Here is a 57,671-nt window from a genome sequence, read left to right on the forward strand (position 1 = left end):
CACACACGGAATGCGCAGCAACCAGCAAATTCAACCAATCAAAAAACAATCGGTATCAACAAACTTGGCACACTATTGAGTTCTCAAACAACAGGCACTACCGGCACCCAACACAACCAAAACACTGCGTTATCGCTCCGAAGCAACTTTACAAGCTTACCCGCACCGCTTCCGTTCTCCAAATCGGCCCGTTCCCACACCCCTCGGTTCCCTGCTCTACCCATACGGGTGGAGCCTGACCCTCAGTACTGTGGTTGTCGGCCGACCAGATGACTTCTTCAGCGCGGATATAAACACTAACACCGCCCCTGCCAGATGTAAAACAGCGGCGGACGCCCTCTTGCGAGGACGTCCGCCGCTGTCGATCCGGCCGGCGCCTAGGAGGTCGCCGGCTTCAGGTACAGGACGCCGAGGGGCGGCACCCGGACGTCGCCGTAAGCAGGCTGGCCGTTGTGCGCGCCCTCCTGCGCCGTGACGTACCCCCTGTTGCCGACCCCCGAGCCGCCGAACTCCTCGGAGTCGGTGTTGAGGACTTCGGTCCACTCTCCCGCCCAGGGAAGCCCGACCCGGAAGCCCTCGTGCGGACCCCCTGCGAAGTTCGCGATGCAGACCAGCGGATTCCCCTGGTGATCCCATCGGATGAAGGACAAGGTGTTGTGCTCGCCGTCGTTCTCGTCGATCCACTGGAAGCCGGCGGGCTCGTTGTCCCGCGCGTACAGCGCCGGCGTCTCCTTGTAGATCGTGTTCAGGGTTCGCACCAGCTCCTGGACCCCCTTGTGGGACGGCGTCTCCGTGAGCCACCAATCAAGGCTGTGGTGCTCGGCCCATTCCGCCTCCTGTGCGAATTCCGACCCCATGAAGATGAGCTGCTTCCCGGGATGCGCCCACTGGAAGGCGAGGTACGCGCGCACGTTGGCGAGTTGCTGCCACCGGTCGCCCGGCATCTTGCGCAGGAGGGAACCCTTGCCGTGCACCACCTCGTCATGACTAATCGGCAGCATGAAGTTCTCGGTGTAGGCGTAGACCATGGAGAACGTGGCCTTGCCGTGGTGGTGAACGCGATTGATCGGATCCTCGGAGATGTACTCGAGGGTGTCGTGCATCCAGCCCATGTTCCACTTGATGCCGAAGCCGAGGCCGCCGGCACTCGTGGCCCTGGTGACGCCGTCGAACGCCGTCGACTCCTCGGCGATCATGACGATGCCCGGCGCCCGCTTGTACGCGGTCGCGTTGACCTCCTGGAGGAAGGAGATGGCCTCGAGGTTCTCCTGGCCGCCGAACTTGTTCGGCCGCCACTGGCCTTCCTCCCTCGAGTAGTTGAGGTAGAGCATGGAGGCGACGGCGTCGACGCGCAGTCCGTCGATGTGGAACTCCTCCAGCCAGTACAGGGCGTTGGCGACGAGGAAGTTGCGGACTTCCCGACGGCCGAAGTCGAAGATCAGGGTGCCCCAGTCCTGATGTTCGCCGAGGAAGGGATCGCCGTGCTCGTACAGGGTGCCGCCGTCGAACTTGGCAAGCGCCCAGGCATCCTTCGGGAAGTGGGCGGGAACCCAGTCCATGAAGACACCGATGCCGGCCTGGTGGAGTCGGTCGATCAGGTACTTGAAGTCGTCCGGCGAACCGAAGCGCGACGTCGGCGCGAAGTAGGACGTGACCTGGTAGCCCCAGGATCCGCCGAAGGGGTGCTCCGCCACCGGCATCAGCTCTACGTGCGTGAAGCCCTGCCAGGACACGTACTCGACGAGCTGCTCGGCCAGCTCCCGGTACCCGAGGCCCTGACGCCACGACCCGAGGTGCACCTCGTACACGCTCACGGGGCCGTTGTGGGGATCGCCGGCTGCACGTGCCGTCATCCACTCGTCGTCCCCGAACGTGTAGGTCGACTCGACGACCTTGGAACCCGTGAGCGGCGGGATCTCCGTGCCGCGGGCCATGGGATCGGCCTTCTCGCGCCACTGGCCGTCGTTAGCCAGGATCCTGAACTTGTAGCAGGTGCCCGCGCCGGCTCCGGGAATGAAGATTTCCCAGATGCCGGAGCTCCCGAGCGTGCGCAGGGCGTGGACGCTGCCGTCCCAGCCGTTGAAGTCGCCCATGACCTGCACGGCACGGGCGTTCGGCGCCCAGACCGCGAAGGAGACACCCTCGATATCGCCGAGCAGGGACGAGTAATGGCGGACGTGTGCGCCGAGCGCGGTCCACAGCGTCTCGTGCCGGCCTTCGCCGATCAGGTGCATGTCGATCTCGCCGAGTGTGGGCAGGAAGCGATACGGGTCATCGACCGTGATCGGCTCGCCGTCGTAGGTGACCTCGAGCCGGTAGTCGGGGACGTGGCCAGGTGTTTCGGCCGGCAGGGCGCCGACCCAGATGCCGTTGTGTTCGTGCCGCAGCTCGGTGCGGCCCGTGCCTGTGAGGACGACGACCGACCGCGCCAGGGGCCGCAGCGTGCGGATCGTGACGACGTCGTCGTCACTGAGGTGAGCCCCTAGAACGGCATGCGGCTGGCGGTACGCGCCCTCGGACACCTGGTGGAGGATGGACTGCTCCACCTCGACCGGCACCATGGCGGCCGGCGCAGCGGGCGCAGAACCAGCGGCCGACGCAGACCCAGCGGAGGCCGACGGCGTAATGCCGGCGTCCTTTGCCTTCTCGGCCAGACCCGCGGTGGCGTTCCTCGCCTTGTCGGCGACGGCTTTCGCCGTTCCAGCGACGGCCTCGGCCGCCTTGGCGGCGAACTTCTTGTCGCCTGTGCCCTCGCCCGGTCCGGCCTTCTTCGAAGATTTCATGTCAGCTGCTTTCGTAGCGTCCGCGCCGGGCTGTGCACCCAGGGCGCGTCGGACATCGCGGACGGGCATCTCGACCCAGTCCGGCCTGTTGCGGATTTCATAGACGACCTCGTACAGGGCCTTGTCGAGCCAAAGGGCCCGGAAGAGTGGACCGTCGGTCTCGACGGGCGTGCCACTCTCCTGTGAGTAGCCCTCGAGGAAGGCCTGGCGGGCGGCGTCGGACCACTGCTCTGTCGCCGCTGCTTCGGGTGAGCCGACCGGAGCCGCCCCTCGCGACGCAGCAGCGTACTCGAGTGAACGGACCATGCCGACGATGTCCCGCACAGGGACGTCCGGGACGCTGCGTTCGGCAGTGGGACGAAGCGGCTCGCCCTCGAAGTCGATGATGAGCCACGTGCCGTCGGGTGCCTGCAGGACCTGACCGAGGTGGAGATCCGCATGGATGCGCTGCAGCGGCGGAATATCCTTCAGACCCTCGATGTCGCGCAGGATGCTGTCGACTTCGGCACCCAGGGGCCCGACGACGCCGCCGGCTTCCTCCCAGGCCCAGCGGATGCGGTCCGCGAGCGCGTTCTTGAATTCCTTCTCCTCGGCGTCGGTGGCCGTACGGCTGCCGAAGGCGCGGTCGAGCTGCTTGTGGATGCGGGCCACGGCCTGGCCCAGGCCACGCGCCTCCTCGGTGAAGTCGGCGGCGGTAGAAGCAGACTGCGATGCCGTGCGCCAGGCATCGGTGCTTCCCTCGACGAAGTCGCGCAGGACACTGACGTGGCCGGTGACATGGCCCCCGGGTTCGCCGTGTGGTTGCTGCCACTCGCCGGTGACCCACCCGAACGTGTCCGGTGTGTCCGTCGACCCGCCGGCGGTGAGCCCGGCGCTGATCTGCACGTCAGGGCTTTCGCCGGCGGCAAGGACCCGGAAGAACTTCACGATCATGGAGCCGGGGCCGGCACCGTAGACCACCGAGGTGTTCGACTGCTCGCCCTGGAGTACCTTGACGGGCTGGGCCACCCCGGCCTCCTGGTGTGCAGGCGGCTTGACTGCGACACCCTTCAGGCGTCCGTCCGGCGTACTGCCGCCCGTCAGGATGAAGTCCACCCACAGGCGCACGAACTCGGCGTCGTGCGTTGCATCGTAGGCCCATCGCATACCGAGCTCGGGGTGCTCGACCTGGCCGATCAGGCCTGCCGCGGCATCGTCGAGCGGTGCACGGCGATAGCTGATCGGCACGCTGACGACGTCGGTGCGCCGACCGGACTCGACGGCGAGGAAATGCACCTCGAACCCGGCCGCGCCCGTCGGATCCTCCAGGATTGTCCCCCCGACCACCGTCAGTTCCACGGACTGCGCCTTGGCCGGGAACCACCGCTGCGACGGAAGCCATTCGGTGAGGACCTCCGGGATGAAGGGTATGTGGGTGGCCATTATCTGATCGCCTCCGGGAGGGGGATGACGGGCATCGCCTGGGTGTGCGGCGAGGACACGTTCGAGTGCGCCGAGCGGACACGCAACCAGAAGAAGTCATGGCTGCCGAGCGTCAGCGTGATCTCGCCGTCCTGCGCGAACGCAGGGAAGATCGCCCCACCGAAGAGATCGCGCAGGCCGCGGCCCGCGAACTCCGGCAGGTGCATCCGCGCCGCTACGGGGTGCTGCGAGAGGTTGAAGATGCACAACACAGCCTCCGCGGGCTCGCCCTCGGTATTGGGCTCCTCGATCTCCCGCAGGAAAGCCAGGACGTTCTCCGAGTCGACGGGAACGTTGCGGTAGCTCCCGAGCCCGAAGGCAGGGTGGGCCTTGCGGACGGCGAGCATCTGGCGGACCCAGTGCAGCAACGAACTCGACGTCGCCAGCTGTGCCTCCACGTTGACGTGGTTGTAGTGGTACACCAGCGACTGGACGACTGGGAGGTACAGCTTGCCCGGATCCACCGGAGAGAAGCCGGCATTCCGGTCCGGGTTCCACTGCATCGGGGTGCGCGACGCATCCCGATCCTCGAGCCAGATGTTATCGCCCATGCCGATCTCGTCGCCGTAGTACAGGAACGGGCTGCCCGGAAGCGACAGCAGCAATGAGTGGATCAGCTCCACCTCGGCCCGCGAGTTGTCGAGCAGCGGGGAGAGCCGGCGGCGGATACCTACGTTTGCACGCATGCGGGGATCGGGTGCGTACCAGCCGAGCATCGCCTCGCGTTCCTCGTTGGTCACCATTTCGAGCGTGAGCTCATCGTGGTTGCGGAGGAAAGTACCCCACTGTGCGCCGGCGGGGATGTCCGGGGTGTCCCTCATCGTCTCGATGATGGGGGCGGCCTTCTGGTCCCGCAGGGCGTAGAAAAGCCTCGGCATGATGGGGAAGTGGAAGGACATGTGGCACTCGGGTGCATCCTCGTCGCCGAAATATTCCACCACTTCATCCGGCATCTGGTTCGCCTCGGCGATGATGACGCGTCCAGGGTAGTTCTCGTCCACCATCGCGCGCAGGCGCTTCAGGAATTCGTGCGTCTTCGGGAGGTTCTCGCAGTTGGTGCCCTCCTCCTCGAAGAGGTACGGGATGGCATCCGCGCGGAAGCCGTCGATGCCCTGGTCGAGCCAGAACTTCACGACGTCGAAGATCGCCTCCTGCACCTTGGGGTTCTCGAAGTTGAGGTCGGGCTGGTGGCTGAAGAAACGGTGCCAGAAGAACTGGCGGCGCACGGGATCGAACGTCCAGTTCGATTCCTCCGTATCGACGAAGATGATACGGGCATCCTCGTACTTCTCGTCGGTGTCGCTCCAGACGTAGAAATCGCCGTACGGGCCCTCGGGGTCGCTGCGGGATTCCTGGAACCAGTGGTGCTGGTCCGAGGTGTGGTTCACGGGCAGGTCGATGATGACGCGGACGCCCCGGGCGTGGGCCTCGGCGACGAGGCGCTTGAAGTCACTGAGGGAGCCGAACTCGTCGAGCACGTCGTAGTAGTCCGAGATGTCGTAGCCGCCGTCGCGAAGTGGCGACTTGAAGAACGGCGGTAGCCAGAGGCAATCCACACCGAGCCACTGGAGGTAGTCCATCTTTTCGATCAGTCCGGACAGATCACCGGAGCCGTCCCCGTTCGCGTCGGCGAATCCTCGGACCAGGGCCTCGTAGAAGACCGCCTTGCGGTACCAGTGGGGATCATGGGCCAGTCCAGGTGCGTGGAGCTGGAAGGGGTTGGGCACTAGTGCTGCCTCCTGATTGAGAGAATGTGTGCGGGCTCCACATGGGGGTCCAGGCGGACGTAGTTGTGCTCGCCCCAGGCGAAGGTCTGACCCGTGATGAGGTCGTCCACCTGGAACGTACCGTTCTCGTCGATGTCGGCCGCATCGAGGTCGAGCTGATGCAGGCCGAGCGATACCGTACTCTCCCTGGTGCTGTGTGGATCCACGTTCACGACGACGATGATCGTGTCCTTGCCCTCTGCCGTCCGCTTTTGCTTGACGAAGACCACGGTGGCGGGGTCCGAGCTGGTATGGATGCTGAGGTTCTCGAGGTCCCCGAGGGCGGGGTGGGACCTTCGGATGGCGTTCAGGCGGGTGATGAACGGTGCCAGGGAGCGACCTTCGGCCTCGGCCGCGGCGTAGTTCCGCGGCCGGTACTGGAACTTCTCGTTGTCGATCGATTCCTCGGCACCCGGGCGGGCCACGTGCTCGAACAGTTCGTAACCCGAGTAGACCCCCCAGAGCGGGCTGGCCATCGACGCGAGGATCGCGCGGATCTTGAAGCCCGCGGGTCCACCGTACTGAAGGAACTCGGTCAGGATGTCAGGGGTGTTGACGAAGAAGTTCGGGCGGAAGTAGGCCGGTGAGACCTTGCTGATCTCGGTGAAGTACTCCTCGAGCTCTGTCTTCGTGTTCCGCCACGTGAAGTACGAGTACGACTGCTGGAACCCTGCCCGTCCCAGGGCATGCATCATCGGCGGACGAGTGAACGCCTCGGCGAGGAAGATGACGTCGGGGTGTTTCTTGTTCACCTTCGCGATCAGCCACTCCCAGAACTGCACGGGCTTGGTGTGGGGATTGTCCACGCGGAAGATCTTGACGCCGTGCTGGATCCACATCAGGACGATCCGCAGGACCTCCTTCGACAGACCCTTCGGATCGTTGTCGAAGTTGATGGGATAGATGTCCTGGTACTTCTTCGGGGGGTTCTCCGCATAGGCGATCGAACCGTCCACCCGCGTGGTGAACCACTCCGGGTGGGTCTGCACCCAGGGATGGTCCGGCGATGCCTGCAGCGCGAGGTCGAGGGCGACCTCGAGGTTCAGCTCGGCAGCCCTGGCGACGAACGCGTCGAAATCCTCGAAGGTACCGAGGTCGGGATGGATGGCGTCGTGGCCACCGTCAGCGGAGCCGATGGCCCAGGGGGAGCCAGGATCGGCGGGACCCGCGGTCAGGGTGTTGTTCGGTCCCTTGCGATGCGTGCGACCGATCGGGTGGATGGGCGGCAGGTAGACGACGTCGAAGTTCATCGCCGCGATGGCATCGAGGCGCTTCGTGGCCTCGCGGAACGTCCCGGAGGTCCACTGCGCCGTCTCGGGGTCGTAGGTGGCGCCCTCGGACCGGGGGAAGAACTCGTACCAGGCGGCCCGGCCTGCCAGCTCGCGCTCGACGTTGATGGGGTACGAGGCGGACGCGGTCACGAGAGAGCGGATGGGCCGGCGCGCGATGGCCTCGTGGATCTGGGGTGACAGGCCGGCGGCGAGTCGTGCCTCGACGCTCTGCGTCGTGTCGGCCAGGGCCTCCGAGGTGCGGCGGAACAGTGCCGCATCCTTCGGGGTACGCTCCTCTGCCGCACGCGCGAAGAGGGCGGCACCCTCGGCAAGCATGAGCTCGACGTCGACGCCCGCCGCGATCTTGATCGTGGCGTCGTGCTCCCAGGTGCCGAAGACATCGGACCATCCTTCGATGGTGAAGGTGTGGAGGCCCTTGGCACGCGGGGTCAGGGTACCGGCCCAGCGGTCCAGCCCGGACCCGACCGGTGTCATGCGGACGCGCTGCACCTCCTTGCCGCGGGGATCGTAAAGCACTGCGGATACTCCGAGCTGGTCGTGGCCTTCCCTGAAGACCGTCGCGCCGACGGCGATGTCCGAGCCGGGAATTGCTTTCGCGGGGAAACGGCCGTCCTCGACCACGGGGCTGACGGCCGTGATGGGAATCCGGCCGAAACGCAGACCATCGGGATACTGGGCATTTCGGTTCTGGTCACTAGTGGTCGTCACGCGTACGACGTTAGCGAGTAATGGCCTGAATTGCTAAGGGAGCTTTGCGTAGCAGCAAGGCCGACTCCGTATTACGCAAGCGGTTGCGGTGATCCTCCACTCGGCCTGGCAAGTGCGCTAGCGTAATCGGGGTGAAGGCCATCCGCAGATTTACTGTCCGTACCGTCCTCCCCGAGAGCATCGCCCCGCTCGGCAAACTCGCGGGCAATCTGCGCTGGTCATGGCATCTGCCGACCTCCCGGCTCTTCGAGGACATCGATCCCGCCGCATGGGAAGAGAGCGGCCATGATCCGGTGTCCTTCCTCGGCTCCGTCACCCGCGAGAAGCTCCATCAGCTCGCCGGCGACGAGAAGCTCGTACGGCGCATCCAGGAACTCGGAGCCGACCTCGAGAGCTACCTGACCGAACCGCGCTGGTACCAGGGCCTCGGCGAGGACGCTCCCCGCAGCATCGCCTACTTCTCCCCCGAGTACGGCATCAGCGCCGTCCTCCCCCAGTACTCCGGCGGACTGGGTATCCTCGCCGGTGACCACCTCAAGTCCGCCTCGGACCTCGGCGTCCCCCTCGTGGGCGTCGGACTGCTGTACCAGGCCGGGTACTTCAAGCAGTCCCTGTCGCGTGACGCCTGGCAGCAGGAGACCTATCCGGTCCTCGACCCGGACGGACTGCCGCTGACCCTGCTCCGCGAGGAGGACGGCTCGGCCGCGACGGTCGTGCTTCCGCTGCCCAACGGGCGCCAGCTCTCCGCACACATCTGGCGCGCGGACGTCGGCCGCGTCCCCCTCCTGCTCCTCGACTCCAACGTCGCCGAAAACGACGACGCCGCCCGCAACGTCACCGACCGGCTCTACGGCGGGGGCGGGGACCAGCGCCTGCAGCAGGAGCTCCTTCTCGGCATGGGCGGCGTCAAGGCGCTGCGTATCTTCCAGCGCCTGACGGACACGCCCGCGCCCGAGGTCTTCCACAGCAACGAGGGACACGCCGGCTTCCTCGGCATCGAACGCATCCGCGAACTCATGGACCCTTCGAACGAGGCGCCCATGAGCTGGGAGGAAGCACTCACTGCCGGGCGAGCATCCACGGTGTTCACGACGCACACACCGGTCCCGGCGGGTATCGACCGTTTCGAGCGTTCACAGATCGAGCACTTCTTCCACGCCGGCCTTGCGCCTGCCGTGCCCACCGATCGCGTTCTGGCGCTCGGCGCGGAGAACTACACGGACGGGGACCCGACCAAATTCAACATGGCCGTCATGGGCCTGCGCCTCGCGCAGCGCGCCAACGGTGTCGCAAAGCTCCACGGTGAGGTGTCACGCGGCATGTTCTCCGGCCTGTGGCCGGGATTCGACACCCACGAGGTGCCGATCACTTCGGTCACGAACGGCGTGCACGTACCGAGCTGGGTGGATCCGGAGATCGCCGACTTCGCGCTCTCGAACTTCGGTGCCGAGTCGGTCCTCGATCCCCAGTGGAACAAGGTCTACGACGTCCCGGACACGAAGATCTGGGCGCTGCGACGCAGTCTTCGCTCCAACCTGGTCGACGACGTCCGCCGGCGCCTGCGCTCCTCCTGGAAGAAGCGCGGCGCGGCCGACGCAGAGTTGGCCTGGACGGACTCCGTGCTGGACCCGGACATCCTCACGATCGGCTTTGCGCGGCGCGTGCCGACCTACAAGCGCCTCACGCTCATGCTGCGCAACCCGGCCAGGCTGAAGGCGCTCCTCCTCCACCCGGAGCACCCGATCCAGCTCGTCATCGCCGGCAAGTCACACCCCGCCGACGAGCAGGGCAAGCGCATGATCCAGGACCTCGTCCGCTTCACGGACGATCCCGAGGTACGCCACCGCATCGTCTTCCTTCCGAACTACGACATCGCCATGGCCCGCATCCTCTTCCCGGGCTGCGACGTCTGGCTCAACAACCCGCTGCGTCCGCTCGAGGCCTGTGGCACGTCCGGCATGAAGTCGGCGATCAACGGTGGGTTGAACCTGTCCGTCCTCGACGGCTGGTGGGACGAGATGTACGACGGCGACAACGGCTGGGCGATCCCGACGGCCAACAACGGCGCCTCGGCCGACGAGCGCGACGACATCGAGGCGGCAGCCCTGTACGACCTCCTCGAGACACAGGTGGGACCACGTTTCTACTCGCAGGTTCCTGCTGAGGGCGCCGGAGCCGCCGGACCGTCGGAGCCCTCGCGCGACGGCGTCCCGCACCAGTGGATCGCGATGATCAAGCACACGATGGCGACCCTGGGCCCGGCGGTGTCCGCCGAGCGCATGCTGCAGGACTACGTCGAGAAGCTGTACCGTCCGGCCTGGCGTGCGGGGCAGGAAGCCGTGGCCGACTCCTTCTCGCTCGCGAAGCGCACCGCCGCCTGGCGCTCACGCGTCCAGGGAAGCTGGCCGGCCGTGCAGGTGGAACACGTGGACTCCACGGGCGTCTCGGAGGATCCGCAGATCGGTGACTCCCTCAGCGTCAGCGCCTACGTGTCCCTCGGGGGACTGAACCCCGATGACGTCGCCGTCGAGGTGGCCTTCGGGCGAGCCCTCGAGAGTGACGAGCTGAGCGACGTCATCGTCCAGGACCTCGACGTCGCCGAGAACCTCGGCAGCGGACGCTACCTGTTCACGGGCGATATCCGGATCGACCACTCCGGGTCCTTCGGCTACACGGTGCGCGTGCTCCCGAAGCACTCGACCCTGGTGACGAAGGCCGAACTGGGACTTGTCGTCAACGCCTGACGGGCGGACGCCTGTTCAAGGGCCCACATGACGAAGCCCGGGACCACAAATCCCCGGGCTTCGTCATGTGGAACCAGTGGCGTGAGCGCCTACTGCTCCACTCGGGCGCTCAGCAGCGGTACATCCGCACCGAGTCACCCGCAACCGTGTCCGCCTCGCCCGAGCGCAGCCGGGGGTGCTCGACGACGGTGCCCTCGACGATGGCACCATCCGCCGAGTCGAACGTGCGGCTGAACCAGCGCGGCTGCTCCCCCTCGACGCCCTCGCCCTGCAGGATCCAGGCGGAGGGCAGATGGATGCGCGTGTCCTCGAGCGATCCGTTGATCACGACGAGCCCGTTGACCGTGCCGCCCGTGGACCCGAGGAGCAGCTGCACGGTCCTGGTCCGCGGGTCGTTCCACTCGGACGCGGTCATCGGCAGTCCCGCGGCGCTGAACCAGAGCAGAGTCGACTGGTCGCTGCGGGACGGGAACGTGGGCGGCTGCCCAGCCAGGAAGTCGCGCCGGATGGACAGCAGCGTCCGTGTGGACTCGAGCATCCGCCGTGACGCGGCGTCGTCGGGCCAGTGGACCCAGCCGAGCTCGGTGTCCTGGCAGTAGGCATTGTTGTTGCCGCCCTGGGTGCGGCCGAACTCGTCCCCGGCCGTCAGCATCGGGACACCCAGCGAGATGAGCAGGGACGCCATGATGTTGCGGGCACTCTTCTCGCGGGCGGCGAGGATGGTCTCGTCCTCCGTCCGGCCCTCCGCACCGTGGTTGTAGCTGCGGTTGTCGTTGTGTCCGTCGCGGTTGCCTTCGCCGTTCGCCTCGTTGTGCTTGCGCTCGTAGGCCGTGAGGTCCGCGAGCGTGAACCCGTCGTGGGCCGTCACGAGGTTCACCGAGGCCAGGGCGCTCCGGCCGGATGCCGCAAAGGTGTCGGCCGATCCGGCGAGGCAGCCCGCCAGGCGTCCGGGCGAGGATCCCGCGCCACCGCCGGCTATCGACGCGATATCGCGGAGCCAGAAGTCGCGCACCGTATCGCGGAAGCGGTCGTTCCAGTCGGCCCACCCGACGGGGAACCGCCCCGTCTGCCAGCCATCCGGCCCGATGTCCCAGGGCTCCGTGATGAGCTTGGTGCCGCGCAGCGCCTTCGACGCTCCCGCAGCGAACAGGAAGGGATGCCTCGGCGTGAACGAATTGCGCTCGTCCCTGGCCAGCGTGACGGCGAGATCGAACCGGAAACCGTCGATGTGGCACTCCTCGGCCCAGTAGCGCAGCGAGTCGAGTGCGAACTCGACGACGCGGGGTTCGGAGAAGTTCAGGGTGTTCCCACAGCCGGTCGTGTCCACGTAGCGGCCGGCGTCGTCGTGCCTGTAGTAGTCGAGATCGCCGAGACCCCGCCAGCAGAGGGCGGGCGCATGCTGGTCGCCTTCGGCCGTGTGGTTGTAGACGACGTCGAGGATGACCTCCAGCCCGGCTTCGTGGAGGGCCCTGACCATGCCCTTGAACTCGTCGAGGACCGCTCCGGGTCCCGCTTCCCGCGCTGCCACCGTCGCGTAGTCGGTATGCGCGGCGAAGAACCCGAGCGTGTTGTAGCCCCAGTAGTTGCTGAGGCCCAGGGGCTCGAGGTGCGGCTCGTCGATGTGGAAGTGGACCGGGAGGAGTTCGACGGCTGTCACGCCGAGGTCCCGCAGGTACCCGACCATCGCGGGATGGCCAAGCCCCGCATAGGTCCCCCGCAGTGCCTCGGGAACGTCCGGGTGCAACTTCGTGAGTCCCTTGACGTGCGCCTCGTAGATGACGGTGTCGCGCCACGGGGTTCCGGGACGCTCGCTCATCCCCCAGTCGAACTCGTGCTCCAGGAACACGGAGTAGTAGGAGCGCGACGGCGGCTCGTCGGTCCCCGACTCCGTGTCGATCGGTTCGATCGCGCGGGAGTACGGGTCCAGGAGCAGTTGGGTCTCGCCGATGGCGCCCGGAAGGTCCTCGCCGGTGGGCCAGAACGCATACAGGGCGCCGGGATGCACGGGACCAACCACGCCGTGGTGCACGCCGCCGTCGAGACCCACAAGGGTCTCCGAGGCCCACGCGCCGTCCTCACGGCGCCAGTGCACATCCATGGAGGCGATCGCCGGGGCCCAGACCGCCGCATTCGCATGGGCGTCCTGTCCCCGTCCGGCCCTGATGGAGTGGAGCCCCAGCGGGAACTCCCGGGAGCCTCGCGGATGCGACGGTGCCTGCTGCGTCATGGCGACGGGTCAGGACGAACGCTGGCGTGACACCTCGTACAGCGTGATGCCCACCGCCATCGAAGCATTGAGCGACTCCATGGCGGAGTCGATGGGGATGGAGACGATCTGGTCGCAGTTCTCGCGGACGAGCCGGGAGAGGCCCTTGCCCTCCGAACCGACGACGATGCAGATGGGATCACGGCCGAGGGTCAGTTCGGGCAGCGAGACATCGCCATCGCCGTCCAGGCCGAGGACGAAGATGCCCTTCTCCTTGAGGGACTTCAGCGCTGAATTGAGGTTGCCGACGCGGGCGACGGGTACGCGGACGGCGGCACCGGCGCTGGTCTTCCAGGCCGATGCCGTCACGCCGACCGAGCGGCGCTCGGGCACGATGACGCCGTGGCTGCTGAAGGCCGAGGCGGAGCGGATGATGGCGCCGAGGTTGCGGGGGTCGGTGATGCCGTCGAGGGCGACGAAGAGGGGGGCGTTCCCGATGTGCCCGCGCCGGAACCGCTCGATGGTCTCATCCACGAGGTCGAGCGCGTCTGCGTACTCGTACGGCGGGATCTGCAGCATGAGGCCCTGGTGCACAGCGCCGTCCGTCATGCGGTCCAGCTCCGCCTTGCCCGTCTCCATCACGGGGATGCCGCGCTCCGCAGCCATCTTGAGCGAGTCACGGACGCGGTCGTCCATCTCGATGCGGATCGCCACATGCAGGGCCTTCGCAGGGATACCTGCGCGCAGGGCCTCCACGACGGAGTTGCGGCCCGTGACGGCCTCCTCGGCGGCCTTGCCCTTGGTGCGACCGGTGCCGGCGTTCTTGCCGCCTCCACGCTTGGCCTCCGAGCGCTCCGCCAGCTCCTTGTTCTTGTACGCCTTGTGGTACGGGCGGTCCTCCGCCCTGGGAGTGGGGCCCTTACCCTCGAGCGACTTGCGTCCGTGTCCGCCGGTGCCGATGGTGGGGCCCTTTTTTAACTTGCGAACCGCGCCTGGACGTCCGTGACTGGCCATGGAAAAACACCTTTATATAGAAGAAGAATCGCCTCCAGTTTACGCGGAGCGGGCGAGAAGCCCCCGCACATCCCGTCCTGCCGTCGTCGGAGCCTCGAAAAGGCGGGTGGAGCGGCGTTCGAACTGCAGCGCTGCCACCGCAACTAGTCCCCCGACAAGGACCAGCGGGCGCCCTCGGCGGAATCCTCGAGGGTAACCCCGGCACGTGCCAGGGCGTCGCGGATGGCATCGGCCCGAGCCCAGTCCCGCGCGGTCCGGGCCTCGATGCGCTCCGCGATGCGGTCGCCGACGAGGGTATCGAGTGCTTTCGACAGTGCCGCGTCCGCTGTGCCACCTCCTGCGGCCTCCCCTGCGTCGTCGAGTCCGAGGACGCCGGTCATGCCGACGACGGCGGCCAGGCAGGCTGCCGCGGCGGCGTCATCGCCTGCGGAGAGGGCGGTGTTGCCGCTGCGCACCGTGGTGTGGAGCACCGCGAGGGCCTGCGGCACATTGAGGTCGTCGTCCATGGCGTCCGCGAATGCCGGGGGTAGGTCGGCGGCGCGGACGGACCTGGGGCCAGGTGAGCCGACCCGGGTCGCTGCCTTGCCGATGAAGCCGTCTATGCGGGCCACCGCTGCACCGGCCTCCTGCAGGGAGGTCTCGCGGTAGTCCAGTACGGAGCGGTAGTGCGCCTGCCCGAGGTAGTACCGGACCACGCGGGGACCGGCGGCGTCGATCATCTCCTGCGGGGTCACCGTGTTGCCGATGGACTTCGACATCTTCTCGCCGCCGAAGGTGACCATGCCGTTGTGCATCCAGTACCGGGCAAAAGCATGGCCGGCGGCCTGCGACTGGGCCATCTCGTTCTCGTGGTGCGGGAATCGAAGATCGAGTCCGCCACCGTGGATGTCGAACTCCGTGCCGAGGTACTTCGTCACCATGCTCGAGCACTCGAGGTGCCAGCCGGGGCGGCCGGTACCCCACGGGCTCGACCAGGATGCCGTCACCGGATCGGTCTCCTGGGAGCCCTTCCACAGCGCGAAGTCGCGCGGATCCTTCTTGCCGCGAGGGTCGGCGTCGGGCGCTGCCTGCATGTCATCGATGTGCTGGCGGGTCAGGCTGCCGTAGGCGGGCCAGGAGCGTACGTCGAAGTAGACGTCTCCGGACGCGTCGGGTGCGGGGTAGGCGTGGCCGCGGTCGATGAGGAGCTGGATCAGGGCGTGCATCTCGGGGATGTGGCCGGTGGCTCGCGGCTCGTAGGTGGGGCGGCGCACTCCGAGCGCGGCGTAGGCCCGGTGGAACTCCTGTTCGAAGCGGTAGGCGAGGGCCCACCACGGTTCCTCCGGGACCACCGACGGGTCCGCCCCTGCGGCTCCCTCACGGAACGAATCCTGGGACTTCGCGAGGATCTTGTCGTCGATGTCCGTCACGTTCCGGACGACCGTGACGCGCAGGTCCCGCGCCTCGAGCCAGCGGGTGAGCTGGTCGAAGGCGATAGCAGACCGCACATGCCCCACGTGAGGCATGCCCTGCACCGTCGCACCGCAGTAGTACAGGCTCGCCCTGCCCGCTTCGATCGGCTCGAACGGGCGCACCTCGGCGCGGGCTGTGTCATAGAATCGCAGGCTCACCGGTCCAGATTACCCGGCGGTCGCCCGCACCCTTCCCGATGCTGCGCCCTCCATCCTCCGGGCCGTGAACCTGGGTCCTCCTACCCCGCGGCTTCCAGCCCCTGCGGCCGCAACCTCCGGTTCGCCCGGCTATGGCCCATCAGCGGAGGCGGAGCGCACGACGACGGCGGTGGCGATGGCCGCGATACCCTCACCTCGACCGGTCAGGCCGAGCCCGTCGGTGGTGGTGGCCGAGATACTGACGGGCGCCTGCGCGGCGTCGGCCATGACGGCCTCCGCCTCTGCACGTCGAGGGCCGAATTTGGGCCTGTTGCCGATCAACTGCACGGCGATGTTGCCGATATCGAAGCCGGCGGCCCGCACGATCCGGGCCGCCTCGGAGAGCAGGGTGTGTCCCGAGGCTCCGGCGTACTCGGGGCGGTCGGTGCCGAAGTGGGTCCCGAGATCGCCGACCCCGGCCGCGGAGAAGAGGGCGTCGGCCGCCGCATGGGCGACGACGTCCCCGTCGGAGTGGCCCGACAGCCCCCGCTCCCCCTCCCACAGCAGGCCGGCGACCCAGAGCGGCGCCGGCGCGTCATCAGCGGCGTACGCGTGGACGTCCACACCGATTCCGGTGCGGGGAAGGTGGAGGTGCTCACTGAGGTACACGGCTGCTCCTGCTGGTCGGGGTCGGGGTGGTTCCTGTGCGGGCCGGTGCAGGAAGGTCGACGCTGCCGGCGGGCCCCGCGGCGTCGTTCGCGACCCTGGCCGCCAGCACGGCCTCCGCGACCACGAGGTCGAACGGCGTGGTGACCTTGAAGGCGAGAGCATCCCCCTCGACGACGCGTACCGGTACTCCGCTTGCTTCCATGAGCATGGCGTCGTCAGTGATCGCGGCATCACCGGCGGCGTCGCCGGCGTGGGCTGCACGCAGGGCATCGGCGTCGAAACCCTGGGGAGTCTGCACTGCTCGCAGGAGGGCACGGTCGGGGGTCGCCGTGACGATGCCGTCCTCCACGACCTTGATGGTGTCGACGACGGGCAGCACGGGAATCACGGCGGAGGCGCCCGCGCCCACGAGCGCGGCGACCCGCTGGAAGACGCCCGGAGGAGTGATGGCCCGAGCTGCATCATGGACCAGGACGACTCCCACGGTCGGCGGCAGCGCCGCGAGGCCCGCGCGGACGGATGCGGCGCGGGTTGCACCGCCCGGAACCGCAGTGATGCTGGAGGGGTACACCGAGCGCAGCGCCGCCTCCGCGACGACGGCGGACAGGACGGGGTCCCCCGCCGGCAGGACCACCACGACGGCGCCGGCGACGCCCGACGCGACCACGGACTCCAGCGCGTGCTCCAGGAGGGTACGCCCGGCGCACAGGACCCGCGCCTTCGGGATGCCGTGACCGAGGCGCTGTCCCGACCCCGCTGCGACGACGATGACTCCGGTTCGGGCGGGGTGCTGCGCATTCTTCTCGGACACCCCGTCACCCTACGACAGGCGGCAAAAAAAGAGGGACCCGGAGGTCCCTCTTCTTCGTGGTCGTCCGTCTCCTAGGAGGCGAGGACCTCGTCGAGAACACTTGCGGCCTTCTCTTCGTCGGTCTTCTCCGCGAGTGCCAGCTCGGAGATGAGGATCTGGCGCGCTTTCGCGAGCATCCTCTTCTCACCAGCCGACAGTCCGCGGTCGTGATCGCGGCGCCAAAGGTCCCGGACTACTTCGGCGACCTTGATGACATCCCCGGAAGCGAGCTTCTCGAGGTTCGCCTTGTACCGCCGTGACCAGTTCGTCGGCTCTTCCGTGAATTCGGCTCGTAGGACGTCGAACACATGCTCGAGGCCTTCCTTGCCCACCACGTCGCGAACCCCTACGAGGTCAACGTTCTCTGCTGGTACCTCTATGGTCAGATCACCCTGTGCCACCTTGAGCTTGAGATACATCTTCTCTTCGCCCTTGATGACGCGCATCTTGATCTCTTCGATCTTCGCTGCGCCGTGGTGAGGGTAAACAACTGTTTCGCCAACCTCAAAAACCATGTGGACTTTCCCCTTTCCCGCCGGTCAGTTTATCACGGTGGCGACACGCCGATGGCGCGTTTTCGCAGGTCAGACGGCCGAAACAATCGCAATTGGCTATCATCGGCCCCTTGACGAAAAGCGCTTTTGGTGATCCGAGGGTCTCCGGGCCCGTGAAACCGACACCACGGTTCGACGGCGTAGCCGATAGTGTGTTCCGTAGGTCCGCACCGGATTCCGTCCCTGTCCCACCTGTTGAACACCAGGAGTTTGTGCTGTGAAGAATGCACCGAAGAACCGAGTGCAGCAGTCCGTTGCTGCCGGCGCCGTACTGATGATGCTGGGCGTCTCCGGCTGCAGCTTCACCGCAGAACAGTTCACGGCAACCCCCTATGCGCCCTCGGACGGCATCGTGAAGGACGTCGGGCCGGTGCTGCTGCGCAACATCCTGGTGGTCGGTCGTGACGACGAGACGGCAGGGCGCCTGATCGGAACCGTGTTCAACACCAGCGACGAGCCCGTCGATCTCTCCATCCGGGCAGGCGGGGCGTCGACGAGCGTCACCATAGAGGGCCAGGGCGAATTCAGGTTCGAGGACGAAACGGCAGATGACTCGACCCTCGAGGGGCTCCAGGACGTTCCCGGCTCCCTCATCGACGTCGACTTCGAGGTGGAGGGCGAGGACGCGACCTTCCAGGTTCCGGTCCTCGACGGGACGCTCGAGGAGTACCGCGAGTTCGTTCCGGGCGGCTACACGCCGCGCCCCAGCGAACCCGCCGCCACCGAAGAGGCCGCCGAGGGCGAATAGCTCCACGGCACCGACACACCACTGCCCGCCTCCGGACCATCGGAGGCGGGCAGTGTCATTTTCTACTCAGGGCTCGTACTTGTACCCCAGGCCGCGGACGGTGATGAGGTAGCGCGGGCTCGACGGATCCGGCTCAACCTTGCCGCGGAGCCTCTTGACGTGGACGTCCAGGGTCTTCGTGTCACCGACGTAGTCGGAACCCCAGACGCGGTCGATGAGCTGGCCCCGCGTGAGCACCCTGCCCGAGTTCCGGAGCAGCATCTCGAGCAGTTCGAACTCCTTCAGCGGGAGCGCCACCTGTTCGCCCTCGACGCTCACCACGTGCCGCTCGATGTCCATGCGGACGGGTCCGGCCTGGATGGTGTTCGAGATCAGCTCCTCGGGCTCCCCCTGGCGCCTGAGGACGGCGCGGATGCGGGCGACGAGTTCTCGGGACGAGTACGGCTTGGTCACGTAGTCGTCGGCACCGAGTTCCAGCCCCACGACCTTGTCGATCTCGGCGTCCTTGGCCGTCAGCATGATGACGGGGACGCTGGAGCGCTGGCGCAGCTGGCGGCAGACCTCCGTGCCTGAAAGCCCCGGCAGCTGGAGGTCCAGCAGCACGAGGTCCGCGCCGGAGCGGTCGAACTCGGTGATGGCGTCGAGGCCGTTGTCCACGACGGACACCTCGAAGCCTTCCTTGCCGAGGAGATAGGACAGCGGGTCGCTGAACGATTCCTCGTCCTCGACGATCAGAATACGGCTCAAGCCTTGACTCCCTGCTCATGGGCAGCGGTGCTGCCCTTCTTCACTGATTTCCTGTCGGAACCCTGCACTACGCCCTCCTTCGCGACGGCCGGAACGGACCCACCCGTGGCGGTGTCGTCATCGGCTGATACCTCCATCTCGGGGAGGCGGACCGTGAACGTGCTCCCCTGGCCTGCCTGGGACCACACCGTCACCTCACCACCGTGGTTGGACACGACGTGCTTGACGATGCTGAGGCCGAGTCCAGTTCCGCCCGTCTGTCGGGAGCGGGCGGCGTCGATGCGGTAGAAGCGCTCGAAAATGCGCTCCTGCTCCTCCGGTGTGATGCCAGTTCCCTGATCCGTCACCGAGACCTGCACGAGCCCGTCGCGCGACCGCACGCCGACACCCACGCGCGTGCCCTCGGGCGAATAGCGGATGGCGTTGTCGATCAGGTTGCGGAATGCCGTCATCAGCAGGTCTCGGTCGCCGTACACCGGGGCGGGAACCGAACCACCGACGACGATGTCGATCTGCTTGCTCTCGGCCGGCAGCTTGTTGCGGTCCACGGCCTCGGCGACCACGGCATTGATGTCCACGGCCTTGCCGCGACGGACGACGTCGGCGCCCTGCAGCCGGGAGAGTTCGATGATGTCCTGGACGAGGGCGGAGAGCCTGCCGGACTCCTTATGCATGCGCTGGGCGAAGCGGCGGACGGCGACCTCGTCCTCGGCGGCGTCCTGGATGGCCTCCGCGAGGAGGGAGATGGCGCCGACGGGGGTCTTCAGTTCGTGAGAGACGTTCGCGACGAAGTCGTTGCGGATCTCCTCGCTGCGGGTGATCTCCGTGCGGTCGTCGGCGAGGATCAGGATGTACTCGGCTCCTAGTGCCGCCACGCGGGCCTGCACCACGATGGTTCCCTGGCCGAACGGTCCGCGGGGAAGCTCGAGCTGCTGCTGCTCGATCACGCCGTCGCGCCGGACGCGGGCCGTGAGGTCGAGGAGTTCGGAGTGCACCACGGTGTGTCCGCGGACGAGGCCGAAGGCATACGCTGCGGGACTGGCCCGGACGACGCCGTCGATGGCGTCCACGATCACGTAGGCACGGCCGATGATGGACAGGACCTCGGCGGCGCCGTCGGGCAGGGATGGCTCGTCCTCGTAGAGGAGCCGGAGCCTCTGCGCCTCGCTTGCACGGAACGCCGCCATGCCGCTCACGCCGAGGCCCAGGCCTACCAGCCCGGCTACGAGCGTCAGGAGAAGGGGGTCCACGGACACAGCTTATGCTCTCCGAATTCCGACCCCACCCCATACGGTGGCAATAGGTCAGGGGTTCAACTAACGTTCACACAAAGCGGGGAAACAGTTCACCGCTGGCTGGAATGCTCGTCGGCAGAACTGTGGACACGGTTGCAGTCGAAACTTCCAGGGAGGGACCCCTACGTGCGTAAGGTTTTTCAGGCCGAGCTTCACCAGATCGGCGAGGAGCTCATCGAGATCTCGCAGCTGGTGTCCGAAGCCATCCAGAAGGCCAACAGCGCTTTCCAGGGTGCCGACACCGAGCTCGCGCAGGAAGTCATCGCCGCGGACGCGCGCATCGATTTCCTTCAGAACAGCCTCGATGAGCGCGCCATCGATATCCTCGCCCTGCAGGGCCCCGTGGCGTCCGACCTCCGGATGATCGTGGGCGCTCTGCGGATGAGCGCCTCCCTCGAGCGCATGGGCGATCTCGCCCGGCACGTGGCGCAGCTCGCCCGCCTGCGCTTCCCCGCGAACGTCATTCCCGAAAGCATCCGCGCCACGTTCGACGAGCTCGCCGAACTCGACGTGCAGATCGCGGCCAAGGTCACCGAACTCCTCGAGACGCGCAACCTCGCCCTGAGCAACGAGATCAACGCCGCCAACGCGCGCGTCAACGAACTGCACGCCAGCGTGTTCAAGGCCGTCGCCGCGGAGGACTGGAACCAGAACGCGCCGACCACCGTGGACGTCACGCTCGCGAGCCGCTACTACGAGCGCTTCGCCGACCACGGCGTCTCGGTGGCCCGCAAGGTCACCTACCTCGTCACCGGCGAGTGGCAGCCCAGCGCACCGCTGAACTGACGCCACCCGGAAGCAGGAACGACGGCGGCCCCCGGCCGCCGTCGTTCCTGTTCAGGCTGCTGGGTCAGTGCTTGCCCTGGTTCGCCACCGCTTCGATCGCTGCCGCTGCGGCGTCGGCGTCGAGGTAGGTGCCACCGGCCTTCACGGGCACCAGGTCGTCGTCGAGCTCGTACACCAGCGGGATGCCCGTGGGGATGTTGAGCGATGCGATGTCTCTGTCGCTGATCCCGTCGAGGTGCTTGACGAGCGCCCGCAGGGAGTTGCCGTGCGCGGCGATCAGGACGGTCCTGCCGGCCTTGATGTCCACCGTGATGTCGGACTCCCAGTACGGCAGGAAGCGGTCCAGGACATCCTTGAGGCACTCCGTGCGCGGCACGGCGTCCCCGAGGTCCGCGTAGCGCGGATCGTCGACCTGGGAGTACTCGCTCGCATCGTCGAGGGGCGGCGGCGGCGTGTCGTAGGACCGGCGCCATTCCATGAACTGCTTCTCGCCGTACTCGGCGAGGGTCTGGGCCTTGTCCTTGCCCTGCAGTGCGCCGTAGTGGCGCTCGTTCAGGCGCCAGTCGCGCTTGACGTCGATCCAGCTGCGGTCGGCCGCTTCGAGCGCGAGGTTCGCGGTGATGATGGCCCGCTTCTGCCGCGACGTGTAGACGATGTCGGGAAGGATGCCGGCCTCGGTGAGGAGATGACCGCCGCGGGTGGCTTCCTCGCGGCCCTTCTCGGTGAGGGCGACGTCCACCCATCCGGTGAAGAGGTTCTTCTCGTTCCATTCGCTCTGCCCATGACGCAGCAGGATCAGTGTGTAGGTCATGATTCCAGTCTGCCGCATCGGGCTGCGGCGGTCATGCCGGCTGCGTCGGGTGGCACCAGTGTTAAGCGCGTGCGCGTGGCCTACCCTTGACGGGTGCCTCCGCGACAGCGTCCCCCGAAGCCCCTGGGCACCATCACACGCGGCACCACGAACCCCAATCGGCTCCGTCGCGTGGACCGCTGGCTCGCCGGGCCGCAGTCCTTCCGGTTGCGCCGCGCGGGTGATCCGCTCGTTGTCGACCTCGGGTACGGGGCGGCCCCCGTGACCGCCGTCGAGCTCTATACGCGTCTACGGACGGTGCGCGACGACGTCGAGGTCGTGGGTATCGAGATAGACCCTGCGCGGGTGGCGGCTGCGAAGCCCCTGGCGCGGCCCGGCCTGAGCTTCCGGCAGGGCGGCTTCGAGCTGCCCCTCGACGGGCGGCGGCCCGTCGTCGTGCGTGCCTTCAACGTGCTCCGCCAGTACCGCGAGGACGAGTACGCGGCCTACTGGGACGAGGTCCGGGGACGGCTGGCGCCGGACGGGATCTTCGTCGACGGGACATGCGACGAGATCGGGCGACGATCTTCCTGGGCAGCTCTCGACGCCGGGGGTCCGGTGTCCCTGAGCATCTCCCTGAGGTTCGGCGCTTTCTCCCTGCCGTCCGACGTCGCCGAGCGGCTGCCCAAGGCGCTGATCCACCGGAACGTCGAGGGTGAGCGCGTGCATGCCTACCTGCGTGCGCTGGACCGGGCCTGGCTCGACGCCGCAGCCCTGTCATCCTTCGGGCACGGACAGCGATGGAGGGCGATGTGCGCTTCGGTGAAGGCGGACGGCTGGCCACTGCTGGATGGCCCCTCACGCTGGCGCCTCGGAGAGGTCACGGTGGCCTGGGAAGCGGTGAAGCCGGGCTAGCTGTTCCTACCAGGGACCGTAGGGCCCGGAGGTGCCGCCGCGACCCGAGGTCTGGCTGACGGCGGGCTTCACATCGGCCAGGTATACGCAGGCCGCGACGATCGCAATGATCTGGAACAGGTTGAAGCCTCCGCCGCCGAAGGCGGATAGCAGACCGACCACGACGGCGCCGCCGGTGAGGGCGAGCCAGAAGCCCTTGGTCCGCTTGAACGCGGCCTCGAACGCCGTGCCCGGATGGCGCACGCAGTCGATGAAGGCCCATACCTCGATACCCAGGGCTACGAAGCCGAGCGCGAAGTACAGGTAGTACTGAATTGCGTAAACGAGAGCCACGGGTCCAGCTTAGCGGGCCTGCTCGCAGCGGCGCACCGGTGATACCAGCCGCCCGGCGGGACGGGCGGCGAGGCGTACCAGCGCTTCCAGGAGTTCAGGGCCCGCCGTGGCGCCGGCCGGCTGCGACACGGAGTGCCTGGTCGAGGTCCGCCCAGAGATCGTCGGGGTTCTCGATGCCGACGGACAGTCGGACGAGAGCCTCGGGGACGGTCGTCGGCTCGGCCGGCTGGCGCCGTCGTCGCTCGACCAGCGACTCGACGCCGCCGAGGGATGTGGCGGGAAGCCAGAGCCGGACGGCCGCGACCAGGGCGTCCGCCGTCGCGACGTCGTCGAGCTCGATGCTGACAATTCCTCCGAAGCCGTTGAACTGGGCCGCGGCACGTTCGTGACCCGGGTCCGAGGCGAGGCCCGGATAACGCACGCGGCGGACGGCCGGGTGGTCGACCAGACGGTGGGCGAGCGCCGCGGCGGTCGTCTGGCTGCGGTCCATGCGGAGGGCGAGCGTCCGCAATCCGCGGAGCGCGAGCCACACCTCGAACGGTCCGGCGATAGCACCGTGCAGCGTCCGGTGCGCGAGGAGCCTGTCCCGGAGCGTGGCGTCCGAGGTGACGAGGGCTCCGAGGACGACGTCGGAGTGGCCCGCCAGCCACTTGGTGACGGAGTGCAGCACGACGTCGACCCCGGCGTCCAGCGGCCGGTGGACCATGGGGGTGTTGAAGGTGTTGTCGGCGACGACGACCGCGCCCATAGCGTGCGCGGCGTCCGTCAGGACGGACAGCTCGGCGACCTCGAGCATCGGGTTGGTGGGACTTTCGAGCCAGAGCATCACCTGCCCGGCGTCGAACCTGGCGGTGAGTGCCTCGAGTTCCGCGAGGACGGCGTCCGTATCGGCAATGTCCACGGTGCACAGTTCGAAGCGACCCTGGGCGGCGAGGTCCCCCGCAAGGCTGATGGAACCGGCGTAGGCGTGGCGCGGCATGACCACCGCGCCCCCGGTGGGGATCAGGGACAGTGCGGCCGCGGCCGCCCCGAGCCCGGACGCGAAGACGAGCGCCGGCAGCGTCGCATTCTCGAGGGCGCCGAGCGCTTCCTCGAAGGGGTCCCAGGTGGGATTCGAGCCACGGGCGTAGATACGGTCGCCGGCCTCCGGCGCGCGGGTCTCGTGGTAGGTCGTCGTGAGGACGATCGGCACATTGACGGGAGCATCGTGCTCCCTGGGCGGGCGTCCTGCCGCGACGGTGAGGGTGTCCGGGGCGAGGTCGGGGTGCTCGAGTGCCATGCCCAGAGCCTAGCGCCGGGGAGTCTTCTCCCCGGCAACTGTTACTGGGAGCAATGGTCACCGCCACTCGGTAGGCTTGGCGCGTGACCTATCCCCTCCCGCACGGGCTTCCCGGGCTGTTCATCGCGCTCGAGGGCGGTGACGGCGCCGGCAAGTCCACCCAGGCCGGCCTGCTGTGCCGGGCCCTCGAGGAGGGCGGCCGCACCGTGGTCCGTACGCGCGAACCAGGCGGCACCCCGATCGGCGAGAAGCTGAGGTCCCTCGTACTGGAGCACGGGCATGGTGATATCGATGCCCGGACCGAGGCGCTGATCTTCGCGGCCTCCCGCGCCGCGCACGTACAGCAGGTGATCGCGCCCGCACTGCGGCGCGGCGACGTGGTCGTCTGCGACCGGTACATCGACTCGTCGGTCGCCTACCAGGGAGCGGGCCGCAACCTCGGGCCGAGGTCCGTCCTCGACGTCAACCTGTGGGCCACCGAGGGGCTCCTGCCCGACCTCACGGTGCTTCTCGACGTCGCCCCTGCCGAGGGCCGCCGCCGCCGCACCGCCGGAGCGGCCGTCGAGGACCGCCTCGAATCGGAGCCCGATGATTTCCACGCGAGCATCCGGGACGCGTTCCTCGATCTCGCACGCGAGGAGCCCGAGCGCTACCTCGTCCTGTCCGCGGCCGGGACGCCCGAGGATCTGCACGTCGCCATCCTCGGAGCCCTCCCCGGGGTCTCCGCGTGAGTACGACGACACCCAGCCTCCCGTCGACCGGCGTCTGGGCGGACCTGCGCGGGCAGGAGCAGGTGGTGGAGCAGTTGCGCCGAGCCGCGGAGTCCGGCGCGCCGACCCACGCGTGGCTCTTCACGGGCCCGCCCGGCTCCGGCCGGTCCAACGCCGCACGCGCCTTCGCGGCGGCACTCCTCTGCGAGCGTGCATCCCTGAGCGAACGGGGGTGCGGAGCCTGCAAGGCGTGCCGAACGGTCCTCTCGGGAGTCCACGCGGACCTCACCAACGTCACGACGGAGAAAGTGACCATCAGCATCGACGAGGCCCGCGAGCTCGTCCGGAAGGCGCAGGACAAGCCGTCGACGGGTCGCTGGCGGATCATCATCGTCGAGGATGCCGACCGCATGCAGGAGCGCAGTACGAATGTGCTCCTCAAAGCCATCGAAGAACCCCCGCCCCGTACTATCTGGCTGCTGTGCGCGCCCAGTCCGGGCGATGTGCTCGTGACCATCCGCTCCCGCTGCCGGTCGGTGGGCCTCAGGTTGCCGCCGGTCCGGGACGTCGCCGAGTTGCTCGTGGCACGTGACGGGATCGACCCGGTGACGGCGGAGGCGGCAGCGCGGGCGGCGCAGAGCCACATCGGAATCGCGAAGAGGCTCGCCACCGACGACGGCGCTCGCGAACGCCGGAACCAGATCGTCCGGCTGCCGCTGACGCTGCACTCGGTCTCGGGCGCGATGCGCGCGGCCGCCGACCTCGTCAAGCTCGCCGAAGCGGAGGCCCAGAGCTCCTTCGAGCAACGAGACGCCGAAGAGAGGACCGCGCTTCTGGCGACCCTCGGCGCACCCGAGACCGGGACGCTGCCGCCGTCCCTGCGCGCCCAGATCAGGCGGCTGGAGGAGGACCAGACGCGACGGGCGAAGCGCTCGAAGAACGACTATTTCGACCGCGCCCTGACCGATCTCATCTCCTTCTACCGTGACGTGCTGATGCTCCAGGTCGCCAGCGGCCAGGCACTCGTGAACGAGCCGCTGCGACCCGAGCTCGAGGAATTCGCGCAGCGCGAGACCGCCGAGGACACCCTCCTCCGACTTGGGACGATCAACGAAGTCCGCACGCGGCTCGTCAGCACCAACGTGTCACCCCTTCTCGCCATCGAAGCGATGACGGTGAGCCTCCTGTCCCGGAAGGACCTCGACCGATGACCAGCGGACTGCCCGATTCCACCCGACCCCGGCCACGCCGTCGATCCCTGGTTCTCCTCGCCGGGTCCGCCGCCGTCGTGCTGGGCCTGACGGGGTGCACGCTACTCTCTCCCGCCGATCCCTCGAACCAGAGCGCCACGGGTGTCGAGACAGCCGATCCTGCCGCCGTGGGCGACGTGGACGAGGATCTGCGCAGCTTCTACGAGCAGGAGGTGCAGTGGGAGGACTGCGAGGAGGATTTCTCCTGCGCGACCATCGAGGTGCCGCTGGACTACAGCGATCCGGGACGCGGCGACATCGAGATCGCAGCCATCCGCGCGGACGCCACGAGCGAGGCGAAGGGCACCATCCTGATCAACCCGGGCGGGCCCGGCGCTTCTGGATTCAACATCGTGAAAGATTCCCTCGACTACGTCACGAGCGAGCGCCTGCGCGAGGACTACGACGTCCTCGGCTTCGACCCGCGCGGGGTCAACCGATCCACCCCGGTGACCTGCTACAACGACGCCGAACAGGATGCGGCGCGCCAGGAGTCCTACCCGGTGGATGCCTCCGAAGAGGAACTGCTCGCGCAGCTCGACGCCGAGGCCCAGGAGTACGCGGACCTCTGCGCGGAGCGCACCGGCGAGCTGCTCGGTTTCGTGGACACCGAGTCCGCTGCACGCGACATGGACATCCTGCGGGCGCTCGTCAGCGACCCGAAGCTCAACTACCTCGGCTTCTCCTACGGCACCCAGCTCGGTGCCACCTACGCGGATCTGTTCCCCGAACGGTCCGGCAGGCTGGTCCTCGACGGAGCCATCGACCCGTCATTGGACAATGAGCAGATCACCCTCGGCCAGGCCACCGGATTCGAGAACGCGGTCCGCGCGTACGTGGCGGACTGCCAGCAGCGGCAGGACTGCCCCTACACGGGCACGGTCGACGACGGCGTCCGACAGATCCAGGAGCTGTTCGCCGCGGTGGAGCGCGAGCCGATGACGGCGAAGGACGGGCGGCTCGTGCCGGTCTCCACCTTCGTCCAGGGCTTCATCCTGCCGCTCTACGACAACGGGAACTGGCCTACTCTCACGCAGGCCGTGACCGATGCCCTCGCCGGCGATCCGTCCAGCATGCTCTACCTCGCCGATCTGTCCGCCGAGCGACAGCCGGACGGAACGTACTCCTCGAACTCCACAGCCGCGTTCCTCGCCGTCAATTGCCTCGACTACCCCATGACGAGCGACCCCGGCGAGATGCGGGCGGACGAGCAGGAGCTGATCTCGGCGTCGCCGACCTTCGGCCGGTTCCTGGCCTTCGGTGGCGTGACCTGCGCACCGTGGGACTACCCGCCCGTTCTGGAACCCGCTCCGCTGGCTGCGGCGGGTGCTGACCCCATCGTCGTCATCGGCACGACGGGCGACCCCGCGACGCCCTACGAGTGGTCGACCGCCCTGGCCGAGCAGCTCGAGTCAGGCGTCCACGTCACCTGGGAGGGCGAGGGCCACACCGCCTACGGCCGGTCCAACGACTGCATCCTGGACCTCGTGGATGCCTACTTCATCGACGGAACGGTCCCCGAGGACGGCGCGCGCTGCTGATCCCACCCGGCTCCTACCCGACGCACCGTCCGACGGAAGCCATTGCTGAAGGTGGCACACCGAAGTCACCACGACGCCGGCTCCGACGGCGAGCCGTCCCGACTTCATGACAGGAACAGCCATTTTGACCGGGAGCCGAACCTACCTATAAAGTTGAGGCTTGTGGATCGGCCCGGGTATCGCCCGAACCGGGAAGCATTGCCTCCTTAGCTCAGTCGGTAGAGCGTCTCACTCGTAATGAGAAGGTCGCCAGTTCGACTCTGGCAGGAGGCTCCACCAAAGCCCCGGACGGTTCGCCCACCGGGGCTTTCGCGTGCCCGGCATCTTCACGAAGCGGACACCAAGCGACGTGGAAGGCACGCCGGCACCGCAACATGCGGCGGGTCCCCGAAGGCGCCCGCCACGTGCCGCCCAGATCGACGAGCCGGACCGAGCCGGACGGAAATCAGCTGAGCGCCGGACCGGACTCTGCGGACCCCGTCAGTTCACCGAGGAACGCGTGGCACTTCGCGGCACGTTCGGAGTCCTGGGCCATGACCTGCTCGAAGAAGTCCGCGATATCGTCGCGGCCTGCATTGCGGGCGTCACGGACGTACTGGCCGTAGTCGTGGCCGGCCTTCAGTGAGTGGTACTGCAGTGAGATGAGGTCGAATGAGACGTCGTCGAATCCGGTCTCGCCAGTAGCCATGAGGCACCTCCATGCTTGGTAGGAACAGGTGGCTTCAGGCTAGGTCGGGGTAATTCGGCGCGGCAACGCGCAATCGGGCTCCCTGAGTGCTCGCCCCCGTGCCAGGAGTCTGTTAGGCGTCGTCGCCCATGCATCCAGGACGAAGGAAAGAGCCGCCCCGGCAGTCCCGGAGCGGCTCTTGTCTGGTCCTGCAGGTCCTACCCGCAGAACTTCCTAGGCGAAGTCGGAGGTCGCCGGGTCTGCACCGATACGACCGGCCGCGCCCTTGTCGAGTCCATTGATCGCTTCGATGTCCTCGGCCTCGAGCTTCACATCGAGCGACTCCCAGTTCTCGATGATGCGCGACTCCGTGACGGACTTCGGGATCACGACGTTCCCGAGCGCGAGGTGCCAGGCGAGCACGACCTGCGCTGGAGTGGCGTTGCGCTTCTGCGCGATGTCCTGCAGCACTGCGTCGTCGAGCAGGCCCTTGCCGGAACCGATGGGTGACCACGATTCGTGGAGGATGCCCTTCTCCGCCTCGAATGCGCGAAGCTCCGTCTGGCTCAGGTAGGGGTGGGTCTCCACCTGGTTGATGACCGGGACCACGCCCGTGGCGTCGATGATCTCCGTGAGGGCCTCGACGGTGAAGTTCGAGACTCCGATGCTCTTCACGCGGCCCTGCTTCTGCAGTTCGATGAACGCCTTCCACGAGTCCAGGTACTTGCCCTGCTTGGGCTGCAGCCAGTGGATCAGGTAGAGGTCGAGGGTCTCGAGGCCGAGGCGGTCCATGGAAGCGTCGAACGCCTTGAGCGTGGTGTCGTAGCCCTGGTCGGCGTTCCACAGCTTCGTGGTGATGAACATCTCGTCGTGGCTCAGGCCCGATGCGGCGATAGCGCGTCCCACGCCCGCTTCGTTCCCGTAGATCTTTGCGGTGTCGATGTGGCGGTATCCGGCCTTGAAGGCCTTTCCTACGACATCCTCGGCAACATTGTCCTCAACCTGCCACACGCCGTAGCCGAGCTGCGGGATGGTGTGACCGTCGTTGAACGTAAGGTTTGGTGATGTAGTCATATAGGCGGGAACCAACGGTGGTGCCCATTTATTTCTGTTCCCCCTGACAACTATCAGCCTGCGTGGTATTTCCTCCGCTTGGTGGGACGCCGGCGGGCCCGACCGGCGGCGGCGAGGTGCGGGATGCGGATTACGGACGGTCCGACACGGAACGCCCTGCATGACGACGCCTACCGTTATGCGTTCCGGCGCTCATTGTCCGCGCGGCTCTCCTCGGTGGCAGCGGTTGACGCGGTCGAAGCAGTCGAAGCAGTCGAAGCAGTGTCCACGGGCGACATCAGCGAGCGCACGACGCTCGGGACCGACGCCGCGTCGCGGCACCTCCAGCTGATCGCCGCCGCTCGCGCATCCCTCGAACGCTACCTGCCGCCGTCGCTCCCTCCCCGCATCAGGGGGAACAGCAGCTTGCAGGCGGCGCTCGCCGCCCTCCCTCCGAGTGAGCGCGAGTTACTGCTCCTGCGCTACTGGGACAGTCTCGGTGCAGAGGACGCCGGCCGGGCAGCGGGCGAGGACGCCGGGCGGCTCCCCTCCGTGCTCGCGGCCTGTGTTCGCCTGATGTCGCCTCCAGTGGGATCGCCCGCGGCCTTCGTCGTCGTCCTCGAATCGGCCGACCCCGCGCTCTCGGTGACGCAGGACGAGCTCGAGCGCAGCCGCCGCGCTCTACCCTCGAGGCCGGGCATCGGCCCTGCGGCGAAGCTCGCCGGAGTTGCGTCCTTCGCGCCACAGAAGGAGTTTCCCGACCCTGGCAGGATGCGCGACGACAACCAGGGACCCGTGCGTGGAGGCCGAAAGCTCCAGGCGATCATCGGCGCCGTGTGCCTGGTTGCCCTCGTGGTGGCCCTGGCAACAGCCCTCATCCCCCGTACGGAACCGGGTCCCGCGGGTGAGCTGGAGCGCCTCTACGAGCTGGCCGACGTCGTCGCCGTCCTGTCCGCGTCCAGCGTCGAACCGACCCTGGTCTCCAACGAAGTGAGGATGCGGCAGAGCGCGTCCGTCGTTCAGATCGTCAAGGGCCAGGAGGAAGAGAATCCGCTGATCGTAGATGTCACCGGTCGCAGCACGCTCGAGCGCCCGTACAGCCGGAACTTCTTCCCGCCCCACCAGATCATGTTCCTCACGCGCGGTCAGGACGGCATCCTGGCTCCCATCGAGGGCGAGGGTTCCGTACTCACGCTCAGCGACCTTCGGACACCCGAGGTGACGACGACGGCAGGTGATCCGGTACCGATGCCTGCGGAGCTACGCGCCGCCATCGATGGCCTACCGGAGGACCAGCTCACGTTGGCCACGAGCGGGCAGGCACCGGGATCGCTCGATGCGGACTCGATCATCGGCATCCGACCGGACGAGGGGCGGGACACCCAGAACCTGCCGGGCGACCTCCTCGGCACCTTCCGGGGGGAGTACGAGGACAACGACGCCTGCTTCACCTTCGACTTCAACGGCCGAACCGTACTCATCCGCTGGCCCGAGGGCTTTTCCGCCTACTACCGGGAGCGAAGCGACGCGGATGGTGATTCCGCAGCGGATGCGCGCATCCTGACCGTGCTCAATGAGCGCGGCTACCCCTACGTGGACCACAACCGGCAGACACCGTTCATCCGCGGGTTCCCGACCGGCGAACGCGGCGCATGCCTCGGCCAGGAGCTCGAGGTCTGGGACATCGCGGTGGCCCCTGCAAGCACACTGCTGTTCTACTGACCTGACCGTTCGGTACAGCTAGCGGCCGTCGGGCATCGCCCGCTCGGCTTCCTCCACGTCGTCGGCTACCAGCTGGGCCCGACGCCGGACGTTGTCGACGCCCGACGACGCGATACCCCAGCGTTCGCCGTCGAGCCTGGTCATGGCGGCGGCCTCCGCCGTCGTCGCCAGTGTGTTGCCCGCCCGGGACAGCGCCCGGTGCACCCGCATCAGGGCGCCCGGGATGTCGAGCCCCGTGCTCGGGGCCGACGACTGCGCACTCACGCAGATGGACCTCACGCGCGGCAGCATGGCACCGAGTTCGTTGGCGATGACCACGAGTTCGTTGTAGACGTCGTCGTCCTCGATGCCCTCGAGGACTTGGTGATAGCGGTCGAGGCCGCGGCGGAATCGGTCATGGGCGCGTCGCCACACACCCGTACCCAGTTCGGCGTCGTCCTTCCGTCCCTGCCGCGCCGCCGCGAAGAATGCCACCTGCGCTACAGGTACTGGCCGGGCCCGTGGCTGTCCAGCGGAGGCGCCGGTGCCTTGCGGGCAGGCAGGGTTCGCTTCGGTTCGCCGTCCGGACCGATGACGACGCCGGGTGCGATGACCGTGCCAGGAGGCAGTTCGCGGAGCTGGAGGCGGGCGGCCAACTGCTGGTTGACCATCTGCTGGGCCGCGAGCGCCGTCTGGATGCCGTGGAAGAGTCCTTCCAGCCACCCGACGAGCTGCGCCTGCGCCACGCGCAGTTCGGCGTCAGTAGGGACTGCCTCGTGGTCGAAGGGCAGATTGATGCGGTGCAGCTCCTCCACCAGCTCCGGTGCGAGACCGTCCTCGAGCTCCTTCACGGACCGCTCGTGGATGGCGGCGAGGCGGGTGCGGCCGGCGTCGTCGAGCGGCGCCGTGCGGACCTCCTCCAGCAACTGCTTGAGCATGGTGCCGATACGCATGACCTTGGCGGGTTCATCGACGAGGTCCGCGAGCGATACCGGCCGCTGGTCCCCCGAGGCCGGCCGCTGGTCCGCCGACGCCGCGGGAGCGTTGGTGGAGGGCGGGTCAGGAGTAGCCGACGGAGTCCCGGGAGCGGGATCGAAGGGACTTGCTGGCTGCTGTTCCGTCATGACGCTATGCTCCCACAACGCCGGGAGCCGGGCAGGAACCCGGTCCGCTCCCGGGCCCTGGAGCCGCTCCAGGACATAACAGGTATCCAGCGCGCCCTGGCGGCGGAGACATGGTTCTGCCGTGGTTCAGGATGCTCGCCAGCACGACGAAACCCGGCGCTCCTCGCGGGAGCGCCGGGTTTCATGGTGTCAATCTTATGGGCGCTGTCAGCAGCAGCGGCCCTCCGGGTTCGCGTCCTGGCGGTCGGTCTTGTCCCGCCAGAACTCGCGCTCGGTCATGGGCAGGCCGCCGGCATGGGTGCGCTCGTGGTGGTCGAGGTACGTCTGGTAGGCGTTCTCCCCCATGACCCCCTTGAACACCCAGGCCAGTTCGCGCACCGTATCGCGAGCGCGGTGGAGGACCTGTGGCACGGCCATCAGTGGCCCGTCCTCGCAGGTCGCTTGCCCGGCTCCAGTGCCGCCCACTGTGCCTCCAGCTCCTTCTCTGCCGGAGAGGCGATGAGACCGGCAGGCGCGAAGGTGCGCGACGGCACCGCAGCGTCCTCGTTCTCCTTGCCGCCGCCGTGCCGGTAGGCCCGGATGGTGGCAAGGATCGCCGTCAGGATGACGATGATGGCGAGCACCACGAAGAAGATCGACAACGTGCCCTGGATGAACGTGTTGCGGACCACGGCCTCCATCGCGGCGACGGTCGTGGCAGTGCCGAAGCTCTCCTCACCGGCGGCCAACGCGTTCTTGAAGGCCGTGTGCTGCGCCCAGTAGCCGATCGCGGGAGTGGACGAGAAGATCTTCTGGAACGACGCCGTGATGGTCACCACCGACGCGAAGGCGAGTGGGAGTGCCGGGATCCACAGGAACCGGAAGAGGCCCTTCTTCGCGCAGATCGCCATGCAGACGGCGAGCGCGATAGCTGCGAGCAACTGGTTCGCGATGCCGAAGAGCGGGAAGAGCGTGTTGATGCCGCCGAGCGGATCGGTGACGCCCATGATGAGGATCGCCCCCCAGCCTGCCACCATGATGGCCGTGCAGATCCACGCCCCGGCTCGCCAGGAGGTGTCGCGGAAGCGGGGCACGAAGTTGCCGATGCTGTCCTGCAGCATGAAGCGTGCCACGCGGGTTCCGGCGTCGACCGCGGTGAGGATGAACAGCGCCTCGAACATGATGGCGAAGTGGTACCAGAACGCCATCATCCCGGAACCGCCGAAGACGCCCTGCATGATCTGGGCGATGCCGACGGCGAGGGTCGGTGCTCCACCCGTGCGGGAGACGATCGACTCCTCACCGACATTGGAGGCCATGGTGCTCAGGGCTTCCTGCGTGAGGTTGACGCCGGTGAGTCCGAGACCGTTGACGAAGGCGACTGCTCCCTCGATGGTGCCACCCGTTGCGGCCGCCGAGGAGTTCATGGCGAAGTAGATGCCGCGATCGATCGACAGGGCCGCGACGAGCGCCATGATGGCGACGAAGGACTCCATGAGCATGCCGCCGTACCCGATGAAGCGGGTCTGGCGTTCTTTCTCGATCATTTTCGGGGTGGTGCCCGAGGCGATCAGCGCATGGAACCCGGAGAGGGCGCCACAGGCGATGGTCACGAAGAGGAAGGGGAACAGGGTGCCCGCGACGACGGGTCCGGTTCCGGACGTCGCGTAGGGGGTGATGGCGGGGACGCTGATCTCCGGGCGGGTGATGACGATCGCGACGGCGAGCATCACGATGGTGCCGATCTTCATGAAGGTGGAGAGGTAGTCGCGCGGTGCGAGCAGGAGCCAGACCGGCAGGATCGCGGCGATGAATCCGTAGATGATGATGCCCCAGGCAATGGTGATGCGGTCCAGCGTGAACAGCTCCACACCCCAGGCCGTCTCGGAGATCCAGCCGCCGCCGATGATGGCGAGCAGCAGGAGGGCGAAGCCGATGAGGGACACCTCGGTGACCCGCCCGGGACGCAGGAAGCGCAGGTACACGCCCATGAAGAGGGCGATCGGGATGGTCATCGAGACGGAGAACACGCCCCACGGGCTCTCTCCGAGGGCGTTCACGACGACGAGCGCCAGGATGGCGACGATGATGATCATGATGGCGAGGGTGGCGATCAGCGCAGCGGTACCGCCGATGACTCCGAGCTCTTCGCGGGCCATCTGGCCGAGGGAACGGCCGCCACGGCGCATCGAGAAGAACATGACGAGGTAGTCCTGGACGGCGCCCGCGAAGATGACGCCGATGATGATCCAGAGCGTTCCGGGCAGGTAGCCCATCTGCGCTGCGAGCACCGGGCCCACGAGCGGTCCTGCTCCTGCGATGGCGGCGAAATGGTGGCCGTAGAGCACACGCCGATCCGTTGCCGCGTAGTCCTTGCCGTCAGCCTTGTACTCGGCGGGAGTCGCGCGCCGGTCATCGGGCTTGAGGAGGTTCCGCTCGATGAACTTCGAGTAGAACCGGTACGCGATGAGGTACGTACAGACGGCGGCGAAGACGAACCACACGGCGTTGACGGTTTCACCGCGGACGATGGCCAGCATCGTCCATGCGATAGCTCCGAGGAGGGCGATGCCGACCCAGAGTGCGATCCTGGCCGGTGTCCAACGGCGGTCTTCTGCTTCAGCCTGCTGCGCGTCGACGGCGACCGCGGGCAGGTCGGGATCCGTCACCAGCACGTCATCGTGCCGGTGGGACCCGTTCTGCTTCTTACTCATGATGCTCCTCGAGTGCGAGTGTGTGATGCACACGAAGGTAGCAACCTAGTGAGGCCCGCGTCACATGGCAAGCCTGCCAGTCACCAGGATGCGCCGAACGCGCACCGACCTGCGCCGAACGGCCGGGCCTTCGGGTGGCACCCGGTCAGGAACCTGGGTGTTCGCCGTCGGAACCGCCTTCGAGCACAGCGGGAGGTTCGTCGTCGTCGTTCGCATTCATGCCCTCGCTGATGCTCGAGTGCGTCCTCGTGCGACCGTCGGCGGGTTCGTCCGCGTCATCCGTCGGTCCGTTGTCGATGCCGTCGGGCACCTGGTCGCCGAGGTTCTCGGCAAAGCTGTCGGCGGCCTGTGCAAGACCGCCCTCGTGTTCCGCGTGGCCGTGATCCGTAGTGTCCACCGCTGCGCTCCTTCCGTTGTCCGTCCTGCCAGCCTCGCACAGTGCCGCAGTGCTCGAAAGCATGCCGATGATCGTCTGTGACTCCCCGTCGGGACGCGGACGGGAGTAAGGTTGGTCGGTGGTATTTCGCCACCCGATGCCAGCGGCGCCGTCGATCCCTCCGACCGGGAGCCGCAGTCCGTGACCCTCCTCCGCGACCTCGTGAGCATGGCTCCATCCGCCCGCGACCACCACCCCGCGCTTCGCTGCGCCGTCGGCGTGGGCATCCCGCTGCTGGCTGTCCTGCTGTTGGGACGGCTCGACCTCGCGGTGTTCGCGACCTTCGGTGCATTCGCCGGCATCTACGGACGGAACGAACCGCACCGCCGTCGCCTCGCCACCCAGCTGCGCGGCGGTGGCCTCATGCTCGCAGTGGTCCTCGTGGCTGCGCTGACGGCCCGGGCCGACGTCGGGCCGTGGGGCCTGGTCCTGCTTGCAAGCGTGGTCGCCGGGCTCGGCACCTTCCTCGCAGGGCTGTTCCGCCTCCGGCCGGGGGGCTCCCTGTTCCATATCTTCGCCTTCGCGGCGATCGCCTCCGTGCCCGCGCAACCACCCCTGTGGCAGGGGATCACGACGGCGGCGGCAACCGTGGTCATCGCCGTGGTCCTCGGACAGGCCGGGAACCTGTGGCCGAGGTACCGGACGGCATGGCTGCGGCACACGCCGGCCGACCGGATCACCTCCCGGCACATCGCGTCCCTCGCCAGGGAGTCCGGGCTCTATCTCGCTGCCGCCCTCCTGGCCGGGAGCCTGGCCACGCTGCTCGGCATCGGCCACACGTACTGGGCCATGGTCGCCGCGACCGTGCCGCTCGTGGGACAGTCCGCACGGGCGCGCGTGACCAGGGGCCTGCAGCGCATCCTCGGGACGTTCGCCGGTCTGGTCCTGACGGCGCTGATCCTGCTCCCGGACCTTGAAGCCTGGCAGCTCGTTCTCGTGATCGCCGTCGCCCAATTCGCGGCGGAGATGTTCATCCTGCGGCAATACGCCCTCGCCCAGGCCTTCGTGACACCCCTGGCCCTCGTCGCCACGGAACTGGCGCACCCGACCGACGCAACCGTGCTCCTCGCCGATCGCGCGGTCGAGACCCTGATCGGGGCGTTCGTCGGCATAGCGCTGGTGCTCGCGCTGCATCTGCGGCAACGCGCTTCCAGGGAACCCGTCTAGTCCATCGTCAGCAGGATCTTGCCGGTGTGGGCCCCGGCGTCGAAGTAGGTGTGCGCTTCCGCCACCTGCGCGAGCGGGAAGGTCCGGTCCACGAAGGGGCGGACGGCACCGGACGCGACCAGCGGCCATACCCGGTCCTCGACGGCAGCCAGGATGGCCGCCTTCTCCGCTGAAGGACGACCCCGGAGGGTCGTACCGGCCACACTTGCACGCTTGCCCATGAGCACCCCGAGGTTCAGTTCCGCGGTCGCACCGCCCTGCAGTCCGATGACGACGAGGCGCCCGCCGGTCGCGAGGGACTCGATGTTGCGGGCAAGATATTCCGCTCCGACGACGTCGAGGATCACGTCCACTCCGCGACCGTCCGTCGCGGCCTTCACCCTCGCGACGAAGTCCTCGTCCCGATAGTTGATCAGGGTGCGCACACCCAGCGACCGGGCGACGTCGAGCTTCGCCGCCGATCCCGCAGTCACGTGGGGCACGGCGCCGAGGGCAAGGCTCACCTGGATCGCCATGACGCCGATGCCCCCGGACGCGCCATGGATGAGGATGTCATCGCCCGCTGCGAGTCCGGCCTGCAGCACGAGGTTCGACCACACCGTCGCGGCCGTCTCGGGAAGGCCTGCTGCCTCCACGAGTCCCACGCCGTCGGGCGCTCCAACCACCTGCCCGGCAGGCACTGCCACCCGCTCCGCGTAACCTCCGCCGGAGAGAAGCGCGACGACGGCGTCCCCCACGCGGAAGCGGGAGCGACCGGCGTCGGCGACACGACCGGATACCTCGAGGCCCGGAATGTCGGATGCCCCGGCGGGCGGCGGGTAGAGGCCCCGCCGCTGCTGCACGTCGGCCCGGTTCAGTCCTGCCGCGACGACGTCGATGAGGACATACCCTTCGGCCGGGACGGGGTCCGGAACGTCCTGAACGGCGAGTACCTCCGGTCCGCCGGCACCCCTGATCACCACTGCTCGCATGTCCGCTCCTCCAGCCTGTGGGTATTTGGGCGTCGCCTGCCCTTCGTGAAACACTATCCGCGGGAAGGTTGTCCGAGCGGCCGAAGGAGCTGGTCTTGAAAACCAGTGGGCGGTTACCCCGTCTCAAGGGTTCGAATCCCTTACCTTCCGCTTGGAAAGGGCGGCCCCGCACTGCGGGGCCGCCCTTTCCTTGTCGGTGTGCTGGTCCTGCTTCCGTCGTGGTGTGCCACGCCGTCGTCCTGTACTGTCCCGAAGAGCAACAACCGCGCCACGGACTCCGTGGCCGACGACGGGGTCTCAATGCGTAGTGGGCACACACGGGGAATGTCCCCGCGCCCGGCGTGCCCGCCGCGCCGAGACAGCAGCCTCCTCCGCTATGGAGCTGTATCGGTACTGGCACTCTTTGTCGCTACGGGGTGCGGCCTGCTCTCCTCCAGCGGGCCGGAGGGCGACGCCGGGGACGTCGTCACCGCCGAACCCAAGGCCGAGGGTGCCGTCACCGCCGAACCCGAAGCCGGGGGCGCCGTCACCGCCGAACCCAAGGCCGGGGGCGCCGCCACCGCCGAGGCCAGGAGTGACACCACCTCGATTGCCGTCGGTGACTGTATCGACGACCCCGGGATGACGGACGTCTCCGATCTCCCCGTCCTGCCGTGCAGTGAGCCCCACTCCTTCGAGGCCTTCGCGAGCAGCCAGATGCCCGACGGTGACTACCCGGGCGTCGCCGCCGCGAACACTGCGGCCAACGACTTCTGCGCACGGGAATTCTCCACCTTCGTCGGCCTCGAGTACGACGCATCCGTCCTCGAGATACTCGTTTTCTACCCCGTCGAGGAGACATGGACGTCAGCGGGAAATCGCGAGATCCTCTGCTTCGTCGCCGCAGAGAATGAGGCGCAGGTGACCGGAACGCTCAGGGACGCCGGCAAATAGCCCGTTTCGTCCATGGATAACGGCCAGCGGCCCCGATTCTTCCGGGGCCACTGGCTTTTTAGTAACCAGTTGTTAACGATGTTCTGGTTGGCTACTCCGAGCACGGAAATGTCACCTGCGTCACATACGGTGCACATGCCGACGCGCCTACTCATCAGGGGGTCGGCGGGCTTCACTCGCGGCCGCATCGCGGCCATCGTCAAGGAGAAGAACGAACGGATGATCAATTCGTCATGGAAGGGAGCGCTCGGTGCGGCGCTGTCGGTGGGGCTCATCGCCTCACCGATGATCGCACTGCCCGCCGGGGCAGTGGAGACACCACCGGCCACGGCGTCCGTCACGGGAGACGGCGTCATCATCAACGAGGCCTACGTCACGGGCGGCTCCGCCGGGACCCCCTTCGTCAATAAATACATCGAGCTCTACAATCCGACGGATTCCGCCGTGAGCCTGGACGGCTGGTCGCTGCAGTACCGCGCCCCGGCCTCCACCGCCACACCGGGCCCCACCGCGCTCCGAGGCACCATTCCGGCCAAGGGCTATTTCCTGGTCCAGGGCAACTCCAATGGCACGGCCGGCGCTGCTCTGCCCACCCCCGACCTCGCGACCAGTTTCACTCCGGGAGCAGGCGGAGGCGTGATCGTCCTGTCGAACCAGGCAGCCAGCGTCGGCGTCCTGCCGATCGGGACGATCGCCGGTACACCCGGTGTCGTCGATGCTCTCGGCTATGGCAATGCGACCGCCTTCGAGGGCGCGGCGGCCACCGCGCCCGGCAGCGGCAGCACGAGGTCCGCCAACCGCACGGGCTTCGCCGACACGGATGACAACCGGGCGGACTTCACGCTTCAGGACCCGACGCCGACCAACAGCGGCGCCACCCCGGGCGGACCCACTCCGACTCCCACCCCTACCCCCACTCCTCCTCCGGCTCCGACCCCTGGCGCCGTCACCCCCATCCGTGACATCCAGGGCACGGGAACAGCCACGCCGGTGTCCGGCGCGACCGTCACCACGCGCGGCAAGGTCACTGCGGCCTACCCCACGGGTGGCTTCGCAGGGTTCTACATCCAAACTGCCGGCAGCTCGGCCACTGCGGACCAGACGGCGTCGGACGCCCTCTTCGTCTACTCCCCCGCGACAGTGGGATCCGTCGCCGTCGGCGACTACGTCGAGGTCACCGGCGTCGCAGGTGAATTCTTCAACCTGACGCAGCTCACCGTCGCAGCCGGAGGCACCGTCGAACTCACCGAGCCGGCCGAGGAACCGAAAGCGTCCGCCATCGCACTGCCCGCCACCGAGGCTGCACGCGAGGCGTCCGAGGGCATGCTCTTCCAGCCCGCCGACACCTTCACCGTCGCCGACAACTACACGGTGAACCAGTACGGCGAACTCACCCTGGCCGCAGGCACAGAAAGCCTGCTCCAGCCCACCGATGTGGCACGCCCGGGCACCCCGGAGAACGCAGCGGTCATCGCCGACAACGCAGCCCGGAGTATCCGGCTCGACGACGGCGCATCGACCAACTTCTTCAACCAGGCCAACCGCGGCAAGGTCCTTCCTTATCTGACGGCCTCGCAGCCCGTCCGTGTCGGCTACACCGCCGGCTTCACGTCCCCGGTGGTGCTCGACTACCGCAACAGTGCCTGGAAGTTCCAGCCGCTCGCGGAGCTCGACGGAGCCAGCCCCGAGGGCGTGCAGCCCGTGCAGTTCGCGGGCGAACGCCCGACGGCCCCCCAGCCGGTCGGTGGTGAAGTGAAAATCGCATCCTTCAACGTCCTCAACTACTTCCCCACCACCGGCGAGGACCTGGCCGGTTGCACGTACTTCACCGACCGCGCCGGTAACCCGATCACCATCAACGGCGGGTGTGATGCCCGAGGCGCGGCCGACAGGGAGAACTTCGAGCGCCAAGAAGCGAAGATCGTCGCTGCCATCACCGCCCTCGACGCCGATGTCGTCACCCTCATGGAGATCGAGAACTCAGCCAGGTTCGGCAAGGACCGCGATTCCGCCCTCGCCACCCTCGTCGCCGCACTGAACGAGACATCGCCGGACACCTGGGACTACGTCCGCTCCCCGCAGGCCCTCCCCGCCCTCGCGGACGAGGACTTCATCCGCACGGCCCTGATCTACAAGAAGGCCGTCGCGGAGCCTGTCGGCGAATCCGTCATCCTCAATGACACTGTCGCCTTCTCGAACGCGCGCAAGCCCCTCGCCCAGGCCTTCAAGCCTGTCGGCGGCACAGCAGCGGAGACGTTCCTCGCGATCGTCAACCACTTCAAGTCCAAGGGTTCCGGACCAAGCTCGGGTGCGAACGCCGACAGCGGTGACGGCCAGGGCGCCTGGAACGCGTCACGCGTCACCCAGGCCACGGCGCTCGTCGACTTCGCGGATTCCATGAAGGCCTCGGCGAAGACGGACAAGGTCTTCCTGACAGGTGACTTCAACTCGTACACCCAGGAGGACCCCATGCAGGTCCTCTACAACGCGGGCTACGTGAACCAGGGCGAGAAGGACGACAGCTACTCCTACGTCTTCTCCGGACTGAGCGGTTCCCTCGACCACATCCTGGCGTCGACGACAGCCGATGCGACGGTGTCCGGCGTGGACACCTGGAACATCAACTCCGTCGAGTCCGTCGCCCTCGAGTACAGCCGGTTCAACAACAACGTCACCGACTACTACCGCGCCGATCCGTACCGCGCCAGCGACCACGATCCCGTGATCGTCGGGCTCGACCTCGCGACGGCCGACACCACCGCCGAGCTCAACCTGCTGAACATCAACGACTTCCACGGACGCATCGACGCCAACACTGTCCGCTTCGCCGGAACCGTCGAGAAGCTACGCGCCGAGTTCGGAGAGGACAAGACGGCCTTCCTCTCGGCCGGTGACAATATCGGTGCATCCCTGTTCGCCTCTGCCCTGCAGGACGACAAGCCGACGATCGACATCCTGAACGCGCTCGAGCTGAAGGCCTCGGCCGTGGGTAACCATGAGTTCGATCGTGGTTTCGCGGACCTGACCGGCCGCGTAGCCGAGGCGGCCGATTTCCCCTATCTCGGCGCGAACGTGTACACGAAGGGCACCAGCGAGCCCGCGCTAGACGAATACTCCATCCACACGGTCGATGGCATCGACGTCGCCGTTATCGGCGTCGTCACCGAGGAGACCGCCAGCCTCGTCAGCCCGGGCGGCATCGAGAACATCGACTTCGGCGATCCCGTCGAGGCAGTCAATCGCGTTGCCGGCGAGATCGAGGAGCAGGACCTCGCCGACGTCATCGTCGCCGAGTACCACGACGGCGCCGGTGACGGGGTCGTGGAGGGTGCAACGATCGAACAGGAAATCGCCGCCGGCGGATCCTTCGCTCGGATCGTGAACGACACCACGCCCCTCGTGGATGCGATCTTCACCGGCCACACGCACAAGCAGTACGCGTGGGACGCACCCATCCCTGGTGCAGCCGGCGAAACGCGCCCCATCCTTCAGACCGGATCCTACGGTGAGTTCATCGGACAGATCACCCTGACCGTGGATACCGCAACGGGCGACGTCGCGTCCTACACCGCGCGCAACGTCGCACGGACCACAGACGCCGACGCAGCCCTGGTCAGCGCGTTCCCGCGAGTCGCCGAGGTCAAGACCATCGTGGACGCGGCGCTTGCACAGGCGGCCGTCATCGGCAACCAGCCGGTCGGCTCGGTCACGAAGGACATCACGACGGCGTTCACCGGCACCGCGCGCGACGATCGCGCATCCGAATCGACGCTCGGTAACCTCGTGGCCGACTCGCTCCGGGCAAGCCTGTCCCCCGCCGAACGTGGCGGGGCCCAGATCGGCGTCGTCAACCCTGGCGGGCTCCGGAACGAGCTCTACTACGCCCCGGACGGCGTCGTGACCTTCGCCGAGGCCAATGCGGTCCTGCCGTTCGTCAACGACCTCTGGACCACCACCCTCACGGGTGCGGAGTTCAAGGCCATGCTCGAACAGCAGTGGCAGCCCGACGGCAGCTCACGCTCCTTCCTGGCCCTCGGCTTGTCGGACAACGTGAGCGTGACCTACGACTCCGCGCTCGCACGCGGCTCGAGGATCACCTCGGTCCTGATCGACGGCGCACCGCTCGACCCCGCGAAGGATTACCGCATCGGTACCTTCAGCTTCCTGGCACAGGGCGGCGACAACTTCACGGTCTTCCGCGAAGGTGCCGACACCCGTGAGTCGGGCCTCGTGGACCGTGATGCGTGGATCGACTACATCCGGGCCAACAGCCCACTGTCGCCGTCGTTCGACCGTCGCAGCGTGCAGGTCCAGGGAGCTCCGACAACGGTGAAGGCCGGTGCCGCCGTCTCCTTCACAGTGTCGAAGCTGGACCTCACCTCGCTCGGCAGCCCGGTGAACACGACACTCGCGGCTAGCTTCGTGGCAACGGATGGGCGCACCGCGCAACTCGGATCGGTTCCGGTCACCGGTGGCAGTGCGACCGTGAACCTGACCATCCCGACGACCGTCAGCGGGCAGGGACGCATCATCCTGACCGCGGCACCGAGCGCGACGACGGTGAACCTACCAGTCACGGTGGAGGCGACCACCCCGACGCAGCCACCGAAGCCGACATGCGTCAAGCCGACTCCGCCGACGCAGCTCTGGAACATCGGCGGCTGGATCCGCTACGCGGTGCATCTCACGATCTACTACCGCTGCCTCGGCCGCTAGGTCCTCGTAGCCGGGCGGCACGGCTCGGTCGGGTACAGGCAGAAGGGATCACCACCGCTCCGGTGGTGGTCCCTTCTGCCGTCGCGTCCAGCCGGCCTTCCCACCGCTGCCGTTTCCGGGCGGGTCCACCGGGAATCGCGCCTTCCCGCCGCTGCCGTTCCCGGGCGGGTCCACCCGAATCACGCCTTCCCGGGCTTACGCCCGGTCGAGGATCGCCCTGGCGATCCTGTCCGCGTCCAGCAGGGTCCGGCTGCCCGCCTGCAGCGACGCTCCCGCTTGTGCCGCGATCGCCGTCCCCCATTGCACGGACGCGAGTTGGAGCCCGATCACGAACAATGACTCCTGTTCCTTGCCGCTCCGGTCGATGGCGCGGTAGGGAGGTGCGGTGACGTCGAGCCCCGCAGATGTCATAGGAACGCCATCCTCGGCCATGAAGGTTCGCGGACGCACGAGCCCTTGCCACAGGAGATTCCGCATGAGCGGAGACAGGCTCGTGGCTACCCTGTTCGCGGGCATCCTCGCCTCGACGAGGTAGCGTGCCGTGAACAGATCACCCCGCACCCACGGCGAGACCGCGCGGTACAGGCCCTCGTCGGGGTCGAAACCGAAGCTCGGGTTCGGGCCGACGAACTGCACGATCCCGGCGCGCACGAGAGCCGCGAGCTGGGCGATCCGCACGGGCGGAGGTCCGCTGGCGAGGCCCTCGACCAGTGGTTCGAACCAGCCCTGCAGCTCCGCGTCCCAGGAGGAGTCGGAAATGCCGCCATCCGCCACGGCCTCCTTGATGACCGAGCGACCTGCGTTCATGGCCCCGATCGCCATCTTCAGCGGGTCATCCTCACCCAGGGCGGAACCCGCTGCATCGGCGTCCAGATAGGCGAGAACGGCTGCGGTGAACTCGTGGCCGTCGGCGAAACGCTGTCCGGCAAAGGGGTGGGCAAGGCCCTCGACGTCGATCCGGAGGCCCTCCGGTACGGCTCGCTGGATGGCAGCCGCGGCGGCCGCCTCCCATGCGGGACCATCGATTCCGAGAGCGGCGTCCAGATCGCGGAGGAATACCTCGACCGGGCCTTCGAGGGTGTCACCGGCCGACCGGCACAGGGTCGAATAGTAGGCCCACAGGGTGTCGCGGTGCAGCAGCGGCCAGAGGTCGTGGTCGAACCCTGGCTGAACACCGGACTTCCGGAAGGCGAGCACGCGATCCGGGGTGCAGAACCTCAGGACGACACTGCGCGGGATGTACGAGTCGAGAGATGCCTTGGCCCTGTAGGGGACGCCGCGACGGGACGCCGCGACCAGGCGCGGCTCCTTGCCCGACGGCGCGTAGTCGAGCCGGCCGTCGCCCAGCTGCGAGAAACGCCCTCCGCGTCCCTCGGTCAACTGGATCATCGCGTCGAAGAAATTCAGCCCCAGTCCCCGGATCAGGACCGGTGTCCCAGCCGGCAGGCGGTTCCATGCCACGTCTGCGGGGACGGCTGGCGGCCAGTACTCCAGACCGTGCCGCGGCGCGGCATCCTGAAGTTTCTCCTGCTCGGACGTGAGGGTCGCGGCGAGGTGCCCCACTGCCAGGACGACGTCGTCGGCGTCGAGTGTCTCGCCGTCGTCGAAGCGGATGCACCACCGATGACCGGAGGGATCGGTGGATTGCCCGAGGCCTACCGCCTCCTTGCGGTGGTGTACCACCGAGACGCCGGGCGGAGCGAGCCGCACCACCTCACCGAACATCCAGGTGAGGTATCGGCCGTAGAGGGCGCGGCTGGGGAAGCCGCTCGGCGCCAGCGCGGCGCTCTCGGTCCTGTCGTCATGGCTGACGCTATCGATCAGGCCGTCCTCGACGCGCTTCCGCCAGTCGTCGAAGGACAGCTCGATGGGCGCCTTCGCCACCTCTGCGGCGCGCTCGCCGACGGGCACGACAGTGGGGTAGAGGCAGGGTGTATTCATGAGGAACAGGCGTGACTGGTCCGTCCGCCAGATGTGTCCGGGTCCCGGCGTGAAGGGCTCTATGACGTGGATCACGAGCTCGGGAGCAGCATCGCCTCGTGCCGCGTGCGAAGCGATGAGCCGCTCCATGACCGAGGTGCCGCGGGGCCCGCCTCCGATGACGGCCACCCGCCGCGCCTCCCTGTTCTCCACGCGTCAAGACTATCCAACACGCTTGCCGCTTCCCGCCGGACGGCTTGCATTCGCGATGGCTGCGCCTCAGGACCCCTGCATAGGATGGGCGGATGACGCACCCGATGGAGACCACCGCGACGACCGACGACCCTTTCCTCTGGCTGGAGGACATCTACGGTGACAGGCCACTCGAGTGGGTGCGCACCGAGAACGCCCTGACGGAGGACGCACTCGTCACCTCGGCGTTCGAGGGCCGCGAGCGCGGCATCCTCGAGGTGCTCGACTCCACCGACCGCATCCCCATGGCGGGCAAGCACGGCGAGCACTACTACAACTTCTGGCGTGACGCGGAGCACCGGCAGGGCATCTGGCGGCGCACCACGTGGGACAGCTACGCCTCCGAGGATCCGGTGTGGGACCTCCTCCTCGACGTCGATGCCCTCAGCGCCGCCGAAGGCGTGGAGTGGGTCTGGTCCGGGGCCCTCTTCCTGCGTCCGGAGAAGGGCGACCCCCACCAGCGGGTCCTCCTCGTCCTCTCTCCTGATGGCGGAGACGCTGCCCGCTACCGCGAATTCGACCTCGAAAGCCTTACTTTCGTCCAGGGTGGATTCGACATCCCGACGGCGAAGAGCCGGATCAGCTGGGCCGGCCCGGACACGCTCTACGTCGGCACGGACTTCGGACCGGGCTCCCTGACGTCCAGCTCCTACCCCCGGATGGTCCGGATACTCCCGCGCGGAGGCGACCTCGACACGGCGGAGCAGTACTTCGAGGTGGATGAGAACCATATGACGGCGCTCGTGCTGCACGACTCCACGCCGGGGTTCGAGCGTGACGTCGCCGTGGACAGCATCGACTTCTACACCCGCCGCACGTACCTCCGCCAGAACGGTGCGTGGCACCTCATCGGGGTACCGGAGGACGCGAGCGTATCGCTCCACCGGGAATGGCTGATCGTCCGCCCCCGCACGGATTGGACCGATAACGGCATCAGGTATGGCGCGGGTTCCCTGCTCGTCGTCCGGCTGGATTCCTTCCTTGCCGGCGACCGCTCCTTCGTGACCGTCTTCGAGCCCGATCCCGCGACGTCCCTCCAGTCGTGGAGCTGGACGCGCGACTACCTCCTCCTCAACCTGCTGCACGACGTCTCGTCCGAGATCCGGATCCTCGATCCGGCCCGGAACTGGGAATCGGACATCCTCGATGCCTGTCCGCCCCTGCACTCCGTCGATGCCTACGCGGTCGACGACGAGGATGACGACGCCGGCAACGACTACTGGCTCATCGCCACCGGCTTCCTGACGCCGTCGACGCTCCATCGCGGAACCATCGGCGGCGACCACACGGCGATCAAGTCCTCGCCGTCCTTCTTCGATGAGGACCGCTTCGCCGTCGAGCAGCACTTCGCCGTGTCGAGCGACGGGACACGTGTCCCCTACTTCCAGATCGGGGCGAAGGACCTGAAGCTCGACGGCGGCAATCCGACGCTGCTGTCCGGGTACGGCGGCTTCGAGCATTCGATGACGCCTGCCTACAGCGGGGTGATCGGGCGCGGTTGGCTCGAGCGGACGACGGAGGGCGGGCGTCACGGCGTCTACGTGCTGGCGAACATCCGTGGTGGCGGCGAGTACGGTCCGCAGTGGCACCACGCCGCGTTGCATGCCAATCGGCACCGGGCCTACGAGGACTTCGCGGCCATCGCCGGTGACCTCGTCGAGCGCGGCGTGACGTCGCCGGCCCTGCTGGGGTGCACGGGCCGGAGCAACGGTGGCTTGCTGGTCGGCAACATGCTGACCACCTACCCTCACCTCTTCGGAGCGATCTCCTGCGGCGTGCCTCTCCTGGATATGCGCCGCTACACCAAGTTGTCCGCGGGATTCTCCTGGATCGCCGAGTACGGTGACCCGGACAAACCCGAGGAATGGGAGTACGTGCAGACCTTCTCGCCGTACCACCTCCTCCGCGATGACGTCGTCTACCCCAAAACGCTGATCTGGACGGCGACGAGCGACGATCGTGTCGGACCCGTGCAGGCGCGCAAGATGGCAGCCCGGATGAAGGAGATGGGCCTTCAGAACGTGTGGTTCCACGAGGCCCTCGAGGGCGGTCATGCCGGCGCGGCCGACAACCGACAGGCGGCGAGGATGCACGCGATGAGCTTCGAGTTCCTGTGGCGGGCCCTGACGGGATCCCTCTGATTCCAGGGAGATCCCAGGGCGAGCGCCCTGAGCACCTCGAAGGCGCTGGTGATGCTGCCGGCAGCGGTTTTGCTCTTGCCGTCCCCTTCTGGGTAACCTTGGGAGGCTAGAGATAGCCGATGGAGACGTGCCAGAGCGGCCGAATGGGCTTCACTGCTAATGAAGTGTGGGCCTAAAGCCTACCGGGGGTTCAAATCCCCCCGTCTCCGCGATAGGACCCCCTGGAAACAGGGGGTCCTTTGCGTGGTCCTGGTGAAGGACCTGGACTACGCCTTGAGTGCCAGCGCGAAGGGAAGTACCCCTGTTGCCCCGGCGGACCGCAGCGCGCGCCCGGCTTCCGTGATCGTCCAGCGGCTGTCCGCGAAGTCGTCGACCAGCAGGACCGGCCCCGGGTTGGCGGCGAACCACTCAGCACCCTGCTCGGGCACGGCGAAGTGGTCCCACACCGATGCCAGGCGGAAGGCGCTGTTGCCGCCCGCCTGCCCCTGCGGGAAGCCGTTGGGAGTGGTCAGCTGCCCGAGGTAGGGGATGCGTCCCACCCCGGCGAGCGCCTGGGCCAGGGACCCGATGAGCTGCGGGCGGCGTCGTGACGGGACGCTGACGACGGCGACGGGCCGCTCGTCCCAGCCCCACTGCGCCAGTACCCGGACGACCGCCTCCACGACGGCGGGATCGAGTGGAGCGTCGGGCGTCGCGTCCGCCATGAGTTCACGGAGCCTGTTACCCCAGCCGAGGTCCGTGAGGCGTGCCAGGGCACGGCCGGGCAGGCTCACCTCGCCCGGTTTCAGCTTGCCCTTCAGGGGCACGCCCAGCTTGTCCATCCCACTGGGCCACTGCCCCCTCGGCTCCAGTTCCACGCCGACCCTGCTGAGGGCCTGATTGGCGGAGTCGGACGCTTCGTGCGCCACCTCGTCCGAGTACCAGGGGCCGGCGCAGTTGTCGCACCGCCCGCAGGGTGTTGCCGCCGGATCGTCGAGGGACCTTGCGAGGAACTCCATGCGGCAGTCCGTGCTGTTCTCGTAGTCGAGCATGGCCCGCTGCTCGACGATGCGCGCCTCACTGATCCGCCGGTAGCGTTCGGCGTCGTAGGTCCACGGCGTGCCGGTGCTCTCCCAGCCGCCGGTGACCTTCCGGACTGCGCCGTCGACGTCGAGCACCTTGAGGAGGAGCTCTAGGGGCGAGCGCTTCAGGTTCACCCGTGTCTCGAGCGCCGGGGTGGACAGGACGACGCCGGGCTCCAAGGCGTCGAGCACCCGGAGGGCAGCATCCTGCGACGGCATGGACGCCGTGGCGAAGTACTCCCAGATGTCGCGGTCCTCCGCTCCGGGCAACAGGAGGACGTCGGCGTTCGGAGTCCCACGTCCGGCGCGGCCCACTTGCTGGTAGTAGGCGACGGGCGAGGAGGGCGCCCCGAGGTGCACGACGAATCCCAGGTCGGGCTTGTCGAACCCCATGCCGAGCGCGCTCGTGGCGACCAGCGCCTTCACCTCGTTGTTCTTGAGCGCCGCCTCGGCAGCCTCGCGGTCCGCAGGGTCCGTGCGGCCCGTGTAGGCGCGGACGGCGTGCCCGTTCTCGCGCAGTAGGCGCGCGGTGTCTTCTGCGGCCGAGACCGTGAGGGCGTAGATGATGCCGCTGCCGGGTAGATCGGAGAGGTGCGTGAGGAGCCACGCCAGGCGGGACCGCGGGCTGGGCAGGCGGAGCACCCCGAGGCGGAGGGACTTCCGTGCAAGCTCCCCGCGCAGCGTGAAGACATCCGTGCCACCCGCTCCGAGCTGCTCCTCGACGTCCTTCACGACGCGTGAGTTGGCTGTTGCCGTCGTGGCCAGCACGGGAACGCCCTGCGGCAACCCCAGGATCAATTCACGCAGACGCCGGTAGTCGGGGCGGAAATCATGTCCCCAGTCGGAGATGCAGTGAGCCTCGTCGATCACGAGGAGACCGGTCCGCCGCATCAGCTCCGGCAGGTACATCTCACGGAACGACGGATTGTTCAGGCGTTCGGGAGACACCAGGAGGACATCTACCTCGTCCGCCTGGAGTTTGGCCGTGATGTCCTGCCACTCGGTCTGGTTGGCCGAGTTGATGGCCACGGCCCGGACGCCCGCCCGCGCCGCGGCCGCAACCTGGTCACGCATCAGAGCGAGCAGGGGCGACACGATGAGGGTGGGACCGGCTCCCCTGGTGCGCAGGAGCAGGCTCGCCACGAAGTACACAGCCGACTTCCCCCACCCTGTCCGTTGCACCACGAGTGCACGTCGGCCGCCCTCGACGAGGGCCTCGATGGCCTCGAACTGTCCATCATGGAACCGTGCGTCCGGTGATCCTACGAGTGTGTGCAGGATGGAGGTTGCTTGCTCGTTGAGCGTGGTGGTCGACGACATGTCCTCAGTATTCCAGCCGCCTCCCCCAGTCATCCCGGAAGATCACGCTATGTGGGCAACCGGTGGTCGGACACCACCCGATACACTTCCAAGCGTGACTACACTCCTCGATCTTTCCGCATCCTTCAAGGCCTATGACGTGCGAGGCATCGTCGGCGAGACCATCACGGTGGACTCGGTGCGGGCGGTTGGAGCAGCCTTCGTGGACTCCCTGGGACTTGCAGGTGAGACGATCCTCGTCGGCGGCGACATGCGCCCGTCATCACCCGAGTTCTCCAAGGCCTTCTCCGACGGAGCCACCCTCCGCGGTGCGGACGTCCTCCTCCTCGACCTCATCTCCACGGACGAGCTGTACTATGCGAGCGGGACGCTGAACGCTGCCGGCGTGACCTTCACCGCCAGCCACAACCCGGCCCAGTACAACGGCATGAAGATGACGCGACCGGGCGCGGTCCCGGTGTCCTCGGAGACGGGCCTCAACGACGTCCAGGAGCGTGCCGAGCGGTACCTCGCGGACGGCGTGATCCCGGCCGCGGACGTTCAGGGCAGGACCAGCGTGCGCGACATCCTGGAGGAGTACTCGCGATTCCTCCGCGCGCAGGTGGACCTCTCGTCGTCGCGCCCGCTCAAGGTCGTGGTCGACGCCGGCAACGGCATGGCCGGCCTCACCACGCCCGCTGTTCTCGGCGACCGCCTCCTGCCCGCGCTGCCCTTCGACATCGTGCCCCTGTACTTCGAGCTCGACGGCTCGTTCCCGAACCACCCCGCCAACCCGCTCGAACCGGAGAACCTCCGCGACCTGCAGGCCGCAGTGGTCGAGCACGGTGCGGACATCGGCATCGCGTTCGACGGCGACGCCGACCGCTGCTTCATCATCGACGAATTGGGCGAGGCCGTCTCGCCGAGCGCCATCACCGCGATGATCGCGCGCCGCGAGATCGCCCGCGCACAGGCTGCAGGCACCTCCGAGCCCGCCATCATCCACAACCTGATCACCTCGCGCGCGGTGCCGGAACTGATCAGGAACGACGGCGGCCGCCCGGTCCGCACCCGGGTAGGCCACTCCTTCATCAAGGCCGTCATGGCCGAGGAGGGAGCGGTATTCGGCGGCGAGCACTCCGCCCACTACTACTTCCGAGACTTCTGGAACGCCGACACGGGCATGCTGGCCGCCATGCACGTGCTAGCGGCTCTCGGGGAACAGGACGGCCCGCTGTCCGAGCTCGGCCGGGAATACGAGCCCTACTTCTCCTCGGGCGAGGTCAACTCGAAGGTGGAGGACCTCCAGGCATCGATCGCGCGGGCCCGTACGGAGTTCGAGCAGGAGGGTGTTGTGGTGGACGACCTCGACGGCCTCACCTTCACGCCGGACCACGGGAACTGGTGGTTCAACCTGCGCCCCTCGAACACCGAGCCCTACCTCCGGCTCAATGCGGAGGCCGTGGACCCGCAGACGCTCGAGGACCTCGTGCAGCGTGTCCTCGCCGTCATCCGCGACTAACTGTTAGTAGGAAGCCGACATAGGAGCGGCCCCTCCCACCGGGAGGGGCCGCTCCTAGATAGAGGGGCGTCAGGCGTTGCTGAAGCGCTCCTTCAACTCCTGCAACTGCCCCTTGAGCTCGTCGGGCAGGGACGCCCCGAAGCCGGCATACCACTGCTCGATCCCCTCGAGTTCCTGGGCCCACTCGACGGCGTCGACGTGCACCGCCGCCTCGACCTCGGCGGGCGTCATGTCCAGTCCGGTCAGGTCGATCCCATCTCCGGTGGGAACGAATCCAATAGGAGTCTCGACGGCGTCGGCCGTGCCTTCCAACCGCTCAATGACCCACTTCAGCACCCGCGAGTTGTCCCCGAAGCCCGGCCAGGCGAACCCGCCTGCGGCGGTGCGGCGGAACCAGTTGACCAGGAAGATCTTCGGCAGGCGGGCCTGGTCCGCACCGGCACTCAGCGTGAGCCAGTGGCGGAGGTAATCACCGGCGTCGTACCCGATGAAGGGCAGCATGGCCATCGGATCGCGGCGGACGCGGCCCACCTCTCCCGCGGCGGCGGCCGTGGTCTCGGAGGACAGCGTCGAGCCCATGAAGATGCCGTTGGCCCAGTTACGGGACTGCGTGACCAGCGGGACGGTCGTCTTGCGGCGTCCGCCGAAGAGGATAGCCGAGAGCTCGACGCCGTCGGGCCGGTTGAACTCCTCGGCAAGCATGTCGATCTGGTCGATGGGCGTGCAGAACCGTGCGTTCGGATGGGCGGCAGGGTGGTCCATGTCAGGCGTCCAGTCCCGGCCCTGCCAGTCGGTAAGGTGCGCGGGGACCTCCTCGGTCATGCCCTCCCACCACACGCCGCCGTCGTCGGTGAGGGCGACGTTGGTGAACACGGAGTTGCCCTTGGCGATGGCGCGCATGGCGTTCGGGTTGGTGTGCCAGCCCGTTCCGGGTGCGACGCCGAACAGTCCGGCCTCGGGATTGATGGCGCGCAGTTCGCCTTCCTTGCCGAAGCGCATCCAGGTGATGTCGTCCCCGAGGGTCTCGACCTTCCAGCCCTCGATGGTCGGGTCGAGCAGTGCGAGGTTGGTCTTTCCGCAGGCGGAGGGGAAGGCCGCGGAGAGGTAGTAGGTCTTCTCCTGCGGGGAGGTGAGCTTGAGGATCAGCATGTGTTCGGCCAGCCACCCCTCGTCGCGTGCCATCACGGACGCGATCCGCAGGGCGTAGCACTTCTTGCCGAGCAACGCGTTGCCGCCGTAGCCGGAGCCGTAGGACCAGATGGACCGCTCCTCCGGGAAGTGCACGATCCACTTCTCGTCGTTGCACGGCCAGGGGACGTCTGCCTCGCCGTCGGAGAGCGGTGCTCCGAGGGAATGGAGGGCCGGGACGAAGCCGGCGTCGAGTTGGGTCATGCGTTCCAGGACAGCGGTCCCGATGGTCGCCATGATGCGCATGGACGTCACCACGTAGGCGCTGTCGGTGATCTCGACCCCGAATTTCGGGTCCTCGGCGTCGAGGTGGCCCATGACGAAGGGGATCACGTACATGGTCCGGCCACGCATGGCACCCGAGAAGAGGCCATTGAGCTTCACCTTCATCTCGTCCGGGTCCATCCAGTTGTTGGTGAAGCCGGCCTCCCGCTCGTTCTTCGAGCAGATGAACGTCTGCTCCTCCACGCGGGCCACGTCCTTGGGGTCCGAGAACGCTGCGAAGGAGTTGGGAAAGTGCTCGGGGTTCAGGCGGACGAACGTCCCCGCGGCGACGAGCTCGTCGCTGAGCCGCGTATTCTCCGCCTCGGAGCCGTCCACCCACACGACCTGGGCCGGCTGCGTCAGCTGCTGGACCTCGCGGACCCATGCAAGCAGCGCCTGATGATTCGTCGGCGCCTGCGCGGAACCATATGACTGTGCGTCATCCTCAGGACTCGTCGTGGTGGTGTCGGCCGTCATCTGTCGTACGGGATCGCCCATCAGTCTTCCCTTCGTTGGGGTGCTCGGTGTGATCCGATGCTAGATGTGGGATGTTTCATGCAAGGGTGGTGCGGACGGGCCGTTGCCGCCGTCGGCCTTTCAAAGCCCGAAACGACGGCGATGTCCTGCGCTTACATAAGCCTGCCGTGTGACGAAGGTCACCTAGACCGGTACAGTTCCTCGGTGCATCGCCCCTGGATTAGGTGACATGCAAATTCCACGGTAAAGTTGTCTACGGCCAAACGGCCCGCTTGTAGGACGGATTCGCAGTGCGGATCGACGGACTACGGATGCGTGCGTAGCTCAACGGATAGAGCATCTGACTACGGATCAGAAGGTTGGGGGTTCGAATCCCTTCGCGCGCACCACGGTTCACCAGAACCCCTGAAAGGCTCCGACTCCGGTCGGGGCCTTTCTTCGTTGGCTTGCCGCCCTGCCAGGTCAGTGAAAAGCTTCGCCTATGAGCGAAGTGAAGACTACGGATGTCCTGATCATCGGCGCCGGCGCGGTCGGCGAGAACGTGGCAGGGAGGGTGACCGAGAAGGGCCTCTCGGCAGTACTGGTCGAAGCAGACCTCGTGGGTGGTGAATGCTCCTATTGGGCCTGCATGCCGTCCAAGGCACTGCTCCGTCCCGGCACCATCCTCAATGCAGCACGGGCCGTCGCCGGGGCGCGCGAGGCCATCACCGGCTCCCTCGATCCCCAGCAGGTCCTGGCCCGCCGCACCTCCTTCACCTCGGACTGGGATGACTCCTCCCAGGAGGAATGGGTAGCCTCTGCCGGCATCACGCTGGACCGCGGTTGGGCGACCATCTCCGGCGAACGCGAAGTGACTGTCAGCCACAAGGACGGAACGAAGACCCGCTATCGCGCCAACCACGCCGTCGTCCTGGCCACCGGCTCGACGCCGACCGTTCCGCCGATCGACGGCCTCGCGGATCTCGACTACTGGACCACCCGGGAAGCCACCTCCGCCGCCGCCGTGCCGGCCAGTCTGGCGGTCCTCGGCGGGGGCGTCGCCGGAGTGGAGCTCGCCCAGGCCTACGCCCGGCTCGGCTCGGAGGTCACCGTCATCGCCCGCAGCGGCATCCTCGGGAACTACCCGAAGGAAGCCACTGATCTCGTCCTCGAGGCATTGCGCGCCGAAGGCATCACCATCCTGACGGACACCGCCACCAGCGCGGTCCGGAAGAAGGACGGCATGTTCCTGCTCGACGTCGGGGACGGCCGGACCGTTACCGCCGAGCGCCTGCTGGTCTCTACCGGACGCCACCCCCACACGGACGGCCTCGGCCTCGAAGACCTCGGACTGGACGTCAGGAAGATCGTCAGCGACGCGACGGGACGCGTGCCCGGCGCCGGGGGCTGGCTCTACGCCGTCGGAGACGCCGGAGGCAGGGTGCAGCTGACACACCAGGGCAAATACGAGGCACGCATGACCGGTGATGCGATCGCCGCCCGCGCCAACGGCACCCTCGGTGACTCCGCGGAGGACTGGAGCCCCTATGCTGCGACGGCAGACGACGTTGCCGTCCCGCAGGTGGTCTTCACCGACCCGGAGATCACAATGGTCGGCCGGACGCTCGAGCAGGCGCGGAAGGACGGCGTCAACGCGTCGGAGACGTCCCTGCCGATCGCCGTCGGTGGCTCCGCCCTCCATGGGGACGACTACAAGGGTTGGGCGCAGATCGTGGTGGACGAGGACCGCAAGGTCCTCGTCGGCGTGACATTCGCCGGGCCCGAAGTCTCGGAGATGCTGCACTCCGCGACCATCGCCGTCGTGGGCGAGGTACCGATGCACCGCCTGTGGCATGCGGTTCCCGCGTACCCCACCGTCAGCGAGGTGTGGTTGCGGCTGCTCGAGAAATACGGGATGTAGGCCCTGCCGGCGGCTGTTACCGCAGGCTGGACGCTCGGCGCACGACGAAATCGGTGACATCGGCATCGCGGCCGTCGAGCGACGCCCATTCGCCGTCGTACGTCATCACCGTCAGGCCCGCCGTTGGGTAGTCCGTGGCGAGGTCCATCACGGCAGGCTCGCTTGACCGCACGGAGGCGAGGCGCATGGCCAGCTCCTGGATACCAGGGTTGTGCGCGATCACCAGGAGGCTCGTGACGGTCGGCGGTACGTGGTTGATGAGCGTGAGTATCTCGGTGGAGTGGGCGGCATAGAGGTCGTCCTCCAGCTTGGGTGTCGGTGCCTTGTCTCCCAGTTCCTTACAGATCCAGGTACACGTCTGCCGGGTGCGGAGCGCCGTGGAGACGAGGATGAAGTCTGGTACGACGTCATGCTCGAGCATCCAGCGGCCGGCCAGCGGGGCATCAGCGTGACCGCGCGAGCTCAGCGACCGCTCGTGGTCCGGTACGCCCTCCTGGAACTCCGCCTTCGCATGGCGCAGGAGCATGAGTTTCTTCAGGTGGTGGGAGGCCATCCCCGAAGTCTATGGCCTCCCACAAGTCCGCCGGCAGGCTAGATGGAGTACTCCGGAGCTGCCCAGACGACGACCTCCGGGTGGTCGTAGAAACGGTAGCCCTGGCCGCGCACGGTCCGTACCGTATTCGCCAGGCGTCCCAGCTTCGACCTCAACCGCCTGATGTGGACATCGATGGTGCGCTCGTTCGGAACTTCGTCCGCGTTCCGCCACAGTCCGCTGAGGAGCTCCTCGCGGCCGACGGTGCGGGTCGCGTTCTCGACGAGGTAGTTGAGGAGCTCGAATTCCTTGAACGTGAGGTTCAGCGTCTCGCCGTCGAGGTGGACCTCCCGCCGGGACAGGTCGATGAGTACACCGGTAGGCCGCGCGGGCTGGGCCTGCGCCTGCATGGATACGGCATCAGCACGGGAACGTCGTGCGACCGTAGGGTCGCCGAGCGCGGCACGGACGACGTCGATGTCCGAGCCGGGAGCGTCGGCCGGGGCCAGTGCCACAGCCGCATGGCTCTCCGCCGTCGGAACGAGCGACCGGACATACGCACGGACGTCCTGTGCGAGCTTCGAGAAGGTGGTGCCGGCCTCGGCGGCCGTGGCCTCGTCCAACGCGACGTAGAGCACAAAGCCGCGCGCTGTCGTGTCGCCCGTGACGGCCTGCGGACCGGGAACTCCATTGGGAGCGACGACGGGAACAGGGGCGGTCAACGGTTGCGCATCCCTGCCGGCCACGACCTGGAGGCGATGCGGGTGGGACGCCTGCGGGTCATGGCCGAAGGCGGGAGCGAACTGCTGCCGGGCCTGGCGGCCCTGTGGCGAGCGGAGGGAGATATGGACGTAGCCTGAATTTACTGACATGGAAACAACTCCGTGAAGTGTGCCGTCATCGCGGCTCGAATGCGGGATGTGCCCGGTCGGGATGAAGAAGGATGCCCGCCGTTGGGCTTGGAGTGCGTAAGGAAGGTTTGGGTAAAACCGTTACGCGTGCATTCGATAACAGCGGAGGTCCATCCGGGACATGGAGTCCTGGGAGGGAACTGCGGCTGCAGATGCGGGTGAGTTGGTGTTCACGTGTCGAATTATTGCATGTAACAATCGCCTACGCGCAAGTAACAATGCCCGATGTCCAGCATGCGAGCACTATGGACGCGTGGACGGAGCGTCAGCCGCGACCCGGGCGACGCGCTCCTGCTGACATTCCGTCCAGTAGTGGCGGCTCCCACAAGCCATCCGTCCACTCCTTGCCGCAGTCCGGCACCCCTTTCAGCTCGGAGGCCGAACGTGACGGACGACGCGACCCTGCGGCGATCCCGGGAACGGTTCCCTGAACAATTCCCCTTACCCGCTAGCTCGAGACGCGCTCCTCACGCTTGCGACCGGCCCGTGCAAGCAGGAACAGCACCGATCCGACCGCCACGTAGGCGAGGGCACCGAGCCAGACAACTCCGGTCTGCTGGGTCAGCAGGCCTACGCTGGCGATGATCGCGAGCACCGGCACGAAGCGCGGCACCTTGAAGTGGGCGTGCTCCACGATGTCCGTCTTGAGCACGAGCACGCTCACGTTGGCCGACAGGAACACCAGGAGCAGCAGGAGCACGGTGGTCTCGGCC

General features: G+C 67.4%; 42 protein-coding genes and 4 tRNA genes (1 of these 46 running past the window's edge). 18 read left to right on the forward strand and 28 right to left on the reverse strand.

Features of this window, described 5'->3' with window-relative positions:
- Positions 1-377 precede the first annotated feature (377 nt).
- The 3 genes from glgB to RCH21_RS13635 are packed head-to-tail and all read right to left on the reverse strand — an operon-like array spanning position 378 to position 8,010.
- Entirely contained in the window at positions 378-4,205 is a 3,828-nt protein-coding gene (gene glgB, locus RCH21_RS13625) for a 1,4-alpha-glucan branching protein GlgB (RefSeq protein WP_326964858.1), read from the reverse strand.
- Positions 4,205-5,971: a maltose alpha-D-glucosyltransferase gene (gene treS / locus RCH21_RS13630; protein WP_120148491.1), complete on the reverse strand. Its 1,767-nt coding sequence runs from the start codon at positions 5,969-5,971 to the stop codon at positions 4,205-4,207. The genes glgB and treS overlap by 1 nt, the downstream gene beginning before the upstream one ends.
- Positions 5,971-8,010 carry an alpha-1,4-glucan--maltose-1-phosphate maltosyltransferase gene (locus tag RCH21_RS13635; RefSeq protein WP_326964859.1) on the reverse strand — a complete coding sequence of 680 codons (2,040 nt, stop codon included), beginning with the start codon at positions 8,008-8,010 and terminating at the stop codon, positions 5,971-5,973. Before RCH21_RS13635 ends, treS begins: the two co-directional genes overlap by 1 nt.
- A 131-nt stretch (positions 8,011-8,141) precedes the next feature.
- Between RCH21_RS13635 and glgP the strand changes: the two genes are divergently transcribed.
- Positions 8,142-10,754 carry an alpha-glucan family phosphorylase gene (gene glgP / locus RCH21_RS13640; protein WP_326964860.1) on the forward strand — a complete coding sequence of 871 codons (2,613 nt, stop codon included), beginning with the start codon at positions 8,142-8,144 and terminating at the stop codon, positions 10,752-10,754.
- A 109-nt stretch (positions 10,755-10,863) separates the two neighbouring features.
- On the opposite strand, the gene glgX is transcribed toward glgP, so the two are convergent.
- The 6 genes from glgX to RCH21_RS13670 form a co-directional block, all read right to left on the reverse strand.
- Positions 10,864-12,981, reverse strand: a complete 2,118-nt coding sequence (gene glgX, locus RCH21_RS13645; RefSeq protein WP_326964861.1) for a glycogen debranching protein GlgX — start codon at positions 12,979-12,981, stop codon at positions 10,864-10,866.
- 9 nt (positions 12,982-12,990) lie between these two features.
- Entirely contained in the window at positions 12,991-13,974 is a 984-nt protein-coding gene (rlmB, locus tag RCH21_RS13650) for a 23S rRNA (guanosine(2251)-2'-O)-methyltransferase RlmB (protein ID WP_326964862.1), read from the reverse strand.
- Positions 13,975-14,117: 143 nt separating this feature from the next.
- Positions 14,118-15,584, reverse strand: a complete 1,467-nt coding sequence (cysS, locus tag RCH21_RS13655; protein ID WP_326964863.1) for a cysteine--tRNA ligase — start codon at positions 15,582-15,584, stop codon at positions 14,118-14,120.
- A gap of 129 nt (positions 15,585-15,713) precedes the next feature.
- The gene (gene ispF / locus RCH21_RS13660) at positions 15,714-16,232 is read right to left on the reverse strand and encodes a 2-C-methyl-D-erythritol 2,4-cyclodiphosphate synthase (protein WP_326964864.1); all 519 of its coding nucleotides are present in this window, start codon (positions 16,230-16,232) and stop codon (positions 15,714-15,716) included.
- A complete protein-coding gene (gene ispD, locus RCH21_RS13665; RefSeq protein WP_326964865.1) occupies positions 16,219-17,043 on the reverse strand; it encodes a 2-C-methyl-D-erythritol 4-phosphate cytidylyltransferase in 825 nt (274 codons plus the stop codon). The genes ispF and ispD overlap by 14 nt, the downstream gene beginning before the upstream one ends.
- A 71-nt stretch (positions 17,044-17,114) precedes the next feature.
- Positions 17,115-17,597: a CarD family transcriptional regulator gene (locus RCH21_RS13670; protein WP_028280415.1), complete on the reverse strand. Its 483-nt coding sequence runs from the start codon at positions 17,595-17,597 to the stop codon at positions 17,115-17,117.
- Between the two features lie 256 nt (positions 17,598-17,853).
- Between RCH21_RS13670 and RCH21_RS13675 the strand changes: the two genes are divergently transcribed.
- Complete coding sequence (locus RCH21_RS13675) at positions 17,854-18,384, forward strand: hypothetical protein (protein ID WP_326964866.1); 531 nt, start codon at positions 17,854-17,856, stop codon at positions 18,382-18,384.
- A gap of 66 nt (positions 18,385-18,450) precedes the next feature.
- Here RCH21_RS13675 and RCH21_RS13680 read toward each other — a convergent pair whose 3' ends face one another.
- The gene (locus RCH21_RS13680; protein ID WP_120148500.1) at positions 18,451-19,131 is read right to left on the reverse strand and encodes a response regulator transcription factor; all 681 of its coding nucleotides are present in this window, start codon (positions 19,129-19,131) and stop codon (positions 18,451-18,453) included.
- On the reverse strand, positions 19,128-20,381 hold the full coding sequence (locus tag RCH21_RS13685; protein ID WP_220725907.1) for a sensor histidine kinase: 1,254 nt from the start codon (positions 20,379-20,381) through the stop codon (positions 19,128-19,130). The genes RCH21_RS13680 and RCH21_RS13685 overlap by 4 nt, the downstream gene beginning before the upstream one ends.
- Before the next feature lie 171 nt (positions 20,382-20,552).
- On the opposite strand from RCH21_RS13685, the gene phoU reads away from it, so the two are divergent.
- Positions 20,553-21,212: a phosphate signaling complex protein PhoU gene (phoU, locus tag RCH21_RS13690; RefSeq protein ID WP_326964867.1), complete on the forward strand. Its 660-nt coding sequence runs from the start codon at positions 20,553-20,555 to the stop codon at positions 21,210-21,212.
- A 64-nt stretch (positions 21,213-21,276) separates the two neighbouring features.
- Here phoU and RCH21_RS13695 read toward each other — a convergent pair whose 3' ends face one another.
- Positions 21,277-22,023 carry a phosphoglyceromutase gene (locus RCH21_RS13695; protein ID WP_326964868.1) on the reverse strand — a complete coding sequence of 249 codons (747 nt, stop codon included), beginning with the start codon at positions 22,021-22,023 and terminating at the stop codon, positions 21,277-21,279.
- Positions 22,024-22,116: 93 nt separating this feature from the next.
- On the opposite strand from RCH21_RS13695, the gene RCH21_RS13700 reads away from it, so the two are divergent.
- Positions 22,117-22,917: a class I SAM-dependent methyltransferase gene (locus RCH21_RS13700; protein ID WP_326964869.1), complete on the forward strand. Its 801-nt coding sequence runs from the start codon at positions 22,117-22,119 to the stop codon at positions 22,915-22,917.
- Positions 22,918-22,923: 6 nt separating this feature from the next.
- Here RCH21_RS13700 and RCH21_RS13705 read toward each other — a convergent pair whose 3' ends face one another.
- Positions 22,924-23,250 (reverse strand): DUF2516 family protein, encoded by a 327-nt coding sequence (locus RCH21_RS13705; protein ID WP_120148504.1) that lies wholly within the window; start codon positions 23,248-23,250, stop codon positions 22,924-22,926.
- Between the two features lie 94 nt (positions 23,251-23,344).
- Positions 23,345-24,529 (reverse strand): trans-sulfuration enzyme family protein, encoded by a 1,185-nt coding sequence (locus RCH21_RS13710; RefSeq protein ID WP_326964870.1) that lies wholly within the window; start codon positions 24,527-24,529, stop codon positions 23,345-23,347.
- 83 nt (positions 24,530-24,612) lie between these two features.
- Here RCH21_RS13710 and tmk point away from each other — a divergent pair, with 83 nt between their 5' ends.
- The 4 genes from tmk (at position 24,613) to RCH21_RS13730 (ending at position 28,306) form a co-directional block, all read left to right on the forward strand.
- Positions 24,613-25,260 carry a dTMP kinase gene (tmk, locus tag RCH21_RS13715; RefSeq protein WP_326964871.1) on the forward strand — a complete coding sequence of 216 codons (648 nt, stop codon included), beginning with the start codon at positions 24,613-24,615 and terminating at the stop codon, positions 25,258-25,260.
- On the forward strand, positions 25,257-26,450 hold the full coding sequence (locus tag RCH21_RS13720; protein WP_326964872.1) for a DNA polymerase III subunit delta': 1,194 nt from the start codon (positions 25,257-25,259) through the stop codon (positions 26,448-26,450). Before tmk ends, RCH21_RS13720 begins: the two co-directional genes overlap by 4 nt.
- Positions 26,447-28,030 (forward strand): alpha/beta hydrolase, encoded by a 1,584-nt coding sequence (locus RCH21_RS13725; RefSeq protein WP_326964873.1) that lies wholly within the window; start codon positions 26,447-26,449, stop codon positions 28,028-28,030. Before RCH21_RS13720 ends, RCH21_RS13725 begins: the two co-directional genes overlap by 4 nt.
- A gap of 200 nt (positions 28,031-28,230) precedes the next feature.
- A tRNA-Thr gene (locus RCH21_RS13730) sits at positions 28,231-28,306 on the forward strand.
- A gap of 169 nt (positions 28,307-28,475) precedes the next feature.
- Here the strand turns inward: RCH21_RS13730 and RCH21_RS13735 are convergent.
- Both RCH21_RS13735 and RCH21_RS13740 read right to left on the reverse strand, forming a co-directional pair.
- Positions 28,476-28,718, reverse strand: coding sequence for a hypothetical protein (locus RCH21_RS13735; RefSeq protein WP_026548814.1), 243 nt, complete (start codon positions 28,716-28,718; stop codon positions 28,476-28,478).
- 213 nt (positions 28,719-28,931) lie between these two features.
- The gene (locus tag RCH21_RS13740; protein ID WP_326964874.1) at positions 28,932-29,771 is read right to left on the reverse strand and encodes an aldo/keto reductase; all 840 of its coding nucleotides are present in this window, start codon (positions 29,769-29,771) and stop codon (positions 28,932-28,934) included.
- A 123-nt stretch (positions 29,772-29,894) separates the two neighbouring features.
- Between RCH21_RS13740 and RCH21_RS13745 the strand changes: the two genes are divergently transcribed.
- Positions 29,895-31,472 carry a hypothetical protein gene (locus tag RCH21_RS13745; RefSeq protein WP_326964875.1) on the forward strand — a complete coding sequence of 526 codons (1,578 nt, stop codon included), beginning with the start codon at positions 29,895-29,897 and terminating at the stop codon, positions 31,470-31,472.
- Positions 31,473-31,490: 18 nt separating this feature from the next.
- Here RCH21_RS13745 and RCH21_RS13750 read toward each other — a convergent pair whose 3' ends face one another.
- The 5 genes from RCH21_RS13750 to RCH21_RS13770 form a co-directional block, all read right to left on the reverse strand.
- Positions 31,491-31,946, reverse strand: a complete 456-nt coding sequence (locus tag RCH21_RS13750) for a hypothetical protein (protein WP_326964876.1) — start codon at positions 31,944-31,946, stop codon at positions 31,491-31,493.
- A gap of 5 nt (positions 31,947-31,951) precedes the next feature.
- Entirely contained in the window at positions 31,952-32,575 is a 624-nt protein-coding gene (locus RCH21_RS13755) for a bacterial proteasome activator family protein (RefSeq protein WP_326964877.1), read from the reverse strand.
- Positions 32,576-32,782: 207 nt separating this feature from the next.
- On the reverse strand, positions 32,783-32,992 hold the full coding sequence (locus tag RCH21_RS13760; protein WP_326964878.1) for a YbdD/YjiX family protein: 210 nt from the start codon (positions 32,990-32,992) through the stop codon (positions 32,783-32,785).
- Complete coding sequence (locus RCH21_RS13765; protein WP_120148513.1) at positions 32,992-35,268, reverse strand: carbon starvation CstA family protein; 2,277 nt, start codon at positions 35,266-35,268, stop codon at positions 32,992-32,994. The genes RCH21_RS13760 and RCH21_RS13765 overlap by 1 nt, the downstream gene beginning before the upstream one ends.
- Positions 35,269-35,413: 145 nt before the next feature.
- Complete coding sequence (locus RCH21_RS13770; RefSeq protein WP_120148514.1) at positions 35,414-35,665, reverse strand: hypothetical protein; 252 nt, start codon at positions 35,663-35,665, stop codon at positions 35,414-35,416.
- Between the two features lie 111 nt (positions 35,666-35,776).
- On the opposite strand from RCH21_RS13770, the gene RCH21_RS13775 reads away from it, so the two are divergent.
- Complete coding sequence (locus tag RCH21_RS13775) at positions 35,777-36,871, forward strand: FUSC family protein (RefSeq protein ID WP_326964879.1); 1,095 nt, start codon at positions 35,777-35,779, stop codon at positions 36,869-36,871.
- On the opposite strand, the gene RCH21_RS13780 is transcribed toward RCH21_RS13775, so the two are convergent.
- Positions 36,868-37,842 (reverse strand): NAD(P)H-quinone oxidoreductase, encoded by a 975-nt coding sequence (locus tag RCH21_RS13780; RefSeq protein ID WP_326964880.1) that lies wholly within the window; start codon positions 37,840-37,842, stop codon positions 36,868-36,870. The two genes, RCH21_RS13775 and RCH21_RS13780, sit on opposite strands and share 4 nt — an antisense overlap.
- Before the next feature lie 62 nt (positions 37,843-37,904).
- Here RCH21_RS13780 and RCH21_RS13785 point away from each other — a divergent pair.
- The 3 genes from RCH21_RS13785 to RCH21_RS13795 all read left to right on the forward strand — a co-directional run bounded on the left by RCH21_RS13785 (position 37,905) and on the right by RCH21_RS13795 (position 43,491).
- Positions 37,905-37,992, forward strand: a tRNA-Ser gene (locus RCH21_RS13785).
- A 174-nt stretch (positions 37,993-38,166) separates the two neighbouring features.
- Entirely contained in the window at positions 38,167-38,775 is a 609-nt protein-coding gene (locus tag RCH21_RS13790; protein ID WP_326964881.1) for a septum formation family protein, read from the forward strand.
- 219 nt (positions 38,776-38,994) lie between these two features.
- Complete coding sequence (locus RCH21_RS13795; protein ID WP_326964966.1) at positions 38,995-43,491, forward strand: ExeM/NucH family extracellular endonuclease; 4,497 nt, start codon at positions 38,995-38,997, stop codon at positions 43,489-43,491.
- 195 nt (positions 43,492-43,686) lie between these two features.
- Here RCH21_RS13795 and RCH21_RS13800 read toward each other — a convergent pair whose 3' ends face one another.
- Positions 43,687-45,624, reverse strand: coding sequence for an FAD/NAD(P)-binding protein (locus RCH21_RS13800; RefSeq protein ID WP_326964882.1), 1,938 nt, complete (start codon positions 45,622-45,624; stop codon positions 43,687-43,689).
- Between the two features lie 92 nt (positions 45,625-45,716).
- Between RCH21_RS13800 and RCH21_RS13805 the strand changes: the two genes are divergently transcribed.
- Together RCH21_RS13805 and RCH21_RS13810 are read left to right on the forward strand one after the other, a co-directional pair.
- Complete coding sequence (locus RCH21_RS13805) at positions 45,717-47,804, forward strand: prolyl oligopeptidase family serine peptidase (protein WP_326964883.1); 2,088 nt, start codon at positions 45,717-45,719, stop codon at positions 47,802-47,804.
- Between the two features lie 121 nt (positions 47,805-47,925).
- Positions 47,926-48,013 (forward strand) — tRNA-Ser (locus RCH21_RS13810).
- 57 nt (positions 48,014-48,070) lie between these two features.
- On the opposite strand, the gene RCH21_RS13815 is transcribed toward RCH21_RS13810, so the two are convergent.
- Positions 48,071-50,185, reverse strand: coding sequence for a RecQ family ATP-dependent DNA helicase (locus tag RCH21_RS13815; protein ID WP_326964884.1), 2,115 nt, complete (start codon positions 50,183-50,185; stop codon positions 48,071-48,073).
- 94 nt (positions 50,186-50,279) lie between these two features.
- Between RCH21_RS13815 and RCH21_RS13820 the strand changes: the two genes are divergently transcribed.
- Positions 50,280-51,686, forward strand: a complete 1,407-nt coding sequence (locus RCH21_RS13820; protein ID WP_326964885.1) for a phosphomannomutase/phosphoglucomutase — start codon at positions 50,280-50,282, stop codon at positions 51,684-51,686.
- 69 nt (positions 51,687-51,755) lie between these two features.
- Here RCH21_RS13820 and RCH21_RS13825 read toward each other — a convergent pair whose 3' ends face one another.
- Positions 51,756-53,615, reverse strand: a complete 1,860-nt coding sequence (locus RCH21_RS13825; RefSeq protein WP_326964967.1) for a phosphoenolpyruvate carboxykinase (GTP) — start codon at positions 53,613-53,615, stop codon at positions 51,756-51,758.
- A gap of 313 nt (positions 53,616-53,928) precedes the next feature.
- Between RCH21_RS13825 and RCH21_RS13830 the strand changes: the two genes are divergently transcribed.
- Both RCH21_RS13830 and RCH21_RS13835 read left to right on the forward strand, forming a co-directional pair.
- Positions 53,929-54,004, forward strand: a tRNA-Arg gene (locus tag RCH21_RS13830).
- Between the two features lie 92 nt (positions 54,005-54,096).
- Entirely contained in the window at positions 54,097-55,515 is a 1,419-nt protein-coding gene (locus RCH21_RS13835) for a dihydrolipoyl dehydrogenase family protein (protein WP_326964886.1), read from the forward strand.
- 16 nt (positions 55,516-55,531) lie between these two features.
- Here the strand turns inward: RCH21_RS13835 and RCH21_RS13840 are convergent, their stop codons facing one another.
- The 3 genes from RCH21_RS13840 to RCH21_RS13850 form a co-directional block, all read right to left on the reverse strand.
- Positions 55,532-56,068 (reverse strand): SixA phosphatase family protein, encoded by a 537-nt coding sequence (locus RCH21_RS13840; RefSeq protein WP_120148522.1) that lies wholly within the window; start codon positions 56,066-56,068, stop codon positions 55,532-55,534.
- A gap of 38 nt (positions 56,069-56,106) precedes the next feature.
- Positions 56,107-56,919 carry a winged helix-turn-helix domain-containing protein gene (locus tag RCH21_RS13845; RefSeq protein ID WP_120148523.1) on the reverse strand — a complete coding sequence of 271 codons (813 nt, stop codon included), beginning with the start codon at positions 56,917-56,919 and terminating at the stop codon, positions 56,107-56,109.
- A 487-nt stretch (positions 56,920-57,406) separates the two neighbouring features.
- On the reverse strand, positions 57,407-57,671 hold the final stretch of the coding sequence (locus RCH21_RS13850; RefSeq protein WP_326964887.1) for an APC family permease. Its footprint extends 1,073 nt past the window's final position; only the last 265 of its 1,338 coding nucleotides appear in the window; its start codon lies beyond the right edge, outside the window; the stop codon is at positions 57,407-57,409.

The sequence above is a fragment of the Arthrobacter sp. PL16 genome, from assembly GCF_035985055.1.
GTDB classification, from domain to species: domain Bacteria; phylum Actinomycetota; class Actinomycetes; order Actinomycetales; family Micrococcaceae; genus Arthrobacter_D; species Arthrobacter_D cheniae.

Bases quoted from the DNA above. Each gene is read 5' to 3' on its own strand.
- RCH21_RS13755 (WP_326964877.1), bottom strand. From the start codon at position 32,575: ATGACGGAACAGCAGCCAGCAAGTCCCTTCGATCCCGCTCCCGGGACT.
- RCH21_RS13695 (WP_326964868.1), bottom strand. From the start codon at position 22,023: ATGACCTACACACTGATCCTGCTGCGTCATGGGCAGAGCGAATGGAAC.
- glgB (WP_326964858.1), bottom strand. From the start codon at position 4,205: ATGGCCACCCACATACCCTTCATCCCGGAGGTCCTCACCGAATGGCTT.
- RCH21_RS13840 (WP_120148522.1), bottom strand. From the start codon at position 56,068: ATGGCCTCCCACCACCTGAAGAAACTCATGCTCCTGCGCCATGCGAAG.
- RCH21_RS13740 (WP_326964874.1), bottom strand. From the start codon at position 29,771: ATGACTACATCACCAAACCTTACGTTCAACGACGGTCACACCATCCCG.
- rlmB (WP_326964862.1), bottom strand. From the start codon at position 13,974: ATGGCCAGTCACGGACGTCCAGGCGCGGTTCGCAAGTTAAAAAAGGGC.
- RCH21_RS13825 (WP_326964967.1), bottom strand. From the start codon at position 53,615: ATGACGGCCGACACCACCACGACGAGTCCTGAGGATGACGCACAGTCA.
- glgX (WP_326964861.1), bottom strand. From the start codon at position 12,981: ATGACGCAGCAGGCACCGTCGCATCCGCGAGGCTCCCGGGAGTTCCCG.
- RCH21_RS13790 (WP_326964881.1), top strand. From the start codon at position 38,167: ATGTCCCCGCGCCCGGCGTGCCCGCCGCGCCGAGACAGCAGCCTCCTC.
- RCH21_RS13760 (WP_326964878.1), bottom strand. From the start codon at position 32,992: ATGGCCGTGCCACAGGTCCTCCACCGCGCTCGCGATACGGTGCGCGAA.
- RCH21_RS13745 (WP_326964875.1), top strand. From the start codon at position 29,895: ATGCGGATTACGGACGGTCCGACACGGAACGCCCTGCATGACGACGCC.
- RCH21_RS13805 (WP_326964883.1), top strand. From the start codon at position 45,717: ATGACGCACCCGATGGAGACCACCGCGACGACCGACGACCCTTTCCTC.
- RCH21_RS13780 (WP_326964880.1), bottom strand. From the start codon at position 37,842: ATGCGAGCAGTGGTGATCAGGGGTGCCGGCGGACCGGAGGTACTCGCC.
- RCH21_RS13765 (WP_120148513.1), bottom strand. From the start codon at position 35,268: ATGAGTAAGAAGCAGAACGGGTCCCACCGGCACGATGACGTGCTGGTG.
- RCH21_RS13670 (WP_028280415.1), bottom strand. From the start codon at position 17,597: ATGGTTTTTGAGGTTGGCGAAACAGTTGTTTACCCTCACCACGGCGCA.
- RCH21_RS13835 (WP_326964886.1), top strand. From the start codon at position 54,097: ATGAGCGAAGTGAAGACTACGGATGTCCTGATCATCGGCGCCGGCGCG.
- RCH21_RS13815 (WP_326964884.1), bottom strand. From the start codon at position 50,185: ATGTCGTCGACCACCACGCTCAACGAGCAAGCAACCTCCATCCTGCAC.
- RCH21_RS13845 (WP_120148523.1), bottom strand. From the start codon at position 56,919: ATGTCAGTAAATTCAGGCTACGTCCATATCTCCCTCCGCTCGCCACAG.
- RCH21_RS13710 (WP_326964870.1), bottom strand. From the start codon at position 24,529: ATGGCACTCGAGCACCCCGACCTCGCCCCGGACACCCTCACCGTCGCG.
- RCH21_RS13795 (WP_326964966.1), top strand. From the start codon at position 38,995: ATGATCAATTCGTCATGGAAGGGAGCGCTCGGTGCGGCGCTGTCGGTG.
- RCH21_RS13725 (WP_326964873.1), top strand. From the start codon at position 26,447: ATGACCAGCGGACTGCCCGATTCCACCCGACCCCGGCCACGCCGTCGA.
- RCH21_RS13735 (WP_026548814.1), bottom strand. From the start codon at position 28,718: ATGGCTACTGGCGAGACCGGATTCGACGACGTCTCATTCGACCTCATC.